Source organism: [Bacillus] enclensis (assembly GCF_001456935.1).
Taxonomy (GTDB): Bacteria; Bacillota; Bacilli; order Bacillales; family Bacillaceae_B; genus Rossellomorea; species Rossellomorea enclensis.
Map to the genome: position 1 here is coordinate 1 of NZ_KQ758487.1, position 56,890 is coordinate 56,890.

Here is a 56,890-nt window from a genome sequence, read left to right on the forward strand (position 1 = left end):
AACTTATCTATCGTTCTAGATTTAAAACAAGGGATGAAGCGACAAAAGTCATTAACCACTATATTTCAAACCGGTACAACGAGAGAAGAAAACATTCAAAGCTGGGGTATCTTTCCCCAAACAATTTTGAGAGAAATTATCAGCGTTCAAACCTGGACTCAATCTCATAAATTCATCTTAGGCGTTAGAGGCAATCAATCTTGGTTTTAGATTGATTGTTTCTAATGCCCCACCAAACGAAAGTGCGGTAGGGATTTCAGCTAAAACATTCTCATTTTTAGGTGTCCATTTTCTTGACAGAAGTCCAATTCCCCCTATATTCTTCGAATTTAGCTGATTATTCTTTCGATTTTGTGAATAATTCCGTCAATTGTTAAATATATCCAAAATAGTAGCGTGTCTGTGGAAGACTGGTGTTACTACAGGGACAGGTCCCCTTCTTTTCATAAGCCTTTCACAAAAGCCGGAAGACGCTGCATCTGTTTATTTCAGACTGTTAAGGGGAAGTGATTGTATATTGAAAGATTGTTTTCGAAAATAGTTCCAATCACTACGAATCCACATATTTCTTATGATAAAATGAAAAACAAACTGAAAGAAGTTCATCACTGTAAAAGAAGGTGAATACGGATGATTTATATTGGAGTGACCGGCTGGGGAGATCATGATACGTTGTATGATCACGTTTCCCCGCGGGATAAGTTGAAAGAATATGGTGCACACTTTCCGGTTGTGGAAGTGGATGCGAGTTTCTATGCCGTCCAGCCGATACGCAATGCCGAGAAGTGGGTGAGGGAGACGCCTGAAGATTTTAAATTTATAGTAAAGGCATATCAGGGCATGACCGGGCATCAGCGCGGTGATATCCCTTTTGAAACGAAAGAGGAGATGTTCCGTGCATTCAGGGATTCCCTTACTCCATATCTTGAAGCTGAAAAACTGGCGATGGTTCTTCTGCAGTTTCCTCCTTGGTTTGACTGCAACCGGGACAATGTCGCCTACATCAGATACTGTAAAGAACAACTCGACGATCTGCCGCTGGCACTAGAATTCCGCCATCAAAGCTGGTACTACCCTCAGTTCAAGGAAAAGACACTTGACTTCATGAAGGACCAAGGCTGGATTCACAGCGTCTGTGATGAACCGCAGGCAGGGGAAGGGTCAATTCCGAGAGTGACGGAGGCGACCCAGGAAGATGCCACGCTTATCCGGTTCCACGGACGCAACGTTCATGGATGGAATAAAACCGGAAGCGGTGATGAATGGCGTGAAGTCAGGTATTTATATCGGTACAATGAATCAGAATTAAAAGAGTGGATTCCCCATATCCATAAGCTTCATGAAGAGTCGAAGGATGTGTATATCCTCTTTAATAACAATTCCGGAGGGGACGCGGCGGACAATGCCAAGCAGCTGATCGACATGCTCGGAATAGAATATGAAGGGCTTGCACCGAAGCAGCTTGATTTATTCCAGGAGTAAGAAGAACCCGAGGATTGTTATTAAAATGAGAATTGGAGATGAAACACAGTGGAATGGATCGTATTGATAGGCATCGGTTTATTTGCGGGGACACTGGGCTCACTTGTCGGCCTTGGCGGAGGAGTCATCGTTGTTCCTGCATTGATTTATTTTGGTACATATACAGGCTTGCTTGATAATATCACCCCGCAGACTGCAGTGGGCACTTCGCTGCTGGTCATGATCTTCACCGGGCTTTCTTCAACCCTTTCCTATCTCAAGCATAAGACCGTCGATTATAAAAGCGGATTGATTTTCTTTGCTGGAGCAGGTCCGGGTTCGATCATCGGTGCTTGGGTGAACAAATATTTGAAAATGGAAGACTTCAATCTTTATTTTGGGATATTCATGATCGTGATGGCTGTCATCTTGATGGTCAGGGATAAACTGAAGCCAATTGAAACGTTTAAGAATGCTTCTTTTCAAAGGGAGTTCACCGATCCGTCAGGTAACACCTTTCATTACGGTTACCCGCCGGTGATCGGCGCGTTGATCGCACTCCTGGTGGGATTCACTTCAGGATTATTCGGGATCGGCGGGGGATCTTTAATGGTGCCTGCCATGATTTTGATCTTCCTGTTCCCGCCTCATGTAGCTGTGGCGACATCGATGTTCATGGTGTTTCTATCAGCGCTCGTCAGTTCGGGCACACATGTCGCCCTTGGGAATGTTAAGTGGCTGTATGCACTAGCGCTGATCCCGGGGGCTTGGTTCGGGGCGAAAATCGGCTCATTTGTGAACACCAAACTGGAATCCAAGGTCCTTGTGAGAGTGCTGCGGATCATTTTGATACTTATAGGATTACGTTTGATTTATCAGAGCATAACGGGATAACCTCCATCGGGAGAGTGAGAGTAACATGAAAGAAACTATTCATATCTACCATACGAATGACCTTCACAGTCATTTTGAACATTGGTCAAGGATAAGGGATTTTTTGAAAAAAAGAAAAGAATGGCATGTCACCGAAGGAGAAGAGGTATTTCTCTTCGATATCGGAGATCATGCAGACCGCTGGCATCCTTATTCGGAAGCTACATTGGGAAAGGGAAATGTCGGCCTTCTCAATGAAGCGGGGTACGATGCCGTCACGATTGGGAATAATGAAGGGATCACCCTCGATTACGAGGATTTGGAAAGCCTGTATAAAAACGCTGAATTTGATGTGATTGTCGGGAATCTGTTAAGCAGGGACAATAAGGTTCCCCACTGGGTGAAAACTCATCATATCTATGAAACGAGTTCGGGGTTGAAGGTTGCAGTCCTCGGACTGACCGCTTACTTCCTTCCTTTTTACAAGGCACTTGGCTGGAATATCACCCCTCCGCTTGAGGAGCTCAAAAAGCAGGTGGAGCTCGTGCAAGATGAAGCTGATGTGCTTGTGCTCCTGTCGCACCTTGGAATCAGGGACGATGAACTCATCGCCTCATCCTTCCCTGAGATTGATGTAGTTTTAGGCGCCCACACCCATCATATCCTGCATGAAGGGAAAGAAATAAATGGGGTGATGCTCGGGGCTGCAGGGAAGTTCGGTCATTATGTCGGCCATATGATGATTGAAGTGGATCCCGATAAAAAAACAGTGCTGTCCAAGAAAGCGCGTCTATACGCACACGAAGACCTGCCGAAGTCAGTTAATGAAGAGGAAGAAATGGAGCAATGGTACAGAGAGGGAGAACATTTACTAGAGACAGAAGTAGCCCATTTACAGGAACCTTTGCAAGCTGAATGGTTTAAACCATCACCGCTTCCAGGACTTTTGTGCGATGCCCTGAAAGAATGGTGCTCTGCGGATTGTTCCTTCTTGAACGCGGGACTTCTCATCGAGGGGTTGAATGAAGGGGCTGTGACGAAAAGGGATCTTCATCATATTCTCCCTCACCCGATCAACCCCTGCCTGATTGAACTGTCAGGAGCAGAATTGAAAGAGCTCATTAAAATGACCTTTAATGAAGAATGGCCGCATCTTCAGCTGAAAGGTCTCGGCTTCCGGGGGAAAATCATGGGTGAGTTCGTATACAGCGGGATTGCGTTTGAAGAAGAGAAACAAAAGATTTATATAAATGGGAGTGAAATCCTACCGAAGGAAACATATAAACTTGCCATCCCCGACATGTTTACATTCGGTCATTTTTTCCCAGACCTTGCGAGGCTGGATAAGAAATACTTCATGCCTGAGTTCCTGAGGGATGTCCTTGCCTGGAAATTAGGCGGGTGAATGGTTCACCGTTCTGCGGCTCCTCTCATACATATGAGTTGAGAGGAGTGATGCAGAATGATGAATCTTTCTCCAGTTACGATAGAAGGACATACCTTTTTAGCCATATCAGTGGAGCTGCCTAAAACCAACCTGCTCGTAGTCACGAGCGATAAGGGATATATCATGTGCGGTGCGCTGGATGTGGGACTGCTCAATGAAAAACTGAGTGACCGGGGAATCATTGCCGGCAGGGCGGTAGGGGTCAAAACGATTGATCAGCTTCTCGATGCACCGCTTGAATCAGTCACAATCGAAGCGGAAAACCGAGGAATCATTCCAGGTACCGTCGGCCGCGATGCGCTGTTGAAAATGTTATGATTTTGTTTGGATAAAGCTTCTGTGCCGGGTGCATGGGGGCTTTTTTGTGTTTTAGGGTCCGGCGGGAGACTTTTCATGGTGGAATTACGGCCGGGGGAGGGGTATTATCGGACATTGGAAAATTATATTATCAAAAACAGCCCGGTAATTATCAATAATCAGGATATATTATCAAAAATAGAAATATATTATCAAAACCATTATGTTGCCGCGTTTAATACCCGTCACTGTATCATCCCGCGCCACCAACCATTCTCTGCTTACCATCCACCCCAATCCACACTCCTCACCATCCATATTCACTACCCATAATCCACATTTCCTACCCGCTCCCCCGGTAAGCCCCAAAACCAAATAGCTGCAATCTCCACCCTATAAACTCCACCCCAAAAATAATTCCCTTAATATTCTTTCATGAATATTTCCTGTTTTTTGCATAAATTCAGGTTGCAACGCCCTTTTTATCCTTTATAATGGAGGTACTAGTAAAAAATGTCGAAAATTGAAAGAATTACATAGGAGAATTCTATGAGGCTGATATCAACTAGGGCTTTGAGGCCTGGAATGGTTATGGCGACAACTGTATATAATGTAAGGGGTCATGCACTGATCCAGCAGAACGTGGCAATCACAGAGCGGATGATTCGCAGGCTGCAGGAGCTTAACATCAGGTATGTCTATATTGAAGATGCTTTATCCAATGGGATTAAAGTGACTGAATCCGTACCTGGAAAAGTAAGGCAGGAAGCGGTCGCCAATATAGAAAGTGTACTCAGCCGGATCAATGAGGCGAAGATGCCCAGGAGTTTGAATGTCATAGAGGAAAGTGCAAGACAGCTGAAGAGTATAATCGATGTTGTGTTGAAGGAAGTTAAAGGAAATGATGAGCTGCTGACTGTCCTTACAGACGTCTTTTCCTATGATTCCTACGTATTTCATCATTCATTCAATGTAACGTTATATACTTTATCAATCGGGATCGAACTGAATCTTTCCCAAAAACAGCTTGAAGAGCTCGGCATCGGTGCGATTCTTCATGATGTTGGAAAGATGCTTGTATCGGAAGAGGTTCTCATGAAGCCCGGCAGATTGACAGAAGAAGAATTCGTGGAAGTCCAGAAACATACCGAGCACGGTTTTGACATATTAAGAAAGCTGCAGACGATCTCCCTGCTGGTGGCCCACTGTGCATATCAGCATCATGAGAGGCTGGATGGATCGGGTTATCCCCGTGGGCTTAAGGGTGAGGACATCCATCCTTATGCCAAGATCATCGCAGTCGCTGATGTCTTTGATGCGATGACCTCCAACCGGGTGTATAGGGAAGCAATGCTCCCTCATGAAGCGCTCGAGATCCTTTACGCAGGTTCAGGTTCATTATTCGATCCGAATGTGATCGAAGCGTTCAGGAGATCGGTCGCGATTTATCCGAACGGGATGATCGTTGAATTGAATGATGGGAAAAAAGGGATTGTAACGAGTCAAAACAGAGGGGTGACAGACAGGCCGGTCATCCGCGTGATCGAAGAAAAAGGGGAAGAATTGTATGCTCCTTATGAATTGGACTTAAGCACGGAGCTTGATAAAGTCATCACAGGTTTTGATGTCGATTATGAGCCGTCACCTAGTAAAATTAAATAATTTTTTTGCGTTAAACCCTCCTTAGGAAGCATAAGAATAGCTTGTAAGGGGGGATTTTTTTGTCTAAGTTCAAAACACACAAACCCCGAAGAGGAGGGCCCTTGCCTTTTCGCCATGTGATGATCATCACCATCATTTTCTTCATGTTTTCCACAGGGGCTGGTCTCTGGATCGTAAACCTGGGCTTGAAGCCGACCCTGCTTGCCTATGCCGAAACGCAGACGAGCAGAATCGGGACGATGGTTATCAATAAAGCGATCAACAAAAAGGTGGCCGGATCAATTGAACTGGAGGAAATAACGGAAGAAGTGAAAAATGCAGAAGGGGAGGTGGTCTCCCTCAGGTTCAATACACAGAATATCAACAGGGTTCAGGGAGAAATCACTAATTTGGTGCAGTTATATTTAAAAGATGCGGAAAAAGGGAATATCGAAAATCTCGAATACATCACGGATATTGAAATAGACGAGGATGGGACGAAAGCCGATGAAGGAATTGTCTATTCTGTCCCTCTGGGTCAGGCTACAAACAATGCATTACTAGGGAACCTGGGACCAAAAGTTCCTATAAGGTTCCATTCAATCGGGGACGTGCGATCGGATATCAAACACACGGTCGAAGAGTTCGGCATCAACAATGCCCTCGTCAAAGTCTATGTTACCCTTACCGTCAACGTCCAGATCATCATCCCGTTTGCAACTAAAACCGAAACCATCAAGCAGGATGTACTGATTGCCATGGATACCGTCCACCTGGATGTACCGCAATTCTTCAACAACAGCGGCGACGGCACATCCCCATCAATCGAAATGCCGACGAATTGATTCAGGAAGTACTTCTGGGATAAATATTTGCTTTTATCATAAGGAGTATTATTTATCTTAAGAAAACTTGTTGAAGGACTATACAAAAAACTTCAGCTGGATCCAGTAATTGATTGGAGTGCAAGACGAAGACTCCTGCGGGTAGAGCGGCTAATGTGAGACGTGTCCAGCTACGGCGGCTAGAGGCTCGAGATCATAAGTCAAGCAAGCCAAAAAGGCAAAGAACGCCTTTCCGGCATGCTCGCCTTATGCCATCCAGCTCTCTTCAAAGCCCCTCCGCTTTTCCACCCGCAGGAGCGAACGCGACGAATTGATGCTGCCCGCGGAAAGCGAAATCTTGCACGGAAATCAATTGCGACAATCAAGAATGGAAAAAACTGCCCTCACCCCATCTCGAATTAAAAGTTGTCAAAAAAGTGATAGTTTGATATATTTAAAAAGGAAATTTTAATATTATAACCACATCATCAATCCGATGGGGTAGAGGTGCAGGGTTCAAGAGTAAGCTGTTTGAGGATGACAACTGAGACAACAGATGAAAGGGAACCTTTGCCGAAGCAGATATGTTCGTCAAAAGCATATATGCTGGGGTTATCTTGAAGAAGGGTAACACTGTCATTATGGGGGACACTCTATAATGGGGAGCTACAGATCGTGATGGAGCACTTACATTACTCATTAAAGGTAATGATAGGATCCTCTATCATTACCTTTTTTATATTCCTCTGTCATGCTAATGGTTCCCCCCTATCAAGTAGGAGGAGGACATTATGGAAAACACGATTTATTCAATCATCCCGCCCCTTTTAGCCATCCTGATGGTTATTCTGACGAGACGCGTACTGCTCTCGCTGGGTGTAGGGATCATCGCTTCAGCACTTCTTATTACAAATTTCTCTATCACAGGTACAGCCGCTAAGATATGGGAGGCCGTCAAAGGTATTTTCGTCGCAGACGGCGGATTGAACACATGGAATGTGTACATCATCTTTTTCTTATTGATTCTTGGCATCATCACTGCATTCGTCAACATCTCAGGCGGAAGCCGCGCATTCGGTGAATGGGCGATGAAACGCGTGAAGACCAGAAGAGGCGCGCAGCTGCTCGCAGCCGTTTTAGGTATCATTATTTTTATTGATGATTATTTCAATGCGCTTGCGGTCGGACAGGTTGCAAGGCCCATCACGGACCGTCACAAAATTTCACGTGCGAAACTTGCTTATATCATCGATTCGACATCAGCTCCGGTCTGTGTCGTATCACCGGTATCAAGCTGGGGAGCATATATCATCGGAATCATCGGTTCGATCCTTGCGACTCACAGCATCACCGAGTACACGGCATTCTCTGCATTTATTCAAATGATCCCAATGAATCTGTATGTTTGGGCAGCGCTTCTGCTCGTATTGGTAGTAGCGTTTAAAGGCTTTGATTTCGGTAAAATGAAAGAGCATGAAGACAGGGCAGTCACGACAGGGAATCTGTATGATCCAGACAAGGAAATCCCGGGAGAACTGAAAAATGATCTTCCAGTCAGCTCCAAAGGGACAGTCGGTGATCTGGCATGGCCGATCATTGCGCTTGTCGCCGGAACCGTCGGCATGATGCTATGGACAGGGTATAAGGCAGTCGGAGCCTTTGACATCATCCCGGTGTTTGAAAACACGGATGTAACAAAGTCACTATTATACGGCAGTTTATTTGCACTGGCGATTGCACTTATTCTTTTCTTCCGTCAAGTAAGCTTGAAGGGTGTGGAAGGGAGTGCAGTCGGGACAGCGGTAGTGGAAGGAATCAAATCGATGCTTCCTGCCGTGTATATCCTTATTTTTGCATGGGCCATCGTTGCGCTGATCGATGAGCTTCAAACAGGCACGTACCTTGCAGGGCTGGTTGAAAAATCAAACATGCCAGTCGAGCTGCTTCCAGTACTGTTGTTCTTGGTCGCCGGTATAATGGCCTTCTCTACGGGTACTTCTTGGGGCTCCTTCGGGATCCTGCTTCCGATCGCTGGCGAAATTGCAGCGGCGACAGACGTAAGTGTATTACTTCCTGCGATGGCAGCCGTATTGGCAGGTGCTGTACTCGGAGATCACTGTTCACCGATTTCCGATACGACGATCCTGTCCTCGACAGGAGCCGGAAGCAATCACATAGACCACGTATTGACACAGCTTCCATATGCTCTTATCGGAGCACTGGCGGCTTCCATCGGATATCTGGTATTAGGATTCACGGGAAGCACACTGCTTGGTCTGATCGTAGTGGTTGTGATCATCGTGGGACTTGGTTTACTGAAAGGAAAGAATACGGAATCAGCCGTTTCATAATGTAAGAAAAAGAAACCAGAGGCAGAATGCTTCTGGTTTTTTTTGTCCTCTCCTAAAGAAAATAAGCCTTTCGCCCATATTCTACCAGAGATTCTTTTTTCATAAGAATAGGAGAAAAGGGGGCAGAGATATGCTGACAGAGGTGGAAGGCTTTAACGATTTGATCTATCCCGATGATTTGTTATCGATCATCCGAAATGGTTTTAAACATTCGTCCAAGCCGAAGAAGGTGCTGATACTCGGAGCTGGACTCGCTGGTTTGACGGCTGCATCCCTGCTTAAGAGGGCCGGGCATGAAGTCACTGTCCTGGAGGGGAATAACAGGGTGGGAGGTAGGGTTTATACAGTAAGGAAACCTTTTACTTCAGGTAATTACATTGATTTTGGAGCGATGAGAATTCCTGAGAACCACGCTTTGGTTTTTGAATACATCAAACGCTTTAACCTGCCCGTAAACCGCTTCATCAACTCATCTCCGCAGGATTTGATCTTTGCGAATAATGTCCTTACCACTAAAGATGAATATAAAAGAAATCCTGATATCCTGGGTTATCCGGTTGAAGAACATGAAAAAGGGAAAACTGCCGCAGAGCTTTTCCTAGAGGCGACGAGACCATTCTTAGATCTGTATATGAGCAGTACACCTGAAGAACAGAAGGGTTTAAGAGAGGAGTATTCAATCTACTCGATGGGCGACTACCTGACTTCCAACCCGCTGGGAAAACCCCTTTCAGACAGTGCCATAAGAAAGATCGGTGTCATGCTGGGCATCGAAGGATTCCCCGGTTTTTCGTTCATTGATATTTTGACCGATATCATTTATCCGATTTTCAGTGAGGAAATATCCTTTTATGAAATAACGGGAGGCAATGATCAGCTGCCGCGTTCTTTCATCAGTGAGCTGCAAAATGAGATCAAGCTCAATCGGAAAGTGGTGAAGATCATTCAGAAAGAAGATGGTGTCTGTGTACGGACGTTGAATCCCCATTCAGGCAAGAGGTCGAGTTACACGGCGGACTATGCCATTGTCACGATGCCCTTTACGGTCTTTCAGTTCGTGGACGTAGTCCCTCATGAATCGATTTCATTCAATAAATGGAAGGCGATAAGGGAAGTGAATAATGTCCAGGCAGTAAAGATCGGCATCGAATTCAAGACCAGGTTCTGGGAGAAATCCGGGTTTGGAAATGCAGTCACCGACAGCCCTTTGAAGTTCAGTTATATTCCGAGCCATGGCATCGGTTCAAGCGGCCCGGGGGTGATGCTTGCAAGCTACAGCTGGGGTAATGATGCCGTATTATGGAATAGTCTGCCCGATGAAGAACTGGTGAGGGTTACCTTGAAAGATTTAGCCAAAATATATGGAAACATCGTCTATTCTGAATTTATTCAGGCTGTCTGGTTCAATTGGGGACAAAATCCATACTCAGCCGGGTGCTTCACACTATTTACACCGCAGCAGCAGAAGAACTTCGATAAAATCTCCCGGGAACCGGAGGGAAGGCTTCATTTTGCAGGGGAACATACTTCTTCATTCCATGGCTGGATGGAGGGGGCGATTGAATCAGGGGTAAGGACTGCTTATGAAATCCAGCATAGGGAGGATGTATAAATTGCAAGCTGAAAAAATATTCGACAAAAACCGCGGTATATAGTCGTTTTGAACCATCCAAGCGGACTTTACAGTTAAAACAGCAAAATTTTGCTTTGACAATTGTCCTAGAACTAGCTATACTGACTTTAGATTAAATAATCTGAAAATAAAAAAATTTCAATTACCTTATTATTGGTAGTTGAAAAGCTTGGGGGGACCAACATGGAAAAACGTGCCCAGTTTGGAACACGTGCAGGATTTATCCTGGCAGCAGTAGGATCTGCAATCGGGTTGGGGAATATTTGGCGTTTTCCGGCCGTAGCGTATGAAAATGGCGGAGGAGCATTCTTCATTCCTTATCTTTTTGCTCTCTTGACTGCCGGTATTCCATTATTAGTATTAGAGTTCACGATAGGTCATAAGTACCGCGGATCAGCACCATTATCTTATTTCCGTATGAACAAAAAGACGGAATGGCTTGGATGGTGGCAGGTACTCGTGGCATTTGTCATCTCGACCTATTATGCCGTCATCATCGCTTGGGCAATGTCTTACAGTGTCTTTGCCTTTAACAAGGGCTGGGGGGACGACACGGAAGGATTCCTGTTCGGGGAGTATCTTAAGCTTTCTGTCGATCCTGGACAAACCGGCAGCATCGTGGGCGGAGTATTCATCCCGCTTGTGCTTGTATGGATCATCACTCTCGGAATTCTGTTCAAAGGTGTAAAGAAAGGTATCGAAGTGGCGAACAAGATCTTTATTCCCGCACTTGTCATTTTATTCTTGATCATTGTGGTTCGCGCATTGACTTTACCTGGGGCACTTGATGGACTTGATGCATTCTTCAAACCGGATTTCAGTAAGATCGCAGACCCTGGTGTTTGGGTGGCGGCATACGGCCAGATCTTCTTCAGCTTGTCGATTGCATTTGCCATCATGATTACGTATTCAAGTTATCTTCCAAAGAAATCGGATATCACAAATAACGCCTTTATCACAGGGTTCAGTAACTCAGGTTTCGAGCTTCTTGCCGGAATCGGTGTATTCGCGGCACTCGGATTCATGGCTCAGTCCCAGGGAGTCGCAGTGGAAGATGTCGTGAGCGGCGGAGTGGGCTTGGCATTCGTTGTCTTCCCTCAGATCATCAATGAATTCCCGGCATTGAATGGGTTGTTTGGATTTTTATTCTTTGCATCCCTCGTTCTTGCAGGGCTGTCGTCACTGATTTCGATTTCTGAAACATATGTGGCTGCAGTACAGGAAAAATTCGGCTTATCACGTACAAAAGCCGTAGCGTTCGGCGGAGGACTTTCAGCTGTAATCTCGATCTTATTTGCAACGCAGGGCGGATTGTATTTCCTCGACGTTGCAGATTACTTCATCAATCAATTCGGAGTGGCGTTCATCGGATTGGTAGAAGTGGTTGTCGTGGCATGGTTCCTGCGCAAGATCAATACATTCAGAGATCATTCTAACGGCATTTCCGATATCCAGCTTGGCGGATGGTGGAAAGTATGCCTCGGCGTCATCACTCCGATCGTGCTCGGCTGGATGATGTTCGGATTATTCAAGATGAATCTTCTTAAAGAATTCGATACGGATACCGGAAACTATGAAGGTTACTCAAATGCTTTCATCCTCTACAGCGGGTGGTTCGTAGCAGCATTCGCATTGATCGTCGGTGTGGCATTCACCTTTAAGCGCTGGCATTCAAAGACAGAAGCTGAAAGCTATAAGGAGGTAAGCTGACATGAGCGGTAGTGCAATTGTAATGTTGGTTGTCGGTGTCGTCATCATATGGGGAGGCCTTGCGGCAAGTATCGCGAACGCGGTGTCCAAATCAAAAAAAGCATCCTGATTTTAAGAAAAAGCAGCCGGTTGAAATGTCAATCGGCTGCTTTTTTTGTAACATTAAATTTTGTGACAAGAATACTTGATCCAACGATCTAATTCACTTTCTTGTTCAGAGCGTATTGATTGCACATTTTATCTTAGTCCTTTTCAGCGGTTGATTGGAGTGCAAGACGAAGACTCCTGCCAAGTGTAGCTAATGTGAGACTAGTCCAGCTCCAGCGGCTAGAGGCTCGAGGTCATAAGTCAAATCGTCCGAAGGCAAAGAGCGCCTTCGTGGTCGATTCGCCTTATGCAAACCGCCTCTCTTCAAAGCCCCTCCGCTTTTTTTTCCGCAGGCTTGCCGAGGAGGCTCACGGGCTACCCATCAGAAAGCGAAGTCTTGCACGGAAATCATTAGCGTTGTTGAGAAAAGAATGTTACCTCTTCCTGCTTTTCATCCGGTCCTGTCTCTCCCATTGACGCAGATGCGGATAAGGATCAAACGACCATTCTGTCAATCCGTTATCCTTATACATACCGTAATGGAGGTGAGGCGGGAATTTACCGGATGTTCCCGGCGGTCCGTATCCCGAGCTGCCCACTCCGCCGATCATCATACCCGGTTCAACGACCTGGCCGACTTTAAGATTTTCAGAAAAACCGCTTAAATGGGCAAAGTAATGATAGGTATTGTTGATATCCCTGATTCCTATTCTCCATCCGCCATAGCGGTTCCAGCCTTTCATCTCGATAATCCCATAGGATGTCGCTCTTACCGGTACCCCATAGTCTGCAAAAAGGTCCGTTCCTTCATGGATACGGCGTCCTCCCCACCCGCGTGCATCACCCCATGTATTCTTATAGCTGTAGTTGAACCGGAGCGGCAGGGGAAATGCTTTATCATTGAGGTGAATCGTGCCGAAATGCTTATAGATTTTGGCTTTTCCCATAATGATGCTGACTGTCTTATCGCGTTTGTAATAATCCCATAAGGCCAACTTGAAATTATCGCGGTCAATTCCGTACTGCAATACATAATCCGTAAAGGCGGCAAGGATATCTTCATCGCTTTTGATACTTGCCTTACCGTCCATATCCCCGTCCCTGCCAAAGCCATTGAATAACGTGATCGTCCTCGGATTGTCATCTCCAGGCTTAGGATTCAAGGGACCTGCCCATCTTTCAGGGTCAATATAGATGGAAATGAAAGAAGTGGGCTTTTCTCTATCTTTTCGCGCAAAGCGCAGGCTCCGTTCATACTGATCGACTGCAGCAAGATAATACCAGGGTATATGAGTGAGTGCTTCACTTTTTTGAAATAATTCCATTCTTTTTGTGTGGATTTGTTCTTCTGACAACTTTTCTTCTGCCTTTGTCTTTACTGGACTCGTGAAACAAAAGAGCAGGATCAGTGCCAGGGCTAATCGTATATACAAGGTCAATCACCCCAACTTAGAGTTCTATCATTAGTTTGCGACGAGCATTTAGGATTCATAATCATCAATAAATGGTAAAAGGGTAACATGCTTGTTTTCACATTTTTAGTATGATAAAGTGACAAAAGGAGTATATTGATGATGGCTTTTTTTACATAGAAGGAACGATCAGTAAGCGTTTCACTCTTACATAGGGCTGTTTTCTAATTACTGTTGCATCTCGTTCATGATTGCGGGGACTGAATAGTGCGTGTTTACGTGCTCTTTTCGACCTTAAGCTAAAAAGAAAAAGGGACGTACATTGGAAAATATCCATGTGCCTGTATTTTCCTGTCTGTAAGCAACAGTGAATGCGAAAAGGGCTTTGCCTAAATCAGAAATTGTTAGGATTGGAGATGAGGGGTATGACGAAGAAAGACGAATATATTCGTAAACCGGATTGGCTTAAAATCAAGCTGAATACGAATGATAACTATATGGGCTTGAAAAAAATGATGCGTGAAAAAAATCTTCACACGGTATGTGAAGAGGCAAAATGCCCGAATATCCACGAATGCTGGGGAACCAGAAGAACCGCCACATTCATGATCCTGGGAGACGTTTGTACACGTGCCTGCCGTTTCTGTGCGGTCAAAACAGGGCTGCCGAATGAACTGGATCTTAAAGAACCTGAACGCGTAGCCGATTCAGTCCAATTAATGAATCTGAAGCACGTGGTCATCACTGCCGTTGCCCGTGATGATCTGAAAGACGGCGGGTCTCAGGTATTCGCCGAAACGGTGCGTGCCATCCGCCGTAAGAGTCCTTTCACTTCCATTGAAGTACTGCCTTCAGACATGGGCGGTGTGTTTGATAACATCAAGACATTGATGGATGCCAAGCCGGATATCATGAACTACAATATCGAAACGGTACGCCGATTGACTCCAAGAGTCCGCGCCCGTGCAACATATGACCGTACGCTCGAATTCCTTCGCCGTGCTAAAGAATTGAATCCAGACATCCCGACGAAGTCCAGCATCATGGTGGGTCTTGGGGAAACGAAGGAAGAAATTCTTGAGACATTCGATGATCTTCGTGCCAACAATGTGGATATCGTGACACTCGGTCAATATCTGCAGCCGACGAAGAAACATTTGAAAGTACAGAAGTACTATCATCCTGATGAATTTGCAGAGCTTCGTGATGCAGCGATGGAAAAAGGGTTCAGCCACTGTGAAGCCGGGCCGCTTGTGCGTTCATCTTATCACGCGGATGAGCAAGTTAATGCAGCCGCAAAAGCGAAACAGGCAGCAGGGGAAGAAGAGCTTAAACAAGAGGTATAAAAAGAAAGGACTGACTTTTTAGTCAGTCCTTTTTCAAACCTTGTTCATTGCATCTAGTCCGTCATTGTCTCGGATTTATCGATGCGTTTTTGATTGGTTTTATTGATTTGATGGACGTCATCTTCACCCATATATTGTTCGTCCATCATCTCGCCGTTGGCATTTTCGCCGGTACTGACGTTTTTCCCCTGTGGAGAAGCCTTAAGCATCTGATCGATTGTATCATCAATGGATGTATTGACGTTTTTGCTGTCGCTGTCCATTTTTGCCAGGTTCTCGACATTCTGCATCAAGTTAGGGTCATCCGTTACATACACATGGTACCAGCGCGGTACGACTGATAAAGCGGTTTTCTTTACCTGATCGGCTATATTGAAACGTTCATCCTTGCCTTTTTTATCCGTTTTATAGGAAATCAATACTTCTTCATCCGTAACAAGTGTTGCACAATCATCTACATTCGGTATAGCCACGCTCATTCTGCTGATGCTGTCGGCAACCTTCTCCCTGTCTAAGCGGTACATATTTTTATTTGAAATGGCCTGTCCCTGTACAGGACTTTTCTGCTGTCTTACAAAACCGAAATCTTCGCCGTTTTTCTTGGCATTGTTGCTGACATTCTCATTATAAAGCTCTTCCTGGTCATTTACATTGATGGTATTGCCATTATCATGGAACATTTCTTCGTTCGCAGTGTCGATCCCGCTGCAGGCAGCACCAAACAATGAAAAGGTTAATACAGTCGTGCCCAGAATATATTTGTTCAATTGAAGCACCCCCCTATTTATTAGGGTAGCCAACTCAAATTACAATTTTTCATAGTAATTAATGGACAATCCGTTATAATTTAAGTAAGGATAAGCATGAAAGAGGTGGATGGAATGATCTGTGTACAAAACATATGCTATGAAATCGTCGAGGAATTCAGGGACGGATTCAATGAAGAGGCATTCAAGGAGCGGTACAGTGACATTTTAAATAAATATGACTATATCCTCGGCGACTGGGGATACGGGCAATTGCGCCTGAAAGGTTTTTTTGATGATCAAAATCAAAAATCTTCATTTGACACAAAAGTAAGCACCCACAAGGATTATCTTTATGAGTACTGTAACTTTGGCTGCGCTTATTTTCTTTTGAAGAAAGTAAAAAAGTAAGAAGGGAAGGGGACATCTCTCGTGAAGAGATGTCCCTTTTATTATTTATTTTCATTCTCCGTGTATGGCGGTTCTTCATTACGTTCGGGGTCGGCATGAACGGGGTGTGCGCCAGGCTCCTGACGGGGGATATCCTGGTGCAGGGTTTTATTTTCATAGTTGAATGCACTGTAATAGCGCTGTCCTTCTTCCCATTCCGTGCTTTTGTTCTCAACAGGAGTGTATTTACCCCGGGGTGATCCGTAAGGTCCTTCAGGAAGTGTCTCCGGTACAAGGAAGTTTCTCTGCGTCTCTACATTCGAGAAATCACTGTATACTTCTTCTTCTTTGTCGCGGTCTTCTTCATTCATCTTATCTCCCACCTTTCTTAGAAATAGTATGTGAGGGGAGGGAGATGTTCATTCCCGGGATGTTAAAGAATCGTTTCGCTCAAGAATTCCCTCAGCTCGGCTGCTTCTTCTTCGGTGAGCTTATACACGCTTTCCAGGTAGCCCGGCTCATCAAGGTCGTCACGACCGATGATGGCGAAACTGCTTCCCTGAAGGTCGAGTACAAGTGACTTTCCATAATATCTTTCAGTTTGGGTGATGGCTAAATCATAGCGCTGATTCTCCCCCATGAAACTCACAAACCTCGTCTTGGTCTGCTCTGTATCATCATATAAATAAAAGCGTTCTGTCATCATGATTTCCTCCTTAAATTCTTTGCCTTTCATCATCATAACAAACTTAGGGCCGGGTTTGCAGAGAAGAAGCCGCTATATAGACCGCACGCAAATTATGTTAAACTATATGTGGATGTTATTCAGAAGAGGTGAACAAAATGTATTTCGTGGACAGAGACAAAATTGAAGAACGATTAGTGTATATGAATGATCAGTTAAGTGTATTCAACGCTGGCTCCACATGGGAATCAACCGTTGAAACGCTCGCCCTTGAAAGAATCGGGCATACCTTGATTGAATCGGTCCTGGATGTTGGAAACAGCATGATCGACGGGTTCATCATGAGGGATCCCGGCAGTTACGAGGATATTATCGATATCCTGCTGGATGAAAAGGTGATCGACGAGGGTATGAGCAAGGACCTGAAACGTCTGATCGATCAGCGAAAAATACTTGTACAGGAGTATACAAAAGTCGATCGAAATGAACTCAATGAAATCCTGACTGAAGTAAAGCCTACACTTGAACAGTTTCCGGTTCATATCCGCCGCTACCTGGAAAACGAACTCGGACCTGTATCAGCTTTCAAAAATTAATACATTCAAAAGCGCTTCCTATATGGAAAGCGCTTTCTGCTTATAATGAGATTTTTTTACTGAAAACAATACATACTATAATAATTAAATGGAGGTACATCATGAAACAATATAAAGGGTATTTAATCGATTTGGACGGAACTATGTACCGGGGAACCGAAGTCATAAAAGAAGCCGGGGACTTTGTGCGCCGCCTGCAGGAAAAGGGGCTGCCGTATCTGTTTGTGACCAATAATTCCTCGCGCCGCCCTGAACAGGTGGCTGAAAAGCTCCAGGCATTCGGGATCCAGGCAGCCAAAGAACAGGTTTTTACCACCTCGATGGCCACTGCTCAGTTCATTGCCGGCAGAAAGCCAGGCAGCACAGCTTATGTCATCGGTGAGGAGGGGATCCGGTCTGCTCTTCAGGAAAAAGGCATCACGCTTCAGGACAAGAATCCGGACTTTGTCGTTGTAGGAATTGACCGCGATATCAATTATGAAAAACTTTCCCTTGCCTGTCTCGGAGTACGGAATGGAGCAACATTCATTTCAACAAATGGGGATATCGCCATCCCCACAGAAAGAGGTCTGCTGCCTGGAAACGGGTCGCTGACTTCCGTTGTAACGGTTTCCACTCAAACTCAGCCGATTTTCATCGGAAAACCCGAATCCATCATCATGGAGCAGGCACTGGAGGTGCTTGGGGTTTCAAAAGAGGATACATTAATGGTCGGCGATAATTACGATACGGATATCAAAGCAGGTATGAATGCAGGCATGGATACTCTGTTAGTTCATACAGGAGTGACAACGAAAGAAATTTTGGAGAAGAAGGATGACCAGCCTACTTATGTGGCCGACACGCTGGAGGAGTGGGATGTATAGAAAGGGGGAGGGAGATGGACACTTAGTCTATCGCCCTTTTTTGATTTTTAAAAATGAGATTCCAGCATTTCCAGGTTAGACATCTCTTTTTTATCTAGGTAAAATAGAACAGGGAAATGAAAGTTATTTCCTGAAATATGATCAAAAGGAGGGGAACGTAAAATAAATTGCCGGGGAATGTTTTAATCATGCTATGCAGGGTAGAAGGGTAAGAAGGATATGTATGCATATCCGATCCTATTGACTCTGTTAGTTGGGGAATTTGAAAAAGGTAGTGTGAAATATGAGTATTACTGAGTTGATTGGAAAGAACATCAGAAGGCACAGGCGCGCAAAAGATATCACGATTCAAGAGCTTAGCAAGAGAAGCGGGTTGACCGTAAATTATATCTCCCTGATTGAAAAAGGAGATGCAAATGCATCCATAAACAAAATTCATGCGCTGATACAAGGATTGCAGCTGAAGTGGGAGGATATCATTCCCACTCGCGAAGAAGAGATGACGCTTAGGGCTACTTCTTCTGACGAGTTGACAGAATGAGGTTTCTATGAGACATTTCCAGCTTGATCATTTGAATGAATTCTTTGTCCAATTGTAATGCATTTGCTTTTTTGAACGCTTCTACCAAGGTTTGATCACTGAGTAGTTTTATCTTACATTCACCTCAGTCCCATTCATTGTTGCGACCAATGAACAGGCGAAATTAGCCGTACTCGTGATAGCCTTTATAAAGAGGAAAGAAGTCATAATATTACAATTATATTTTTAGTAATTACAACTATATTTGTAATTATATCGGATAATTTTTGCGTGTGCAACTTTAAAGTGTTAAAAAAAGAAAAATTTACCAAATAAAAACAGACCTCTTCAAATGAGTGTCTGTTTTTTGGTATGCCTATTGCTGTCCTTCATTCCGATGGGCAAGACGACTTGAGGCTGCTGCAGCAATGGCACCGACGATATCATCCAGGAAAGTATGGCACATGCCGGAAGATTTATCATTCAGCTTTTTCAAAATACCAGGTTTTTGTTTATCGATGAAACCGTAATTCGTAAAGCCGATTGATCCATAGACATTCACGATCGAGAAGGCAAGGATTTCATCAACTCCATATAAGCCTTCATCCACTTCCACAATCGCCTGCAGCGGTTCTTCAAGCATTTTCTTTTCTGCCAGCCGGTCCAATTGTATACCTGTTAGAATGGCATTTTGGACTTCCCGCTTGGTCAGGACCCTTTCCACGTTATAAATGCATTCTTCCAGTTCCAGGTCAGGATGGTATTTCTGCTGAAGGTACATAACTAAATTGGCGATGTCTTCTATTTCGACCCCTCTTTCATGGAGCCATCTCCTTGAGGTCTCTTTTAATATGTCCATTGATTTTTTGTCCTTCATCCTATTCACCTTTTCTGTTTATAAATAGTATTCAAGCATCAGAGCCTTGTTTTTTACTCATATGATTCCATTTTGGAAAATAGACATAATAATAGCTTCTATCCCCATTCATGCCCATCAGTACAAGGTGATATTCCTTGAAAGGTTCGATTTCATATAAAAATATCGATACGAAGGCAGAGGTGCCATGGAGATGGCCGCTTTTATCAAGATAGGAGAGGGTATTATGTCACAAGACCTTTTAGCAAAACATTTCGGTTTGACACCCGAGCGCGCATTCTTTGACGGTGTGATGGACCGCTACATGGCGGGCGGATTATTATATAGTATTGTCAGTGTTTCAGATGTGGAACAGGAAACACTGGTCGAAATGTATAAATTGACGGAGCATATGAAGACCCAGGGGGACCGCTATGTTTCTTCGTTTGTCCAGAGTAAGGAAGGGCGTTTTCTTGTAACGGAAAAAAACCAGGATTATGTGGTGGTCAGTAATGAAAATCTGCCTCCTGTTGCTGGCGGCAAAGTGGGAAGGAAGCTGGGGAAATTCCACTTTCGCGGCCGGCTTTTCGATGAAAAAGTGGAGAAGATCAGCAGGATGGGACAGTGGAAGACGTTATGGGAAAGGAGGCTCTCACAGCTGGAAAAAGCCTACTATTCGGTGATTGAGAATCAGCCGGCAGATGAGTTTGAAAGGAGATTTGTAGAAAGCTATCCCTATTACAATTCGTTATCGGAAAATGCCATTCAGTATCTGGTCGACACAGAGCTGGATGAAGACCCAAAGCCTGAAGATGCCGGCACAATCTGCCATGAACGTTTCCAGAACTCGACCTGGGGAACCGAAAGCTGCATCCATTTCCCGTTTCACTGGGTATTTGATCATGCCAGCCGCGATCTGGCTGAATGGGTCAGGGAACAATATCACTTGAAGAATCAGACATTCCATCCCGGTCTGCAGGAATTCTTAAGGGAATATGGATCAGTGGCACCGCTCTCGCCTTTTGGATGGCGTCTGTTGTATTCAAGGATCCTTTTCCCCCTCCATTATTTTGAATGCATAGAAGAGTACTATATTTCACAGTCCGACGGGCAGAAGAAAGCCGCAGAGGATAAGCTTGATCGCTATTTAAAAAACTCCAATCATTATGAAGCCTTTTTATCTGACTTTTATCACCTGTCAGAGGTTCCGGTGAAAAAATGGGGGATCCCATTGGTAGGCTGGCTTTAAGTCATGATCCCCTTCATGAAAACCCTTTTATGATACACTAAAAAGAAACATGAGTGAAAGAAGGGAAGCAGGATGAAGCCATCTATCTTTATCACGAGGAAACTGCCCCAGGCTGTAATTGAGCCTTTGAATGCGGAATACCAGGTAGAAATGTGGGAAAAAGAAGACGTGCCGGTTCCCAGGGACGTCTTGTTAAAGAAAGCAGGGAGTGCCTCTGCTTTGATCACCATGCTGTCTGATCAAATGGACGGGGAGCTGCTTGAACATGCGTCCTCATTGAAGGTTGTTGCGAACCTGGCAGTCGGGTACGATAATATCGATCTGCAAGCAGCAAAAGAAAAAGGCGTCATCATCTGCAACACACCCGATGTATTGACTGATACAACCGCTGATTTGACCTTTGGATTATTAATGGCGGCCGCCCGGAGGATCGTGGAGGCTGATCGTTACATAAAAGAGGGCAGGTGGAAAAGCTGGTCCCCGCTCCTTCTTGCCGGAGCGGACATCCATCATAAAACGATCGGGATCGTCGGTATGGGGAGCATAGGGGAAACCGTGGCAAAAAGGGCAAAAGGATTTGATATGAATATCCTGTATCATAACCGTTCAAGAAAGCCGAAAGCTGAAGAAGGGCTGGGCGCTGTTTACGTATCAATGGATGAACTCCTGGCCCAATCTGACTTTGTCGTCGTCCTTGCACCGCTGACCCCGGAAACGGAAGGCCTGTTCCAAAAAGAACAATTCCAGGCCATGAAAAAATCTGCCTTCTTCATCAATGCGGCACGCGGGCCGATCGTGAATGAAGAGGCATTGACAGAAGCGCTTAAAAAAGGTGAAATCGCAGGAGCGGGACTCGATGTGTTCGTTGAAGAGCCGATCGATTCCAATCACCCGCTCCTGCAGCTTGACAATGTGGTCGCACTGCCGCACATCGCCAGCTCGTCGATTGAAACCAGGACTGCTATGATGAATCTGTGCGTACAGAATGTAATGGCTGTTTTAAAAGGGGACGAGCCCCGTACCCGGGTGGAATGACATACAAAAAACACGCATGACGCCATGCGTGTTTTTTCTTCCTTATACAGGAACTGCCTCTTCTTCAACAGCCTTATAATAAGGAGCGAGCGACTGCCGCTCAATCTCTTCGAGGAAAGCCGGTGCCACATCATATAGAATTGTGCGGGCAAACTTCCATGCATTTTCTTCAATCCGGAGCATCAGGCGGCTTCTTTCTTCTTTATCAGCTTCATCCAGTCTGCCGGCAAGTACTTCAAGTCCATTGTCATGCGCATGCCCCATTTCATGTGCAAGGACTACTTTAAAATATTCAGGCAGGCATTCAGCTTCCCCATACATCCTGAGGCATTGCTCGGTGACATTATCAGTGTACATCGTAATCGAGTGGGTGTTCATACTGTACTTCCCGCCTACAAGGCGCTTTCCGGGAAAGGTACACTCCAATATCACATTCATTCTAGAATCCAAACGGGCTAACAACTCATCTACAATCTGTTGATATCTCTCTTTAGTCAATTTCTCACTTTCTCCCCTTAAAAAACAAATCTGAATCATTATAAGATGTATATGAAAAAAAGAAAACGGCATGCTATAAAAAGATGTTGGAATAAGTGGAATTAATTGGTTTTTAGCTTGGTTTAAGGGCCGGGCATTCGCCGGGGGATAGAGCTTTGCGGGCATAAAAAAGATGACTCAACATTACTTGAGTCATCCGTAAGTTCAAAATTAGAAAACTTGTTCTACTTCAACAATTCCAGGTACTTCTTCGACTAGTGCACGTTCAATACCAGCTTTAAGTGTAATTGTTGAACTTGGGCAGCTTCCGCATGCGCCTAACAGACGCAGCTTCACAATGCCGTCTTCCACGTCAACCAGTTCACAGTCCCCGCCATCGCGAAGTAGGAACGGACGTAATTTATCTAGTACTTCCTGTACGGAATCAAATTGTGCTTGATCAGCCATCTTTATCTACTCCTTTCCTTACTCTCTATTATAATGACATATCTGTAAAAAATCTATCAACCCGCAAACAATTGGGAATTTCTTTTTTGGGGATACAGTTCTTAACACCGCTGCCCGATTCCGTGGAAGACTTCGCTTTCCGCGGTTAGCCCGTGATCTTCTTCATATTAACGGAACCCTTGTTGATTTGGTTGTATTTTTAAGCAACCAAGTATAGTGAGGCTCATTTGGACAATCTCAACTTATTTGATTCAATTAATACCGCTATTGATTTCCGTGCAAAACTTCGCTTTCCGCGGGCGGACCATAAGCCTCCTCGTCGCATGCGCTCCTGCGGGGTCTTATCTGTCTCGCTTTTCCCGCAGGAGTCTGCGTCTTGCACTCCAATCAATCGCTGGAACCGGTTTTGAAGATGGATAAGTGCAGCCAATTTCATACTGAAAAGATGGATTATCCAATTTTTATTGTTCTTGATCCTCCCTTTCTTTGGTGGAACAAACATTTTATCTTTCCGTATAAAGGTTCGGTCCATTATCGTCATCTTATCAAATATTTGCTGTGAAACAGCATTTGTATTCCCACTTTGCTGATTTTTTTGTAGAATGATGGTATGAGGGGAATGAAGGGGAGATGAGAGTATGGAACGTAAACCGGTTGAGATTCATGTGTATGGGGCTGAGATTATTTGTCCAAGTTGTGTGAATATGCCGTCATCGAAGGAAACGTATGAGTGGCTTGAAGCTGCGGTGGGCCGCAAGTATCCTGATCAGCCATTCATCATAAAATATATAGACATCTACAACCCGCCGGAGGATGAAGCCGCCAGAAGCTTCGCCGAAAGAGTGATTGAAGAGGATATGTTCTATCCGGTTGTCCTCCTGGAAGGCAACGTGGTCGGGGAAGGGAATCCCCGTTTAAAGACAATTTACACGGAGCTTGAGAAGTATGGGTATAAGGCTGTTTAAATAAGAGTATGGAAGACTTTCCTTTAAGGAAGGTCTTTTTTTAAAAAAAGAAACCGCCGGTCACAGGCGATTTCTTCGTCCATTCATCCATTATGATACTTGTACATCCATAAAACACCTGATTTCAACAGGCGGGCGACGCGTCCTGTGATGGAGCGCTCGTTCACCAGTCCGAATCCGTGCTTCTTACCAAGTGAGCCCAGGATCCCCTTTAATTTGATCTTAGGCAGTTCATCCGGCAGGGGTTCATCTTTCCAGCGTTTCAGCAGGATCTGGACGATCTGCTCTGCCTGTCCTTCTGCCAGCTGTGCACTCGGAGCTTGCGGGAGACTCGCGCAGTCCCCGACAACATAGACATGTTCATCGTCCGGGAGATTATGATATTTGGAAATCACAACGCGCCCGCTTGAGTCTTTTTCAACTTCCATTTCACGGACGACACGTGTCGGTTGAATCCCGGCAGTCCATACGATGGCATCGCAGTAAATCTGCTCTTCGTGGTTATGAAGCGTGTTGGGCTCCACTTTTGTGATATTTGAATTATTCACGATTTCTACATTGTTTTCTTCGAACCAGCCGTGTACATAAGAGCTCAAGCGTTCCGGGAACGCATTCAGGATACGGGTTCCGCGGTCAAAAAGCTTGATCTTAAGATCGGAACGGCTTTCTCGCAGTTCACTGGCCAGCTCGATGCCGCTGAGTCCAGCTCCGACAATCCCGACAATGGAGCCGGCCGGAAGATTATTGAGTGTTTGATAAGTTCTTCGCGACTTGTCGATCGTCTGGATGCTGTATGTGAATTCGTCAGCACCAGGAACGTTATGGTATTTATCTTCACAGCCAAGGCCGACGACAAGGTCATCGTAAGGGACAGCCTCCTGATCCTGAAGATGAACAAGCTTATTTTTCGTATCAATCTTTGAAATTTCTCCGTACACATAGGATAAACGATCATGCTCCGGGAATGATACGCGTACATGATGATCGGATATCGTGCCTGCTGCCAGAGCATAGTACTCCGTTTTCAAGCTGTGGTATGGATTGCGGTCAATTAACGTAATGGATACATCTTCCGGGAGTTGGTTCGGTAACAAGCGGAGAAGGACTCGCATATTGCCATATCCTCCGCCAAGCAGCACTAGTTGTTTCATGATCATTTCCCCTTTTTGGCACTCAGCAATTTTGTTGGAATAAAATTTTATGTAAGATTCTCTACCGGGACAGAAGCAAAAGCTCCACCTTGATAGAGGCGAAAGGACGGCTGTCCTGAAAAGTAAGCATTTTCAATATGATTCATAATTGCATCGTTTTTTCAATAAATAAACCTATTAACATTAAAAGTATATCGAAATAACCTCGTTTTCACAACAGAAATAAGGGAAATAGTTCACAATCTGTTATACAGATATACCATGCGCAATGATTGACGGGCGAATTAAAAAAAGGTAGCATTACAGAGAGTAGAGAGGTGATGAAATTGCTGCCTATTATCGAATTTTGTATCAGTAATTTAGCGAGCGGAGCGCAAAAAGCGCTTGAAATATTAGAAAGAGATCCAAACCTCGACGTCATTGAATACGGCTGCCTGGGCTACTGCGGGAAATGTGCGTCATCTTTTTACGCATTAGTGAATGGAGAGCCCGTTGAGGGGGATACACCAGAAGAATTGGTGGAAAATATCTATAAGCACCTGGAAGAAAATCCGATGTTTTAATATGCAGAAGCTGATCCTTTGGGTCGGCTTTTTTTGTTTTGAGGAAGGAATTGGAAGAGTTGTGGTGAATTAGAAAAGTATGATAAGAAAGGGTGAGGATATGAGTGTTTTCCTGGGTGTCATGCAAACCAACGTAATGGTGACAGATATCGTGGCAGCGAAGAATTGGTACAGTGAAATACTGCAGTGTAAAATAGAAAAAGATTACGGTACGACGGTCGTACTTTCATTTGGAGGGGGTTCTCCCTTAGGGACCCTTTGTTTAATTCAAGACAAAGAAGCAGCAGGTAGAAACCATTCAACTTATCCTGTATTGCAAATTTCTCGGAAATACAAAGATACTCTTTATGAAAAGCTTCGTGAAAAAGAGGTCAAAGTAGAAGAGGCACCGGCTCACCAAAGCCACTTTAAGTTTTTTGATCCCGATGGAAACATGCTCGAGGCATACAGTCCGGGCATATATGAAGAAAGCTAGAGCGGCTGCTCCAGCTTTCTTTTTTTGTCGCTCCTGAATTTGTTAAGCTGGGTTGTTCCGCTTCTGCTCCTTGAAGCTTTCCCTCATTTCATACCACCGTTCCTTGGCCATTTCCACAATCTTCGGTTCAGTTGAAAGATGCTGTTTTTCTATTACTTTTGAAAGGTATTTTACAGCTTCATCAACTTTATCCTGACGGCGGAGGAGTTCTGCAATCAGATAGAGAAGTTTCGTTTCGGACATGGACGTTCCTTTGAAATCATCGCTTAAATAGGACTCGATATATTCATGGGTGGCAAGATTGATGAATCTTCTTTCCTGGTCTGATTGATTGATTTTTCGGTACAGCCACGCCGTACGCAAATAGAGTCCGGCGATCGTGAGTTTCTTTTCCTTTTTGATCAAGGCACAATACGCAGCGAGCTTGTACGTTTTGATTGCCTCATCGATGGTACGGATATCGCCGTAGTCCTGGGGCTGCCAGTGACGGCTGATTTTTTTCTCGAGGTCTGTTTTTAAAACCGGAACGATATATTTGCTGAATTCATCGGTAAAAGAGAAGCCGCATCGGGGGGGCATACGGATACATTGTAGAGTAAAGGGTTGATTTCATCTGAACCGTATACAGGGCAGAAGTCACTTTCATGACCTTTCACTTTGACGAAACGGGAGCGGATTTTGGTGGTGGAATAGGAATGCCTGCATGCAAGGCACTGGATTTTTTTATCGTAGTAAGGAGTTAATTCAGTCATCAATCTCACCTCAGGAAAGGGACTATTTTCCTTATTATACCTTGTTTTAGGTGGAGAGGACTAGTCTTTTCTTCAGGGAAGTGGCTGATTGTTGGGTATTTTTACTTAGTGAGAGGACGGGGACTCGGTGCCTGGCACGATCAGGCGTTTTTGAGCCAGGCCTAAAGGGGTGATTTGAGCCAGGCACCACATCCCGGGAACCACCAACAAATGAAATTTTTTCAGAAGGGGCAGATGTCATTCACATAGTTCCCATCGGTTGAGTAGTAAAATAGAAAGGAGTATACTAATAAGTAAGAAGAGAAAAGGTTGGAGGTGTAGTGAATGAGTGAAGTTGTAATTCTTACGGAAGCTGCTGCCCTTCAGATTAAAGATATGATGAAGGAACATGATGAGGCAGATGCCATGCTTCGCGTATCGGTTAAAGGTGGAGGCTGCAGCGGCCTTTCTTACGGAATGGGTTTCGAACACGAGGTGCAGGAAGGCGATGAAGTCCTGGAACAGTTCGAACTGAAGCTTGTCGTTTCCAAGGAAGATGCTCCCATTTTAAATGGTACAAAAATTGATTATAAGCAGTCCATGATGGGCGGAGGCTTTACGATCGATAATCCAAATGCCATTGCTTCATGCGGGTGCGGATCTTCGTTCGTGACGGCAACGAATAAAGGAACGCCTGAGAACTGCTAGAAGATAAATGAAGAATTTAGGGTTGTTAACTACAGTCCTTCTCGATAGTTAATGTTAGAGACTAACTATCTGAGGAGGACTTTTTTAGGCCTTTAAATAAAATAAAGAAAAGAACACAAATAGGAAAAAAGAAGTAACGCTTACGTGAAAAGACGCTGGGGAATTATCCAATAGACTTAAAAAGTGGTTAAATTAACATTATAAAGTAGAGTTTATAGACGCACTCACATCACAGCGCATCAGGAATTATATTAATTACTTGAATTATGCTGCAAAAAATATGATGGGCACAGGTAAATAAACAATGATGAACAAGGCATTGGTTTATCTGAGATAACGACTAACAGTGGCCTTAGAGTTACATAAAGCAATTTTTAACTACTAAACAACCAAATTAATGAGATTATTTCAGATATAGCGACCATAAGCATTTTATTTTGTTGATGTATTTTTTCTATATCTGCTCATATTGTAAAGGTCTATTAAATAAAAGTATTACTAAATGAAGTAGAATCACTCACAGATTCATTCTACTCCAAAAACGTTAGGGTAGTGGTATTTAGAGGATTATAAAAGAGAGAGCCAGTTATTTGGTTCTCTCCTTAAGTGTTAATTTAATATTCTATTTCCCTTTTTTCTGTTACAATCCTTATGTGTTAATTGAAGATTAAGGAACTTATCACTGCCACCCACACTTAGAGGGACTCTGTGATCGACTTCAATATCATCAGAAATAAATAATAACGAGTTACATAATGGACAAATATTATTTTGCTTTTTTAAAAGTTCCTTTTTTTCATCCACTTCTAGCTTGATTTTCCGGTCATCAACTTTATATTTCTCCCAAAATTCGTCCATCATAAGTTTGTATTTAGTTAATCCCATCCCATTTTGATCTTCAAAGGGGAGAGATTTTGTGAATCTAAATAAGTTAGTAATATCTTCTTTGATTTTTAACCTATGAGTTCTTACCATTTGATATGGAATTTTAGACAGGACATACCATAATGCATAAAAGCTTTGTAATGTTCTTCTTGCTGTTCTGGATTGGGACAAATAAAATAATTCATCTAGTTCTTTTTTTAAATATTCATCAAGATTCTCCGAAACATCTTTTTCTACTAATAACAACTTTAACTTTCTTATAAATGTATCTACCGAAGTAATCGATTTTAAATATGCATTCTTTACTGAGTCTTGTTCTGAAGCAGTATTTAATAATTTTGTTATTTCGGTTTTAGCTCTTACTCTGAAGTTGATTTTATCGTTCCTTTGGTAAATATCTAAATCATTGTGAGCATCAGGATTTTCCGATTTATAGTCAAAATACGCCAATGTAGTGATTAATTCTTCATTTTCCATTCTTGTATTTTTTAGTCTTGAATAAAACCAACTGTTATACTTTTCTGCGAGAGTTCTGATCTTTTTAGTGATTTCCACATCGATGTAAGAATTCCACATCTCAAAAGTATTTTCTCTTATTGGATACGGTTTATTGTTTAATCTTATAAAAAGGTCTATCGGATCGAATTGAGGGTTAATTTTAGAATCAATTGTCACAAGTGACAGATTAAAATCAAGAATCTTTTCCTTTGAATCATCATCTAAGTCATCATAACCTCGCCCTTTAAATTCGTCTAAAATTCTAAGTTTATTTAATTTATACTTGTGTTTATCTGAAAGAATTCTGTTGCCTTCTTCGTCTAAGAACTCTTCACCAATAAATCCAAGTATTGAGAGAAGACGCTGTTGACCATCGACTACTTCTAGAATTCCATCTTGTCTTTTGAAAATAAAAATTGGTGGTAATTTAATCCCTAACAATATACTTTCTATAATTGCGGAGGATTTCATTTGGTTAATGGATTCACCTCTTTGATATGATGGTCTAAGCAAGAAGCGTTTTCTATTCATTAATCTGCAAATGTCATCAATTGTAGTCGTGCTTGCATCAGGTTTATTTAATCTAAGAGTCTCAAACTCCTCTATTAGTTCATTTGTATCTGGAGTATTGTTCATAACTTTTTTTAACTTTCGTTGAGTAGCCATATTATTCTTAATGTAGACTTCTAGATTCACACCTAATAGCTCCTCAAAGAATGAAGCAGTTCCAGTGTATCTTTCCTTCATTTCCTTATAAAAATGACTATTTTCAAGCGTGTACAACTTGAAGTTATTTGAAATGAAATCAACTAACTTTTGTTTAATAGTTTCGTCGTGTAGTGTGTCTAAACTTATTTTTTCCTGTTCAAGGACTGTGCAAGCCCAAAAAAGGCATTCGAAAACCAATTTGTTATGCTCTACACCATCAACTTCTAACCTATTCTTCATTTCCTTAGTAAACTCAACTTTTCTAAAAAAACTTTCATAAAGCCTCTCAACATCAGTAGTGGTATTACTAAGGTTTTCAAAGAAACGCTGAATCAATTCTTTTCTGCTTTGTGAGGTACTGTAATAATTAATAGGGAGATTGTGTAATACGAGAAATAATCTTATTTTTTGCATTGCTTTCTCTAGCTTTATCCCTTTTTTACTGGTTTCCCTCTCTCTTTCAGAAAAGAATAAATCTAGGAAGTCTAAATAATTTCCCTTATTCTCTTTAAATCTCTTTTTGAAATAAGTTGTAGTATCATCATTAATGTAAATGGCCTTTTCAATTTCAGCGTTCTTTAAAGGTGTTATACCAGAATTGTATCGGCGGAAAATTTCTTTTTTTATTTGATCTTCTTTTCTTTCATCTAATCTAGGTTCGTTGACTACACTAAACTCTATAATTCTAATTTTTGTATCCCAAAATACATCTTGCAAACCCATATCGAAATCATCAAAACTTTTCTTTTTCAAATCAGGAAAGACACTCAGTCCTTTATTAGTTAAATGGAATTTGTTTTCTTTAAATCTTTTTATAGTCTCAAATCTTTGCCGCCCGTCTATAACTTCTATGTTTTTTCCTGTATTAAAAAAGACTAAAGGTGGAATTTCTGTACCAAGTAATATGCTTTCAATAAAATAACTAGCCTTATCATTATCCCATACATAATTTCGTTGATAATAAGGATCGTATACTGTATTCTTTGTCCTTCTTTCATTTGCAAACAATGTTTCAATTGACATTACTTTTGATTCAATTTTAATATGTGTTTTAAAGATTTCTTTTATTTCTTCATCTTTTAAAAATAGTTCAGCCATTTTAATATTCCTCCAATTTGTTCTTTGTAATTAAATTCGACAAAAATTCCCAGTCCCCTCTTTTCATATATCTAGAATGATATTTACTGAACCTATGAGTATAGATGAAGGACTAATTTTAATGAACTTATATTCATTAGGATGCCGTATCATCGTTCGTGACGGCAACGAATAAAGGAACGCCTGAGAACTGCTAGAAGATAAATAAAGAGGACCCTCCCGATTTCTAAAATGTACCCTATAGAGTAGACACTTGAAAAAGTCTACCTATAGGGTATTTTTTTTGTATAATGACAAATAGACAACTAGTAGAAATTGGGGAAAACATCATGAGTAAAAAAACATTCACAGAGAAAGAAATCCAACTATTATCCATTAATCCTTTTGTCAAAGCTGTTAGCTCTAAGGGAATTACCTACACAGATGAATTTAAACGCCTTTTTATCTCTGAGAAGAAGAAAGGCAAGTTCTCTAGACAGATCTTTGAAGATGCTGGATTTGATACAGATATAATTGGTATGGCACGTATTCATTCCGCTAGTAAGAGGTGGAATGCTGCTTATAAAAGGAACGGAGTTTTGGGGCTCAGTGACACAAGGAAAGGCCATTCTGGGAGACCTAGACAACGGGAGTTTCCCTTGAGGATAAGAATGCTCGACTAGAAGCTCAAATCAACCTGCTTAAAGCGGAAAATGAACTTCTAAAAAAGATTCGATTCGCGGAAAGGGGGCTAAAGAAGTAGTCCTCTCCCCAAGTCAAAAGTTCATTCTCATTCGTTCCGTAATAGAGAAATATAAACTCAAAAAATGGTGAGATACCTTTGTGGGGTCGCAGGAGTTTCCAGAAGTGCCTACTATAAATACTACTCTCACGAGTCTCAAGAGCGTAGAAAACAACGGGAAGCAAGGGATGAAGAACTGAAAGAAATCATCTTAAAAGCGTTCCGTCATAAGAAGCGCAAGAAAGGGGCGCGTCAAATCAAAATGACTTTGGCGGGTCAATTTAAGATTGTCTTTAACTTGAAAAGAATTCGAAGAATCATGAAGAAATATAACATCGTTTGCCCCTTCCGGAGGGCGAATCCATATAGGCGTCTAATGAAGGCCACCCAGGAACATTCAGTGGTCCCTAACCTACTGGAGCGCCAATTCAATCAGGGTAAACCAGGCAAAGTGCTGTTAACAGACATCACTTACTTGAACTATGGTAAAAGTTCCAGAGCTTATTTATCCATGATATTGGATGGCTCCAGTGGTGAAGCTCTTGCTTACCATGTGTCTGACAGAATGACTATGGAATTAGCCACAGATACCCTCAAAAAACTAAAGAAAAACAGAAGGTTTAAAAAACATAAAGATTCACTCATCCATTCGGATCAAGGGGTTCACTATACCCATCCCCAATTTCAGAAAATGGTTAAAAAACTTGGAATCCGGCAATCAATGTCCCGAAGGGGCAACTGTTGGGATAACGCCCCCATTGAATCATTCTTTGGACACCTAAAAGATGAAACCTCTATTAAATCCTGCCTGACACTAGAGGAAGTACAAAAGGAAATTAAGCAATACATGACTTACTATAATCACTATAGGTATCAATGGAACAGAAAAAAGATGACCCCTGTTCAATACAGAAATCATCTTTTAGTTGCAGCTTAGGCTTTTTTAAAATGTCCTTTACAAAGGGTACACTTTATTACGGGAGGGTCCTTCTTTTTGTTTTTATAACTTCTTTAAAGCTTCTTCAACCGGTGTGTCACCGCTCAATATTTCAATTACCTTATGGTTCGTCTCTGGCGCAGTTAACGATTCCACCAGAACTTTTGCAACATCTGCACGGGGAATGTCACCGCTTTTGTCTTCTATTGAAGACTGTGCGATTATTTTTCCTTTTGCCTCATCATGGGTCAGGGCACCGGGACGGACGATCGTATAGTTCAGTCCGCTTTCTTTAAGGTGTACGTCTGCATCATGCTTCGCATTTAAGTATACGCCCATGCCTTCAGGTGCGTTTTCCGGCTGGTCGGCACCCATCGAACTGAGCATGATGAAACGTTCGATGCCTTTTTCCTTTGCGTAGTCGACCGCTTTTTTTGCACCTTCCTGATCGATTGCGATGGTTTTGTCTTCTCCGGTTTTACTTCCGCTTCCTGCAGCGAAGATCACCGCATTCACGTTTTCAAGCGCATAAGAAAAGTCCTGTTCAAGATCGGCAACAATCGGTCTGGCACCGAGCTCCTCCATATCTTTCGTCTGTTCCGATTTACGGATCATCGCTTTGGAAAAGTGTTGTGTGCTGTTCTTCAGTTCTTTCAATACCAGTCGGCCTGTATGGCCGTTTGCTCCAATAACAAGTACATTCATCTTTATTCAACATCCTTTGTAAGATTTTTGCCTTTATTATTGGTCTACCCATTCCTTGCTAAAATAAACAAACGGGTAGGTTACCCATCTGGATTCTCTATTTTCTGTCGATGATTTGAGTCGATCACCAGCTCTCCGACTCCCATTGCCATCAGTCCATTGAGAAAGCCGAAAAAAGTATAAATAAGCTCATTCCCGCCCGAACCTGAAGTAAATACAATCATCATAAATCCAATAAAGCATAATGCTGCTGTAAGCATTCCTAAAATATAGAGTGTCCGTCCTATAAACATATCATTTACCTCCTTATAATATTTTTTATAAATGAAAAAAGATCCAGGCCTGATACCTGGATCTTCATTGCTCATCAATCCGTAAACATAGATGTACTGTGCATTGGCTGTACCCGTGCTTTTGGATCCATGTAGGCTTTTGCATTGTTGACGGCGGTAGGGGCTTCACCAAAGCCGCTTGCGATCAGTTTTACTTTTCCATCATACGTCGAGATATCCCCGGCTGCGTAAATTCCTTCTATATTTGTTTCCATCCGGGAATTGACGACGATGGAGTTTTTCTCGATTTCGAGCCCCCAGTCCTTGATGGGACCGAGAGAAGAAACGAATCCGAAGTTGACGATCAGCTCGTCGATATCCAGGATTTCCTTTTCATCCCCGCGGACTTCTTCAAGGATGAGCTGATGGATTCTTGATTCGTCCCCCACGATTTCAGCAGGGACAAATGGAGTCTTGAGTTCGACAGATGAATTGTGCAGATTCTCCACACTGTGTTCATGGGCACGGAATTTATCCCTTCTGTGGATGAGATAGACCTTTTCTGCAATCGGTTCAAGCATGAGTGCCCAATCGACCGCGGAATCCCCGCCGCCGCAGATCGCGACTTTCTTTCCTTTGAATCTTTCCATATTATCCACGAAATAATGAAGATTCTTTCCTTCATATTGCATGGCATTTTCCAGCTCAAGGCGTCTCGGTTGAAAAGCACCATTTCCGGCCGTGATGATAATGGTTTTTGAATAGTGAACTTCTTTATCAGTTGAGAGCTTGAAGCAGCCGTCTCCCTGTTTTTCCACACTTTCAACTGCCTGCTCCAGACAGATCGTGGTTTCGAACTTGGCCATCTGTTCCTTTAGGTTGTTCACAAGGTCCTGTGCTTTTACCTTCGGGAAACCGGCCACATCATATATGTATTTTTCGGGATAAAGGGTGGATAGCTGACCGCCCAGTTGGGGCAGACTCTCGATGATCTTCACTGAAGCTTTTCTCATCCCGCCATAGAAGGCAGTGAATAACCCTGTAGGGCCTCCTCCTATGATTGTTATATCGTAAACCTTTTGGTCTTCCTTCAAGTAGATCCCTCCCAAATTAAGTTACATCTCTTTAATTTATTCTATCATAGAGATATCAATCCTTCCCAAAATTTAGATTGTTTTTTGGAATGTTCAGTTATTAACGAGGGAGGTATTGTCGCAATTTTCCCAAGAATGATTATTTATCCGTAATACCTTGAAAAGATGGGGTAAAAAGAATATTATGTAATGTAGACATATTGTTAAGAATTTATGACAATTCTCGCGGTCTGAAATAGTACGTGAAGGATGTCACAAACTTATTTTTTGTTTTTATTTTTTCTTTATTCATTACTTTCTGTTCTACAGAAAAATCCCGTTCCATTTGTTTTTGGTTCCTTCAAAAGGGGAAAGAGATAGTAGCAGCAGATTGACGGGATAAAAAAGACTGATGTGGAGGACTCTAAGAGTATCCTACGCAAATACAATCAAAAAGGTGGATGTGATTCAGTTGAGAAAGCCAAGAATCGTTGTTTTAGGTGCAGGTTACGGCGGGCTTATGACAGTAACTCGTCTTCAGAAGCAATTGGGTACGAACGAAGCGGAAGTCATCCTTATTAATAAAAATGACTACCATTATGAAACAACATGGCTGCATGAAGCTTCTGCAGGGACTCTTCATCATGACCGTGTACGCTATGACGTCAAGGACGTTGTGAATACAAGCAAAGTGAATTTTTTACAGGCAACTGTTGATGACATCAAAGTTGAAGAAAAGAAAGTCCTTACAAGCGAAGGTGAAGTGGAATTCGATTACCTGGTCGTTGCACTAGGTGCAGAATCTGAAACGTTCGGCATCCAGGGCTTGCATGAGCATGCTTTCATGATTGCGAACGTCAATTCTGCCCGTCAGATCCGTGAGCATATCGAACTTCAATTTGCCACATATAAGAATGAAGAGGTGCCTAAAGACGAGCGCCTGACAATCGTTGTCGGCGGCGCAGGCTTCACTGGTATCGAATTCCTTGGTGAACTTGGTAACCGCGTTCCTGAGCTTTGCAAAGAGTACGATATCGACCGTTCCAAAGTGCGCATCGTATGTGTTGAGGCAGCTCCTATGATCCTTCCTGGATTCGATCCGGAGCTTGTAAAATATGCACGTGCCACACTTGAGAAAAAAGGCGTTGAATTCCATATCGGAACACCGCTTAAGGAAGCAAAAGCAGGCAGCGTCCTGATTGCTAAAGGCGAAGATGAAGTGGAAGAAATCAAAGCCGGAACAATCGTATGGGCAGCAGGTGTCCGCGGTAATCGCGTCATTGAAAAAGCGGGTATTGAAAACATGCGTGCACGCGTCAAGATCAACAAGGATCTTCGTGCGCCTGGACATGACAATATCTTCATCGTTGGAGACTGCTCATTGATGATCAATGAAGAAACGGAACGCCCATATCCTCCGACTGCACAAATCGCGATGCAGCAAGGAGAAGTGTGTGCCCGTAATATCGCAGCCCTTCTTCACGGTAAAAATGATCTTGAAGAATTCACTCCGGATATCAAAGGTACAGTATGTTCACTTGGTGAAAATGACGCAATCGGCGTTGTGTACGGCAAGAAACTTACAGGTACGAAAGCATCATTCATGAAGAAGGTAGTAGACAACCGTGCATTGTACATGGTTGGCGGACCTTCACTCGTATTCAAAAAGGGTAAATTCAAGTTCTTTTAATATCAAGTGAGTAAAAGCAGAGCGGAAACCCGCTCTGCTTTTTTTCGTTTCGTTGTTACGATACTGGGTTTATCAACGTTTTTTGGTTGGTTATCAACAAAAAGAGGTTTTATCAACGAAAATTCATTTTTATCCACAAAAAATCAAGTTTCTCAACAGATTTCATAGATGTTACCGACAATTCTAAAAAATCGACTAATCCCTCGCGCTTCCAGCGTGCTGCCCTTCAGCTGCATCAAAGCCAATACTTGAACCCGGGCCTGGCTCGAAATAGGCATTCTGAGACAAGTTCACGGGGCATCATTATATAGACCTTCCTTCCTGAATATCCACTCATGACTTTTCTATCTTCCCATCCTGTAGTACCTTAAAAGAAAGAGAAAGCTACAGGAAGAGGAGGAGCAGATGAAAAGGGGAAAAGTATGGCTGGCTGTTGCCGGACTCGTTATAGATAAAGAAGGAAATTGGCTTGTTGTTAAGAAGAGATACGGCGGATTGAAAGGCATGTGGTCATTGCCGGCCGGGTTCGTCAATGAAGGAGAGACAGTGGATGAAGCTGTCATCCGCGAGGTCAAAGAGGAGACGGGCCTCACAACGACCGTGAACGGCATCATCGGGGTGCGTACGGGTGTAATCGGCAATGAAATCAGTGACAATATGATCATCTTTCATTTGAACCATATCGAAACTGATCAAATAGAAATAGAAAAAAATGAATTGTTCGATGTGCAGTGGAAATCACCGAATGCTTTAATGGTTGACGGGAAAACGTCGGTGATGATTCATGAGATGTTGAAACAGGGTGACTTACTGCAGCGTCACCAGGCTATAGAAGGACTGGATCCAGGCGAACAGTTTGGGTATACAAGTTATAAACTGTTTATGTAAAAAGGTGATGGAGGCATTTTGGTGCTTCCATCACCTTTTCTCATTGGTTTCGCTGTCCAATTTGGACATGATATATTTGAGTCCGACATTTGAATGACTGAACGTAACAATATCTTTAAACTCACCGATCCGGATGGCAAGTTCGGGAGTGATACCAACGATGATGCATTCGACCCCGATCAATTTCAGGCAATCGTATAGGTTTTGAAGATTTTGCCTGATGCTGTCATCAAACCTGTTGATCCCGCTGAGACTGATCATCACAAATTCGACGCCTCCCGAGACACACTCCTCAAGTACCGTGCTGATTACCTTTTCTCCCCGCTCATGGTCGAGCTCACCTTTGAGCGGCAGCGCGATTGTCTTGTCCCATATATGCAAGATGGGCACAGACAGCTCCTCAATCATGGTTTCCCTTTTCTTTTCTTCTTCAGCCTTAGTGGTAACATCCATAAGCATGACCATATAGCCTTCTACTTCACCCGAGTGTGCTAAACTCGTGATCGGGCTGATGACAATGTCTGCAGCAAACTTGTTCCTGATATTGATCCTTGCCCGATGCGTTTCTTTAAGTTCTGACATGATCCTGCGCTGATACTGCGGCATCCTGTGAAACTCGTCCATATTCATTCCGATGATTTGATCAGCACCCTCCAGGCCGAATAGCGGGGCAATGACTGTCATGGACTTGACGGCTGTTGCATTCATCCATGTGACGTTATAATCCTTGTCGGCAATAATGATATTTTCTCCGATGCTGTTTAAGGCATCAGTACTTGTAATATTGATAGGAATGGAACAGTTCATTTTGGTACGCCACCTTGTTTCTGCGATTTATACAAGTATTTCTAATACAAGTATATAACAAACAAGAAAAATGTAAAACGAAATGGAGAAAGAGGGGATTGGACCACTGGGAAAGCCTTAACATTCAGGCAAGAAAACACGTTAGTGTGATTTATTTAAAAATTCAGTAAATTATATGAAAAAGAGAGATAATAAAAGATAACAAGCAATGTATTCGCTTTCTTAGAGGTACATCCCCTAATATGTCCCTTTTCATTGGAAAGGATAGATGATATATTATCAGAAAATTATAAAAACAAACCCAAAGGAGAGGGAATCATGAGAGCTACTGCAAGTACGAAAACAAAATTTTGTCTATACTGTTCAGGAAAAGGATACTTTCAGTTAGTGTTGGGTGGTTCTGAAACTTGCCCTTGCTGCGGAGGCAGCGGGAAACAGAAATAGAACTATACGATTAACTTATAAAGAGGCTGGAACAGAAATTTTAGAATAAATAAACCCCAATTTATTTGTCTTAGCAGGCAAATAAATTGGGGTTTTTGTTTGGACTTAATCTGGTATGTAGGTTCTCCCCAGCGGTTGATTGAAGTTTGCAGGGCTTAGAGGCACATGACATAAGCCTTTGATCAAAGGCCTTCCGCTTTTTTAATAAGCTACTCTTCCCGCAGAAGTCTTCGTCTTGCCTACAAGCACAAAAGAAATGGACCGGAAAAGTGCTTTTTTTAGGTCAATATTGGATTTTTTTGGTAAGTGACGGAATAAATCATGAAATTCGAAGATTATTCCGCAGAATTCAAAGATTATTGCCAGGAATTGAAAGAAAAAGTCCAGTTTTCGAAAGATTACGGGGCAATATTAAAAGATTCCCCCAATTCACTCCGTTCCGCAGGCTGCATTATAGGGCTCCTTGAGCCAAAACGCTGAATACACCTAATAAAGTGAGTGCAACCATTCGTATACTGCGCCAAAAACACCTCTAACCTTCGTCACCCTCAAAAAAATTGATCAGGAGTTCTAGGGACCAGACGCCGGAGCTGGAGAGGATCTGCCGCCAGAACCAGGAGGCTCACGGGCTACCCGCGGAAAGCGAAATCTTGCACGGAAATCATTAGCGGTGTATAGAGTCTGATTCTAGATATTTCACTAATCTTTTTACTGAAATGATCTGGAATTTTGTTGATTTTGTGAATACCTCTGCCAAAAGATTGACGCTTTCATAAACATTGAGTACACTAAACTTTAGTGTTTATGGAGGTGCAGACGGTAAATGCCTATACATGTAATGATCATTTCGATGCTTCTGTTCCTGGTTCTGTTTTTTGGAATCGGTTTTTTGCTTAATATGTTATTGCGTATGACATGGATCATGGCGGTCATCTATCCGCTTGTTGTCATCTTTATTGTAGACGATGTCCGTTTTATAGAATATTTCCGGAACGCCGGTGAATCATTTTCTGACTTGGGAACGAAGTTAGGCAATTTGGCTTTGGCTGATCTTTTGATCTTGGGGAGCGGCCTGACTGGGGCGGTCCTGTCGGGGATTGTAATGAGGATATTGAGAGCAAAAGGATACAGAATGTTTTAATTATCTGCCGTTTAACCGAGCTACCGGGTTGAACGGTTTTTTGTGTGTGTTAAAGGCTTTGCAATCTCTAGAAGGAGTTTTCATCACCGCGATTTTACCTCGGGAACAAACAACCTATTATTTTCCAAAAAATGAAACTATTCGATTTTTTTATCAATTTATGAATAAATACCAAACCCTTGGGGAAGGAATAAGGGTGGGAGGAGTGAATTCATGAATTTGGTAAGAAAATGGACGAAACGAATCATAATGGCTGGTTTATTCACACTGGCTTTAGGCACCACCTTTCAATCGGTATCGGGGGTGGAAGCCCAGACATTTAAATCATGGCTGAATGAGAATCATGGGCATCAGTCAGAAAGCTATTCGGAAAATCATAAAACAAATCATATATCTTTGTCATTTAAATTTTTGAAGAGACTGGCAGGTGCAAAGACCTTGATCTCTTCGAAACCTGTTGTGGGGAAGGTTCCAACGCTTGAAGAATCGGTTAACTGGGAACAGTATCCGAAGAACCGGGTAGTGGCAACAGGCTATACTGCCGGGGTGGAGTCCACTGGGAAAAATCCGGGACACCCCTCGTATGGAATTACATATTCGGGAGTAAAAGTGAAACGGGACCTCTATTCAACGATTGCAGCAGATACATCCGTCTATCCGATCGGGACGATCCTATTCATCCCTAACTATGGGTACGGGGTTGTGGCGGATACAGGCAGCGCGATCAAAGGGAACCGTCTCGATTTGTATTACGATACCGTGGACCAGGTTTATAACGAATGGGGAAAACAAACCCTCAATGTGTATCTCGTTCAAGTGGGATCGGGAAAACTGACCGAAGAGGAACTGGTGAAACTGAACAGCAACGAATCCATGCAGGTGTTCAGGCAACAGATATTATCAACAAAGGAATAATAAAAAGCTCGTATTCAGTGAAACTTCTGAGTACGAGCTTTTTTCTTATGTGTCATATTGAATATCCAAACCTTTGTATACTTCAGGATGGAGTTCTATCGCAAGCTTCAGGGCCCCTTTTAATAAAAGGGGGGACGGCCTGCAGTAGAGTGCTTCTTCAAGTATGAGAATCCGATTTTCTTTTACCGCTTTCATCGTATCCCACTTCGGGCGCTTCTTCACGATTCCGGGGTTAACCCGTTTCTGCTGTACGCCGACCCAGGCAAGGCAGATATAATCGGGCTCACGGTTCCTGACGTCTTCCCAATCGGTCTGGACGCTGGCAAGATCCACATCGTTGAAAACATTCTCAGCCCCTGCCATCTCACTCAGTTCCGTAAGCCAGTTTATTTTACCCGGAGTGAAAACGGGCTTTGGCCACCATTCCCAGTACAGGGTCGGAATGCTGTCCACAGTCCTGCTCAACCGCTTCAGTTCTTCGACCGTATGTAAGAAGGTATGATGCTTTTCACCCGCGGTCTCTTCTATTCCGCATGCTTTTCCGACCGTTAAAAGGTCCTCCGCAATATCATTGAAGCTTTGAGGGTTCAGAGTGATATGGGGGATTTCCCTTCTATCCAATTCTTCGATATTCTTTTCCATGCCGGGTACGCTTATTGAGGATAAGACAAGATCCGGTTTCAGCGACTGCAGCTTATCCATGTCAATGGACAAGTCGGGGCCGAGCTTTGGAAGAGAGCGGACCTCCCCGGGATAATCGGAAAAATCGTCCACCCCGACCAGACTGGATGTAAGGCCGAGATAATCAATGATTTCAGTATTGCTGGGGCAAATAGAGACAATCCTCACCGAATCACTCCTACATAAATAATAAATAGTGCAGAATAAGGGTCAGGACGATTCCTGAAAGTCCGCCGAAAAAAACTTCGATCGGTTTGTGTCCAAGCAGTTCCTTTAACTCTTTCCTTTTTTCCTGCTCGGGTTTATTCTGCCATCCTTTGGCTTCGGTCATGAACCGCTGGAAGTCCACCGTCAGCCGGTTCAACACGATGGCTTGTTCGCCTGCCTGCCTTCTGACCCCTGTCGCATCAAACATCGTGATGATGGCAAAGATCGCCGAAACGGCAAAAATGGGGGAGGAAAGACCGGTTTCCAATGCAACGCCTGTTGATAAAGCCGTCACTGCGGCAGAGTGGGAGCTCGGCATTCCGCCTGTAGAAGTGATCAATGACCAGTTCAATTCCCTCGTTGCAATAAATTGTATGGGCACCTTAACGAACTGTGCAAAGAAGATTGCAAATAAAGAGGCCCACAAAGGAAAATTCAAGAATACTTCCATGCTGTCACCTGCCATCTTTTTTTAAAAGTCTGAAAATAAAATAATGTTCTTATTATATCATACCCGAATGAATTCAGAACTAACTTACACGGACCCGATGCCCCCATGTCGAAATTAACTGATATCTCCGGTATAATGGATGGTGGAGGTGTCAGGGGAAATGAATTTTACAATCAATCAGAAACACATAACAGAAGCAGCTAAAGAATGCCTGGTGGTCGGTGTTTATCATCAGCCGCAATTCGACGGTGAGCTTAAAGAGCTTGATCACTCGTTTGAAGGGTATCTTACTTCACTGGTAAAGGATGGGGATATTTCATCCAAATCTAAGAAACTATCAAAAATACATACATTCGGTAAGATCAGCAGCAAACGGATCCTGTTTGTCGGCCTCGGCAAAAAAAAGGAGCTGACTTTCGACCTTCTGAAAGAAGCGATGGGACTGGCATCAAAAGAATTGAAAAACATGAAGGTCTCTTCATTTTCAGTCGCACTTGATACATTTTCATCAGAAGAACTGCCTGCTGCAGATTCGGCACATGCTTTCACGGAAGCGTTCACGATGGCTACCTATCAGTTTGAGGGCTACAAGCAAAAATCGAACGAACCTGAAATTTATGTGGACAGCATTGAATTCCTGACAGGCGAAGACGAAAAAGAAGTCAAAACGGCACTTGAAGTCGGAGCGGCTTTTGGAAGAGGAGTCAATTCAGCACGTACGCTCGTGAATACACCTGGAAACCTGCTTACATCCACTAAGATGGCAGAATACGCACTGGAGCTTGCGGAGCGCTATGATTTCGAGGCGGAAATTCTTGATAAAGAAGAAATGGAAAACCTCGGAATGGGCGCCCTGCTTGCTGTCAATCAGGGGTCGGTTGAGCCGCCTAAGATGATTGTATTGAAATACAGCGGAAAAGATGAGTGGAAAGACGTCATCGGATTAGTCGGAAAAGGGATCACATTTGATACCGGCGGCTACTCCATCAAGCCGAAGGACGGTATTGTCGGCATGAAAACGGATATGGGAGGCGCAGCGGCAGTTCTCGGAGCGATGGAAATCATCGGTGAAACAAAGCCCGAACAGAATGTGGTAGCTGTCATTCCGTCAACGGACAACATGGTAAGCGGATCCGCATTCAAGCCGGATGACGTCATCACGGCGATGAGCGGCAAAACGATCGAGGTGCTGAACACGGATGCTGAAGGCCGCCTTGCGCTTGCAGACGGTATGTCGTATGCAAAGCATCACGGAGCGAATTACCTCGTGGATGTGGCGACGCTGACCGGCGGAGTCATCGTGGCCCTGGGTGAGGATAAAACGGGTGCGCTGACTAATAATGAAGCATTCTTTGAGCAAGTGCTTGAAGCTTCGGGCGAATCAGGTGAATTCATCTGGCAGCTTCCTTACACGGAACATGATAAAAAACGTGTGCGGAGCAGCAAAATCGCAGATCTCAATAACTCACCTGGCCGTGCAGGACACGCCATCATGGGCGGTGCCTTCGTAGGCGAATTTGCCGAAGGTCTTCCGTGGGTCCATCTCGACATCGCGGGAACCGCAACGACCAAGAGCAGTTATGACCTTGGTCCTTCCGGAGCAACAGGCGTCATGGCCCGCACACTGGCACTGCTGGTGGAACGGTTCGAGCCGTTGGAAAAATAAGTTTGATTAAAAGGATTGTTAAAGCTCTTCCTAATCCAGAGAATTGGATCAGGAAGGGCTTTTTTAATTAATTTACTTTTAAATGATATTGTCAATCTTAAAAAGAAATTAGGGCATGGACGTCTTGGAGTAAATAAAGTTCTGAATACATTGGCCGTTTCAGCTGTTGATTGGAGTGGAAGACGAAGACTCCTGCGGGAGATGTGGCCAATGTGAGACCTGTCCAGCTGCAGGGCTTAGAGGCAAATGTCATAAGTCAAATCGACCAAGAAGGCAAAGAACGCCTTCGTGGCCGATTCGCCTTATGCCACACGCTTCTGAGCAAAGCCCCTTCGCTTTTCTTCCCGCAGGCGAAGCCGAGGAGGCTCACGGGTCACCCGCGGAAAGCGAAGTCTTCCACGGAATCGGGCAGCGGTATATAAAGCCATCACCCCTTGTATTCGGACCATACAAAAACTTACCAACTATCATTTTAACGATTCATCAGACTAAAGTATTGACAACCTCTCTTTATCTTGTTAAAGTTAAAAACGTTGTTTTACCACTCTACCAATTTAGCGAACTAAAGTAACTCTATTGAACAATCAAACATAAACAGTTCAGCCATATTGAACGAGGCTGTACTGAAGACATTTTTTAAGGAGGAATGAACGATGAACGCAGTTGTCATTGCTGTTCTGGTTATGCTCATATTGAGTCTTGTGCGCGTCAACGTCGTGTTTGCACTCATCACGGGTGCGCTTGTCGGCGGACTTGTCGGCGGCATGGGCATGAGCGAGACGATTTCTGTCTTTTCCGAAGGATTATCAGGAGGGGCCAATATCGCTTTAAGCTACGCATTACTTGGGGGATTCGCCGTGGCGATTTCCTACACAGGGATTCCGAATCTGCTCGTCGATTGGGTATTGAAGGTTGTCGGGAAAAAAGGGGATTCAAGAAAAACAGCTCTTTCCAAAGCACTTATTGTTTTCTCTATTTTAATCATGGCTGTTTTTTCACAAAACCTGATTCCTATCCATATCGCATTTATCCCGATCTTGATTCCGCCGTTATTGAAAGTCATGACGGAACTTGAATTGGATAGACGATTGATCGCTTCAGTCATCACATTCGGATTGACTGCGCCATATATCCTGCTGCCAGTGGGATTCGGCCTGCAGTTCCACGAAATCATTGCACAAAACATGGCAAGCAGCGGAATGGACGTTGCAATGGGGGACATCCCTAAAGCCATGCTGATTCCTGTGGGAGGAATGTTCATCGGATTGTTGATTGCTGTATTTGTGAGCTACCGCAAACCAAGAAAGTACAGTGCAGCAAAGGAAGTCATTTCAGAAGAAAAAATGGTGTACAACAAAAAAGCAATGGTCTTTGCTTTTATTTCTATCATCGTTGCATTGTTTGTACAGCTTCAGCTCGAATCCATGATCTTTGGTGCACTTGCCGGGATTGCCGTTCTTTACCTTTCCGGCTCTGTGAAGTGGAAGGAAGCTGACGGCCTGTTGAATGAAGGAATGAAAATGATGGCGTTCATCGGATTTGTCATGATTGCTGCTTCAGGATTTGCCGAAGTCATGACAGCGACAGGACACGTTGAAACGCTTGTTGAGGCAACTGCGGATGCGATCGGTGGAAACAAGGCGATGGCGGCACTCATCATGCTTGTTGTTGGTCTCCTTGTCACAATGGGGATTGGGTCATCATTCGCGACGATTCCGATCATTGCAGCGATATTCGTACCTCTTTGCATGGAACTCGGCTTCAGCCCTATGTCGACAATCGTCATCGTTGGAACAGCCGGTGCCCTGGGTGATGCAGGATCTCCAGCTTCAGACAGTACGCTCGGCCCGACAGCCGGATTGAATGCAGACGGTCAGCACAATCACATCTGGGATACGTGTGTACCGACATTCCTGCACTATAATATCCCGCTTATCATCTTTGGATGGATTGCGGCGCTGATATTTTAATAGGTTGAATGAATCAGGGGATCTACGGGTCCTCTGTTTTTTTATGGAGTGGCTTGGAGGAAGGGTTTTTGACTTGAATATGAACTAAAATAGATTAATATTTAGCGATTAAGCCTCGAGACTCAGCTTTTGGGGCAGGATCATTGAATGTAGTGAATGTTGAAAGCCGGTTATCCACCCGGTTTTGGAAAATACGTGCCACTTTTCAGATTTACGTGCCACTTTTCAAAAATACGATCCACATTTGAGATTTGCGATCCACTTTTTAAAAATACGTCCCACTTTCTCTAAAATACAAGCAACTTGTCGAAAAATCTTTGCAGCGGGATTATGCCCCAACCCGCGTCCCCAAACCTGTCCATGAACCTGTTCCAACCTCTGCCCCAACCCGTCCCCAGCCGCACTGCCCATGCCCGGACAAGGGACCCCAGAGGACCTGCAACCAAGAAGCCGCCAGCCCCCCAGAACCGTCCGCCCACTCAAAACCGCCTCCACTCGCATAAAACAATAGGGAAGCCTATAAAAAATAGACGGCTGTTTATAAGAAAATGGACGAAGAGGAGGAAGCTGGGATGAACAATCAGTTTTTGTATAGAAGAAGACCTTACGGAGGAATCGGCAGAAGGCCGTTCTACGGCGGTGGATTTTTTGGCGCTCCATTTGTCGGCGGTGTATTAGGCGGACTGGTGGGATCGGCGCTGTTATCTCAAGGGTCTTATCCGTATTATCAACCGTATGGGTACGGCTATGGGTATGGATATCCGGGATATTACCCGTATTATTAATCATAGATAAAAAGGGGCTTCAAGGTTACTGCCTTGAAGTCCCTTTTTTCTTTTAAGCCCACATGTCATTGTCCCTGATGAAGCAAAAGGACCGTATTTTACATCTCCCTCCATCTCACCTCTACAATCAGATGACAGCAGTCGATCTCCCCAAGTTTTTCATCGAACACCATGTGGATCCCGTCAGGATTGAATGAAACGACCGGTACGACTTTTACGCCGGTTTGGCGGATAAGCTTCAGGACCTCGGCGGTATTTGACTGCTGGGCAAGATCCATCAGCTTATGGGCAAAGGATGTATCAGTCTTTATTTTCGTTAACACGAAATGGGCGCTGTCCATTAATGTCAATGTTTTGTCTGCAGAGGCCATAAAGGTTTTTGTTTCTACCGGGGGGAAGTTATTGCGATAAGGATGGGCCGGGTACTGTGGATAATTCATTCTCATGCGGTGCTGCTGATAGGGGCTCTGGACTCCATGGTAAAATGGATGGTAGCGATTCATGGAATACCTCCTTATATCCTTGCTTATAGGCTCTAAGGAAATGTATTCAGCTGCAGATGAGATTATTCTTAACCACGTCAGTCCGGAGGGAGGCACCCGCTAATTCATTAAAGGTTTTTACACCTTTTTGGCGAAATCCTACTATATAATGACATAATGAGGTGAACAGAATGAAACTGGAAAATACATTGATCAGTGCACTAGGAATTGAATTTGTGGAATTAGGGAAGGGAAAGGTGATCGCGACCATGCCCGTCAACGAGGCGACACGGCAGCCGTTCGGTTTCCTCCACGGCGGAGCCTCGGTCGCACTTGCTGAGACGGTGGCGAGTGTAGGGGCGGTGGAATTGATCGATCTTGATAAGGAGATTTGTTTCGGACTTGAAATCAATGCCAATCATATCAAGGCAAAACGGGATGGGCAGGTTACTGCGACAGCAACGGTGATGCACCAAGGGAAAACGACGATGGTGTGGGACATCAAAATCACCGATGAGGAAGAGCAATTGATCTGTGTGTCACGCTGTACGATGGCAGTCGTGCCAAAACGCTAGTCTTCCCCTCTCACGCTACATAGTAAACGTTTAAAAATCTTCACATTGGGAAATCAATAAGTAACCAATTGAAGGAGGTTTACACAATGCCCTGGAGCAAAAATGATTATCCCGCTTCCTTAAAGAATCTCCCGGCAGATGTCCGGAATAAAGCGATCGAGATCGGCAACGCCCTCTTGGATGAAGGGTATGAGGAAGGAAGAGCAATTGCGATTGCGACTGACCGAGCCCATAAATCCGAGGAAGGAACGGAAACGGATAAGACCGAATATCATGTGAAACCCCATGACGATGGATGGCAATTGATAAAAGAAGGCAGCAGCCGTGCCATTATGGTGGAAGACACAAAAGGGGATCTTCTTTCAAAAGCGAAGGACTATGTGACGGACCACTCGGGGACGCTCGTCATTCATAAACAGGATGGGAGTGTAGAGCAGGAATTATATGACCAATAAAAAAGCTTGACCTGGACGGGGATAACCCGCCAGGTCAAGCTTTTTTCATATCGTTTTTCACGGATCTAAATCGAAGAGTTCTGTTTTTCATATTCCTCTTTTCCCTTTAGGTCATCCCGGACGCTGTTTTCCGACAATCCAACGCCGGAATTATAAGCGGCACGTGCAATGAGATGACCCGCTACAGGTGCAGTCACAAAGATGAAGACGATGGCCAGGATCAAGTTAGAATTGAAATGGCCGTGCTCCTGATAGAAGTAAAGGAATGTTCCAATCAGAATCGCCATGATCCCGAGTGTCGCCCCTTTTGAGGCTGCGTGGTTCCTCGTATAGATATCCGGAAGGCGTATCACCCCGAAAGTAGCGACAAGGCTGAGAAATGCCCCAATCAGTAATAATAGTGCGATGATCCAACTAATGATTACGCTCACGTTCGATTATCTCCCCTTTCTCCAAAAACTTTGAAAAGGCTACCGTCCCAAGGAATGCGAGAATTCCGAGGAGAAGAATCACCGATAAGAATGCATACGTATCGATAATCATCGAAATAAGGGCGACGATCGCGATCAGATTGATGCCGATTGCATCAAGCGCGACGACCCGGTCGGGGATTGTCGGGCCCTTGATGACCCGATAGATAAGGCCAAGCATGGACAGGGAGACGAGAAGCAGGGTGATTTGAATGACTGTATGCAGCATCAGCGGCTCACCTCCATGATTGCTTTTTCAAATGAATTCTTGATTTCATCAATCGATTCATTAACATCCTCAATATCGATTGCGTGGATGTAGAGAATTTTATTATCGAACGATACATCCACTACCAATGTCCCTGGAGTCAAGGTAATGAGGTTTGCAAGCAACGTAATCTCCCAATCTGTTTTTAATTCAGTCGGAAGGGCGAAAATGCCGGGTTTGAAATCAAGCTTGGGCCTCAGCACCACTTTTAACACCGAAATATTCGCCATGATCAGCTCTTTGATAAATAAGAACAATAAGCTGACCACCGCCCCCACCCTCAATAGATAGAAGCGGGAGCTGAAAAATCTTCTGAATGCAAAAATCACGAGCAATCCCAATATGAAGCCGATCAAAAATGACTGTGCAGTAAAGGACACTGAGAGAAACATCCAGACAAAGGCTAAGAAAAAGTTTAATAAAATTTGAAAGGCCATTCTACATTACTCCTTTAACACTGCGTCTATATAGAGATCGGGGTCCATCAGGACATCTGCAGCCTGTGAGAACAACGGCCGCAGGGCTTCTGCCCCTAAGCCGTAGAAGACGGCAAGTACAACAAGTACGGCTGACGTCATCCATAAGTATCGGGCGTGTCCTTTTGTGATACCGTTGTATTCCCTCGGTGTGCCCCAAATTCCATTCAGGAAAATTTTAATGACGGAATAAAGGACCAGAAGGCTGGATGCAAGGATGACAGCCGCTCCGAGATACGCTCCATCACTGAAACTTCCCCTCAGGATCATCAACTTTCCGATGAATCCGCTTAATGGAGGGATTCCGGCAAGGGAGAAGGCTGCCACTAAAAAGGTCCAGCCGAGCCAAGGATACTCCTTGATGAGTCCGCCCATTTTTTTCAGGTCCGTTGTGCCGGTGATTTTTATCATGACCCCGACAAGCAGGAACAGGGCAGCTTTGATGATCATGTCATGCACAAGGTAATACACCGAACCTTCAAGTGCGTCCGGGTTCATTGTGGAAACTCCGAACAAAATGACCCCGACTGCAATGATGATATTGTAAATGATGATTTTCTTTACGTCCCAATACGCTATGGCACCGATGCATCCGAACACGATTGTCAGGATGGCAAGTACCCCGAGGATCTCATGCGTGTAGCCGATATCATGAGGGAAGAACAGCGTATAGGTCCTTGTGATCGAGTAGATCCCCACTTTGGTGAGAAGGGCGCCGAATAAAGCCAGTACAGGTGTCGGCGGTGCATAATAAGAACCCGGCAGCCAGAAGTACAGCGGGAATATAGCACCCTTCAATCCGAAGACGACAAGGAACAGTACGGCAATCGCCGTGATGATACCCGGCTGGTTCACTTCCGAGATCTTCCTTGAAATATCCGCCATATTCAATGTGCCTAACACAGAATAAAGATAGGCGACCGTGATGACGAAAAGCGCTGACGAAATCACGTTCACCAGGATGTATTTGATCCCTTCGCGAAGCTGTGCCTTCGTTCCGCCAAGGACAAGGAGAACGTAGGAACTCATCAGCATGACCTCGAAGAAGACGAATAAGTTGAATATATCACCTGTCGTGAAGGCGCCGTTCACCCCGACAAGCAGGAATTGCACGACAGGGTAAAAATAGAAACGCTCCCTGTCGATCCCGATCGACTTGATCGAATAGAGAAGGACGACCAGCGTGATGATACTCGTAGTCGTCACGAGCAGTGCCGACAGCATGTCTGATACAAGTATGATGCCGAACGGGGCTTTCCAGCTTCCGAGCTCGATCGTCTGGATGCCGTCCCGGTGAACTTTATTGATGAGTACCAGGGATGCTCCAACAGTCGCCAGTGTTGAAATGACTGAGATCCCTCTCTGAACTTTTATAAATTTGCTGATAAACATTAAGATGACCGCTGTGAAAAGCGGGATTAAAATCGGTAGAATCAATAAGTTAGTCATTGCCTTCAGTTCCTCTCATCTGATCCACATTATCCGTTCCAAGCTCCTGATATGCCCGATAAGCAAGGACAAGGAAGAAAGCCGTGACCCCGAAGCTGATGACGATGGCTGTCAAAATCAATGCCTGCGGCAGCGGATCGACATAAGACTCAGCGTGTTCGCCCAACAGCGGGGCATCTCCGCCTTTCAGGCCGCTGACGGTCAGGATAAGCAGATGAGCACCGTGGCTCAGCAACGCGGTCCCTATGATGATCCTGAGCAGGCTCTTAGAGAGCATCAGGTATACAGCGCTTGTGAACAAGATTCCAACAACAATTGCCATAAGTATTTCCATTATTCACTCACCCCTATTGTCTGAATAATGGTCATCGTTACACCGATTACGACAAGATACACTCCTGTATCAAACAAGACTGCGGTGTGAAGGGAGGTTTTCCCTAATAGGGGCAGGTGGAAATAATCATATGCATGAGTCAGGAATGGGACATTGAATAACAATGCGCCCGCAGAAGTCCCGACTGCAAACAGCAAGCCGATGGCCGTCAGGATCTTATAATCCACTGGCAGAATGTTGGCCACTGTCTTGATATCATAGGCAAGAAGCAGTAAGACGATTGCTGCTGAAGTCATCAAGCCCCCGATGAATCCTCCCCCCGGAGTGTAATGCCCGACGAAGAAGATCCGAAGGGAAAACAAGATGATCAAGAAGGCGACAACGTTCGTTACGGTCTGTAAGATGACGTCATTTGTTTTTGTCTTCATCCTTCTTTCCTCCTTGTCAGACGCAGTTTAATCATTGAATAAATTCCAAGTGAAGCAATGGCAAGTACACAGATTTCAAACAATGTATCGAATCCGCGGAAGTCAACGAGGATGACGTTGACCATATTTTTACCGCCTGCTTCTTCATATACATTTTCAATATAGTAGCTTGATATCGAATCAAACAGCTTTGTACTGTATGAAGAAATCGCGAATAGTGTCACCACGATACCGACCCCGATCGATATCAAGGCGTTTTCCAGCTTGAACTTCATTCTTTCTTCATGCCTGCTCAGCTTCGGCAGGTGATAGAAGCAAAGAAGGAACAGTGCAACAGACACCGTCTCGATGACTAGCTGGGTCAGCGCAAGGTCAGGTGCCCGGAATAGAACAAAGAAAAGGGAAACCGTATAGCCTGCAGCCCCCAGTGCAATGATCGAAGTCAGTCTCGATTTCGCAAAAAGGATCGTCACCGAACTGATGACTAGCAGAAGGGCGATTGCAATCTCATAGACGCCGATCGGTGCCAGTTCTTCAGTATTGATTGTGAATGCTCCCTTGAACCACAAACTGAACAGCAATATCACGATGAAGAACGAGAAAATATAGACGAGATAGCTGCGGATGAATCCGGTCATGTATCCCCTTGTAAAAGAGAATGCGGCCCGTTCACCACGGACCAATCCGCCGTCATATATGGAATTAAGCGTTAAACGCTCAGGGATCCACGAGTAAATTTTCCTCCACTTTGGAAGCAGCTGATAGAGAAGGATCCCAAACAGGATGACGCCCAATGTCATGAAGAGCTCCGGTGTGAAACCGTGCCAGAAGGTAATATGCGTTTCAATAGCATGACCTTCTTCAACCAGGCTCGGCGTGATCGCGGCAACAGCCGGAGCGATGATCCGCTCAGACAGGATGTTCGGGAAGAACCCGAATACAATCACAAGCGACGCCAGGATGATCGGCGAGATCAGCATGCCGAACGGGGCTTCATGCGGTTTTTTCTCCAATTTTTCAGGCTGGTGTTCACCCGTGAATGTTTTGAACACGAGGATCATGCTGTAAATGAATGTAAATACGCTTCCCACCCAGGCAAGGACAGGGAAGAGGATGCCGATTGTGTCAAGGCTGAAAATATCCATCTCAAGCACCCGGACCATTCCTGTAAAGAACATTTCCTTACTTAAGAATCCGTTGAACGGAGGAAGTCCAGCCATTGAAAATGCACCGATGACCGCCACGGTGAATGTGATCGGCATAAAGCTCATCAGGCCTCCGAGTTTGCGGATATCCCTTGTCCCCGTTTCATGGTCGATGATTCCGACTACCATGAACAGGCTTCCCTTGAAAGTCGCGTGATTGATCAAGTGGAAAACGGCGGCAAGTGTTGCCACCATATAAATATTGTCGTCCAAGTGTGTGTAGTGAAGGGCTGCTGCACCCACCCCGAGGAGCGACATGATCAAACCAAGCTGGCTGACGGTCGAGAAGGCCAGGATTCCTTTTAAATCTGTCTGCCTGACGGCGTTAAACGAGCCCCAGAATAAAGTAAAGATCCCGAAACCGCCTACGAGCCATAACCATAAGCTTGTCTCGGCAAACACCGGACTCATGCGGGCAACAAGATAGATCCCCGCTTTTACCATCGTAGCCGAGTGCAGGTACGCACTGACAGGGGTAGGGGCTTCCATTGCATCAGGAAGCCAGATATGGAATGGGAACTGAGCAGACTTCGTAAAGGCACCGAGCAGGACGAGAATCAACGCCGGTACGAAAAGGGCGCTCGTCATCAGCTGGTCTGATTGGGCAATCAATTCACGGATACTGAACGTACCGCCCATGAGGTATAGAAGAATGAAGCCCCCAAGCATGGACAACCCTCCGAAGACGGTGATCAGCATGGATTTCAAGGCACCATACCTTGAGCGTTCACGGTGATACCAATAACCGATCAATAGGAAAGATGAAATGGACGTAAATTCCCAGAACATATAAAGGACGATCAGGTTATCAGACAGGACCACCCCGAGCATGGCACCCATGAACATCATCAAATACACATAAAAGTTATGTAACTGTTCCTTTTTCTTATCAAGATAATAAATCGAATAAAGGACGACGAGCGAACCGATCCCGGTGATGAGCAGTGCGAACAGCAGCCCGAGACCGTCAATATACGCAATAAAGTCGATGCCGAATGAAGGCATCCACTCTGCAGTTTCCTTTATTACTTTACCATCCCTTGTAATCGGCATGAATTGAATGAAATAACTGAATAAAGCAACCGGCAGAAGCAGTACGAACCATCCGGTGTGAATCGGTCGAAATGCCTTATACAGGAATGGGATAAGAACAGCAAATAAAAAGGGCGATAGAATAGCCCAATGTAACAATGTCATAAAAAACCCCCCTCTAGTAAAAAATCGTGTCATGTATTTTTCAATGTTTCTTATGTAGGTAGTGTCGTCTTCTGGAGATTTTTATCCGTTCTTCCAGTATGCCCGGAAATCCTAACCTAAAGAGCATTATAACGTAAAAAAACAATGCTTGCATTACTCAGCCATCGGCCTCATCCGAAACTTTCCCGAAGTATTAAATATGTAGAAACGCGGCGGATTACCTCGAAAATTTTTAAGATTTTCCTGTTGGATTTACGGGTAATAAAGAATAGTTTTGGTCATTTTGGAGAATCCTATCCATAAGGTGGTGGTAAAATTGAAAAGGAAAGCAGTGGCCTTTACTACGATTCTTTTTACATTTATCGGTGTTGGGTGGATGGTTGAATCACAGGATCGGTTTAACCGGGGCATCATCGAAACAGATGATCCGTCAACCGCCAATTTACAGCCTGTCCGTTACGACGGAACAGGGGAGATGGAGGAAGTACCGGCGAATAATCAGAGGATCCGCCAGCCGTTCAGGTCGAGGGAGTACATCCGGATTGTGCCGAGCAGGACACCTTACACAAACGAAGCACTGGATTGACTGTCTTTTCATGTCCGCGTGGGAGAGGCAGTCATTTTTTATGTTTTGACTTTATACGTTAAGACAAAGTACCCAGGATTTTCTTATCAATACCCTTTTCAAGATTCTCATAAACGATTATGATGAAAGTGCTGCATGGAATAATCTTTAGGAGAGTTATCAATTGAAGAATACATATTTAACAAGCTATCTGCCGCTGTTTGCCATCCTGTTGTTCAGTTTGACTTTTTCCGTTTACGGGGTGGATGTGCTGGTCGAACTATTTAAAAAAATCGGTGTTTATCCCGGGATGCGGGAATTCCTGTCTGATATTCAACTGAAATTTGTTTTGCTGATCCTGCTCATGATCGTCTTTTTCATGATATTTGCAGCACTGAAACTGATTGCGGAAACGATTAACGGCGTCTCCATGCTTTTCTTCTCAAAAGATTCGGAGGGACAACTATATAACCGCGTCAGGTCCGGCTCGATGATTTATTTTATCGGCGGTCTCGTCTCAAGCGTAAGCCTGAAGTCTTTTATGGGACTGCTCATCATTTTTGCCGCCACCTCGATTGTGTATTTTGTGTACTTTGTTTATAAAATCAGTGTGACGGTCTCGAAAGCAGGGATCATCGGTGTCATCACCCTGCAATTATTCACTTGGTCCTCTTTGTTCATGACGGTTTTTCTAGTGATTTTAAAATTATATAACGGTGTCATGGCGAGCCTGCCGATTATGTCGAAGGTGAAGTTGTGACTGGTGCTTGAGGAGTATGAAACAGTGGTTTTGTACTCTTTTTTTATGGGGTTGGAGCTTCTTTGGAACAGAGCGAGCTTTTTTGAATGAATGACGGCTCCAATTTGAAACCTGCCAGGTATTCTATACCCTTCTCCATAAATGGATTTGATTCTGATCTTGCTGGTCGATCGTTTTTTTCTTTGTTGTTATGGAGAGTGGATTGAAGTGGAGTGCACATCTGCTATTTGGGGCGTATTTTTTATGGAAAAAAGCAGTCTCGTCGAGAATTTGTGCCTTTCATTGAGCTGATTGAGCCTCTTCCCGGAATAATTAGACCCCATAAAAAATAATTGTGCCTTTCCCCGGGCCTATTACACCCCATAAAAAAATAATTGTGCCCCTCATCACACTAATTGCACCCTTCAATTCAATAATTATGCCCCTCATGTCGAATTTCCTTTATCGGGCCATGTCGGACCATGGGGACAGGCCCAGTGACACACTGATTGGCCTGCAATAGGCCAGTTCAAGCGCCGAGCCTGATTCAAAAAAAGCGCCCGGAGATGCTCTCCGGGCGTTATTTCATGATATTCTGCCATATCTTATGGCTTGGGCGCAATTGTTCGATCCGGCTCATGTTCTGGGGGATGTCATGGCCGACCCAGACGCCGGTTGTGTAGTCGCTTGTCAGGCCCATCACCCAGTAATCATGATAATTATTGGTAGTGCCTGTTTTGATGCCGACATACGGCTTGGAGACGTATGCTGCCTTTCCTGTGCCGTTCAATGCGGCACCTGCGAGCATCTGTCTCATTTTTTTCGTGGTATCCTTTGACCAGACCTGCTTAGGTTCGTTCTTCCACTTATAAAGTAGCTTTCCATTTCCATCCGTTACATTCACTATTGCATGGCTTCTTGTGTAACTTCCATCTATGAAGGAAGTGTAGGCATCCGTCATTTCGAGCGGGCTTAAGCCATTGGTGAATCCTCCGATTGCAGCCGCATATGTGCGGTCTTTTCCACTCAGGCGTTCGAATGAAAAGGCTGAAAGCTTGTTGAAAGCTTCTTTGACACCGACTTTTTCCATCAAGCGGAGAGCGGAGGTGTTGTAGGACTGGGCGAGAGATTGAGTCAGCGTGACAGTCCCTGCCTGTACACCGCCATAATTGATTGGGCAATACTCTCCGATACAATAATTATCAGCGCTCACCTTTTCATAAATGGACGCTCCGGTCTTCTCCAGGTACGGAGCATAGACAAGGAGCGGTTTAATGGAAGAACCGGGCTGTCTATATGCTTGAAATGCATGATTGAAGTTATATTTTTGATACTCTTTACCGCCTGTTAATGCAGCGATCCTTCTCGTCTCATTATCAATCGTGACGGAGGCTCCCTGGAGTTTGTCAAGGTTCAGACCGTTGTTCAAGGCATTGACGCTTTTCTTCTGAAGTGCAGGATCCAGGGCAGTCTGGATCCTGACGCCGGAAGCAACCACGCTTTCAACCCGTTGATTGAGCTTTTGAATGATCTGTTCCTTTTCCTGCGGGGAAGAGGCTTTTTCGATCTTTGTTTTATAGCCTTCATGAAGAGAGATCAGCTCCCGTAATTCTTCCTCCACATAAAAGGCATAGTCAGGAAAGCGGTCGATTTTTTTGCGGATGTTGAGCTTGATCGGTACATCCTTCAGCTTGTCTGATTCCTCTTTTGAAAGCTTTTTTCCATCCACAAGAATATCAAGCAGGCGTTCCTGACGGATTTTCGTCTGATCGAAATGATCGACCGGATCGTATTTGCCCGGGTTATTTGGGATGGAAGCAAGGAATGCCATTTCTGCTTTATTTAATTCAGAGACACTTTTTTGAAAATAGTACTGTGACGCCGTTTCGATCCCGTATACGCCATTACTGAAATAAATCACATTAAGATACAGCTCAAGAATTTCATCTTTCGACATGGAGCTTTCAATTTCGTGCGCATAAAAAAGTTCAGTCAACTTACGGTTGTACGTCTTTTCCTGTCCTAAATACAGGTTTCGCGCAAGCTGCTGGGTAATCGTGCTTCCCCCCTGCTGAATATGGGTGAAGACCAGATTCTTCACGACCGCCCTTAAGATGGCCCCGGCATCGAAGCCGACATGTT

Annotated in this window: 61 protein-coding genes, 1 pseudogene and 1 riboswitch (1 of these 63 cut by a window edge); of the genes and pseudogenes, 35 read left to right on the forward strand and 27 right to left on the reverse strand. The window is 44.1% G+C overall.

The annotated features are described in order from the left end of the window. The first annotated feature begins 50 nt into the window (after positions 1-50). The 11 genes from AS034_RS23495 to AS034_RS22490 all read left to right on the forward strand — a co-directional run bounded on the left by AS034_RS23495 (position 51) and on the right by AS034_RS22490 (position 12,346). Positions 51-170: a hypothetical protein gene (locus tag AS034_RS23495; RefSeq protein ID WP_473243015.1), complete on the forward strand. Its 120-nt coding sequence runs from the start codon at positions 51-53 to the stop codon at positions 168-170. A gap of 460 nt (positions 171-630) precedes the next feature. Continuing rightward, positions 631-1,482, forward strand: coding sequence for a DUF72 domain-containing protein (locus AS034_RS18270; RefSeq protein ID WP_032086497.1), 852 nt, complete (start codon positions 631-633; stop codon positions 1,480-1,482). A gap of 48 nt (positions 1,483-1,530) precedes the next feature. Further along, positions 1,531-2,355, forward strand: a complete 825-nt coding sequence (locus tag AS034_RS18275) for a sulfite exporter TauE/SafE family protein (RefSeq protein ID WP_058299675.1) — start codon at positions 1,531-1,533, stop codon at positions 2,353-2,355. A gap of 25 nt (positions 2,356-2,380) precedes the next feature. Further along, positions 2,381-3,739, forward strand: a complete 1,359-nt coding sequence (locus AS034_RS18280) for a bifunctional metallophosphatase/5'-nucleotidase (RefSeq protein WP_058299676.1) — start codon at positions 2,381-2,383, stop codon at positions 3,737-3,739. Between the two features lie 57 nt (positions 3,740-3,796). Next, positions 3,797-4,099 carry a YunC family protein gene (locus AS034_RS18285; RefSeq protein WP_032086489.1) on the forward strand — a complete coding sequence of 101 codons (303 nt, stop codon included), beginning with the start codon at positions 3,797-3,799 and terminating at the stop codon, positions 4,097-4,099. Positions 4,100-4,627: 528 nt separating this feature from the next. Next, positions 4,628-5,740: an HD-GYP domain-containing protein gene (locus AS034_RS18295; RefSeq protein WP_058299678.1), complete on the forward strand. Its 1,113-nt coding sequence runs from the start codon at positions 4,628-4,630 to the stop codon at positions 5,738-5,740. 101 nt (positions 5,741-5,841) lie between these two features. Beyond that, positions 5,842-6,564 carry a sporulation protein YunB gene (gene yunB, locus AS034_RS18300; RefSeq protein WP_232353721.1) on the forward strand — a complete coding sequence of 241 codons (723 nt, stop codon included), beginning with the start codon at positions 5,842-5,844 and terminating at the stop codon, positions 6,562-6,564. 473 nt (positions 6,565-7,037) lie between these two features. Continuing rightward, a riboswitch (Lysine riboswitch) is annotated at positions 7,038-7,220 on the forward strand. A 114-nt stretch (positions 7,221-7,334) separates the two neighbouring features. After that, complete coding sequence (locus AS034_RS18305; RefSeq protein ID WP_058299680.1) at positions 7,335-8,894, forward strand: Na+/H+ antiporter NhaC family protein; 1,560 nt, start codon at positions 7,335-7,337, stop codon at positions 8,892-8,894. A gap of 130 nt (positions 8,895-9,024) precedes the next feature. Then, positions 9,025-10,506: a flavin monoamine oxidase family protein gene (locus AS034_RS18310; protein ID WP_058299681.1), complete on the forward strand. Its 1,482-nt coding sequence runs from the start codon at positions 9,025-9,027 to the stop codon at positions 10,504-10,506. Positions 10,507-10,710: 204 nt separating this feature from the next. Continuing rightward, a complete protein-coding gene (locus tag AS034_RS18315; RefSeq protein ID WP_058299682.1) occupies positions 10,711-12,237 on the forward strand; it encodes a sodium-dependent transporter in 1,527 nt (508 codons plus the stop codon). Position 12,238: 1 nt separating this feature from the next. Then, positions 12,239-12,346 carry a methionine/alanine import family NSS transporter small subunit gene (locus tag AS034_RS22490; RefSeq protein WP_071620474.1) on the forward strand — a complete coding sequence of 36 codons (108 nt, stop codon included), beginning with the start codon at positions 12,239-12,241 and terminating at the stop codon, positions 12,344-12,346. Between the two features lie 412 nt (positions 12,347-12,758). On the opposite strand, the gene AS034_RS18320 is transcribed toward AS034_RS22490, so the two are convergent. Continuing rightward, on the reverse strand, positions 12,759-13,751 hold the full coding sequence (locus AS034_RS18320) for a M23 family metallopeptidase (protein WP_058299743.1): 993 nt from the start codon (positions 13,749-13,751) through the stop codon (positions 12,759-12,761). A gap of 410 nt (positions 13,752-14,161) precedes the next feature. Between AS034_RS18320 and lipA the strand changes: the two genes are divergently transcribed. Further along, entirely contained in the window at positions 14,162-15,082 is a 921-nt protein-coding gene (gene lipA, locus AS034_RS18325; protein ID WP_058299683.1) for a lipoyl synthase, read from the forward strand. Between the two features lie 53 nt (positions 15,083-15,135). On the opposite strand, the gene AS034_RS18330 is transcribed toward lipA, so the two are convergent. Further along, on the reverse strand, positions 15,136-15,858 hold the full coding sequence (locus AS034_RS18330; protein WP_052011404.1) for a YhcN/YlaJ family sporulation lipoprotein: 723 nt from the start codon (positions 15,856-15,858) through the stop codon (positions 15,136-15,138). A gap of 105 nt (positions 15,859-15,963) precedes the next feature. On the opposite strand from AS034_RS18330, the gene AS034_RS18335 reads away from it, so the two are divergent. After that, a complete protein-coding gene (locus AS034_RS18335; protein ID WP_032086481.1) occupies positions 15,964-16,239 on the forward strand; it encodes a YutD family protein in 276 nt (91 codons plus the stop codon). Between the two features lie 41 nt (positions 16,240-16,280). Here the strand turns inward: AS034_RS18335 and AS034_RS18340 are convergent, their stop codons facing one another. Both AS034_RS18340 and AS034_RS18345 read right to left on the reverse strand, forming a co-directional pair. Further along, positions 16,281-16,589: a hypothetical protein gene (locus AS034_RS18340; protein WP_058299684.1), complete on the reverse strand. Its 309-nt coding sequence runs from the start codon at positions 16,587-16,589 to the stop codon at positions 16,281-16,283. 62 nt (positions 16,590-16,651) lie between these two features. Continuing rightward, entirely contained in the window at positions 16,652-16,921 is a 270-nt protein-coding gene (locus AS034_RS18345; protein WP_032086479.1) for a DUF3055 domain-containing protein, read from the reverse strand. 140 nt (positions 16,922-17,061) lie between these two features. Between AS034_RS18345 and AS034_RS18350 the strand changes: the two genes are divergently transcribed. The 3 genes from AS034_RS18350 to AS034_RS18360 all read left to right on the forward strand — a co-directional run bounded on the left by AS034_RS18350 (position 17,062) and on the right by AS034_RS18360 (position 18,906). Continuing rightward, a complete protein-coding gene (locus AS034_RS18350; protein ID WP_058299685.1) occupies positions 17,062-17,499 on the forward strand; it encodes a DUF86 domain-containing protein in 438 nt (145 codons plus the stop codon). 101 nt (positions 17,500-17,600) lie between these two features. Further along, positions 17,601-18,365: a TIGR01457 family HAD-type hydrolase gene (locus AS034_RS18355; protein ID WP_058299686.1), complete on the forward strand. Its 765-nt coding sequence runs from the start codon at positions 17,601-17,603 to the stop codon at positions 18,363-18,365. 283 nt (positions 18,366-18,648) lie between these two features. Next, positions 18,649-18,906 (forward strand): helix-turn-helix domain-containing protein, encoded by a 258-nt coding sequence (locus AS034_RS18360; protein WP_058299687.1) that lies wholly within the window; start codon positions 18,649-18,651, stop codon positions 18,904-18,906. On the opposite strand, the gene sda is transcribed toward AS034_RS18360, so the two are convergent. Together sda and AS034_RS18365 are read right to left on the reverse strand one after the other, a co-directional pair. Then, positions 18,878-18,994 carry a sporulation histidine kinase inhibitor Sda gene (gene sda / locus AS034_RS23500; RefSeq protein ID WP_419184994.1) on the reverse strand — a complete coding sequence of 39 codons (117 nt, stop codon included), beginning with the start codon at positions 18,992-18,994 and terminating at the stop codon, positions 18,878-18,880. The two genes, AS034_RS18360 and sda, sit on opposite strands and share 29 nt — an antisense overlap. Before the next feature lie 267 nt (positions 18,995-19,261). Next, a complete protein-coding gene (locus AS034_RS18365) occupies positions 19,262-19,762 on the reverse strand; it encodes a phosphatidylglycerophosphatase A family protein (RefSeq protein ID WP_032086476.1) in 501 nt (166 codons plus the stop codon). 226 nt (positions 19,763-19,988) lie between these two features. On the opposite strand from AS034_RS18365, the gene yutH reads away from it, so the two are divergent. Continuing rightward, on the forward strand, positions 19,989-20,990 hold the full coding sequence (gene yutH / locus AS034_RS18370) for a spore coat putative kinase YutH (RefSeq protein WP_058299688.1): 1,002 nt from the start codon (positions 19,989-19,991) through the stop codon (positions 20,988-20,990). Positions 20,991-21,062: 72 nt separating this feature from the next. After that, positions 21,063-22,025 carry a 2-hydroxyacid dehydrogenase gene (locus AS034_RS18375; RefSeq protein ID WP_058299689.1) on the forward strand — a complete coding sequence of 321 codons (963 nt, stop codon included), beginning with the start codon at positions 21,063-21,065 and terminating at the stop codon, positions 22,023-22,025. Between the two features lie 42 nt (positions 22,026-22,067). Here AS034_RS18375 and AS034_RS18380 read toward each other — a convergent pair whose 3' ends face one another. Both AS034_RS18380 and AS034_RS18385 read right to left on the reverse strand, forming a co-directional pair. Further along, complete coding sequence (locus AS034_RS18380; protein WP_141687767.1) at positions 22,068-22,523, reverse strand: hypothetical protein; 456 nt, start codon at positions 22,521-22,523, stop codon at positions 22,068-22,070. A 210-nt stretch (positions 22,524-22,733) separates the two neighbouring features. Further along, complete coding sequence (locus tag AS034_RS18385) at positions 22,734-22,970, reverse strand: NifU family protein (protein ID WP_032086472.1); 237 nt, start codon at positions 22,968-22,970, stop codon at positions 22,734-22,736. A 638-nt stretch (positions 22,971-23,608) separates the two neighbouring features. On the opposite strand from AS034_RS18385, the gene AS034_RS18395 reads away from it, so the two are divergent. After that, positions 23,609-23,935, forward strand: a complete 327-nt coding sequence (locus AS034_RS18395) for a YuzD family protein (RefSeq protein ID WP_032086471.1) — start codon at positions 23,609-23,611, stop codon at positions 23,933-23,935. A gap of 83 nt (positions 23,936-24,018) precedes the next feature. Here AS034_RS18395 and AS034_RS18400 read toward each other — a convergent pair whose 3' ends face one another. Further along, positions 24,019-25,086 (reverse strand): NAD(P)/FAD-dependent oxidoreductase, encoded by a 1,068-nt coding sequence (locus AS034_RS18400; RefSeq protein ID WP_032086470.1) that lies wholly within the window; start codon positions 25,084-25,086, stop codon positions 24,019-24,021. A gap of 320 nt (positions 25,087-25,406) precedes the next feature. Between AS034_RS18400 and AS034_RS18405 the strand changes: the two genes are divergently transcribed. Together AS034_RS18405 and AS034_RS18410 are read left to right on the forward strand one after the other, a co-directional pair. Next, positions 25,407-25,649: a YuzB family protein gene (locus AS034_RS18405; RefSeq protein ID WP_032086469.1), complete on the forward strand. Its 243-nt coding sequence runs from the start codon at positions 25,407-25,409 to the stop codon at positions 25,647-25,649. A 100-nt stretch (positions 25,650-25,749) separates the two neighbouring features. Beyond that, positions 25,750-26,124 carry a VOC family protein gene (locus AS034_RS18410; protein WP_162266042.1) on the forward strand — a complete coding sequence of 125 codons (375 nt, stop codon included), beginning with the start codon at positions 25,750-25,752 and terminating at the stop codon, positions 26,122-26,124. A gap of 42 nt (positions 26,125-26,166) precedes the next feature. On the opposite strand, the gene AS034_RS18415 is transcribed toward AS034_RS18410, so the two are convergent. Both AS034_RS18415 and AS034_RS23225 read right to left on the reverse strand, forming a co-directional pair. After that, a complete protein-coding gene (locus AS034_RS18415; protein ID WP_244888200.1) occupies positions 26,167-26,703 on the reverse strand; it encodes a DUF2225 domain-containing protein in 537 nt (178 codons plus the stop codon). Next, positions 26,640-26,876 (reverse strand): DUF2225 domain-containing protein, encoded by a 237-nt coding sequence (locus tag AS034_RS23225; RefSeq protein ID WP_244888201.1) that lies wholly within the window; start codon positions 26,874-26,876, stop codon positions 26,640-26,642. The genes AS034_RS18415 and AS034_RS23225 overlap by 64 nt, the downstream gene beginning before the upstream one ends. 324 nt (positions 26,877-27,200) lie before the next feature. Between AS034_RS23225 and AS034_RS18420 the strand changes: the two genes are divergently transcribed. Further along, the gene (locus tag AS034_RS18420; RefSeq protein WP_058299693.1) at positions 27,201-27,563 is read left to right on the forward strand and encodes a HesB/IscA family protein; all 363 of its coding nucleotides are present in this window, start codon (positions 27,201-27,203) and stop codon (positions 27,561-27,563) included. A gap of 609 nt (positions 27,564-28,172) precedes the next feature. Here the strand turns inward: AS034_RS18420 and AS034_RS18425 are convergent. Next, the gene (locus AS034_RS18425) at positions 28,173-30,752 is read right to left on the reverse strand and encodes a GmrSD restriction endonuclease domain-containing protein (RefSeq protein WP_058299694.1); all 2,580 of its coding nucleotides are present in this window, start codon (positions 30,750-30,752) and stop codon (positions 28,173-28,175) included. Between the two features lie 290 nt (positions 30,753-31,042). On the opposite strand from AS034_RS18425, the pseudogene AS034_RS22500 reads away from it, so the two are divergent. Further along, positions 31,043-32,410 (forward strand): annotated as a pseudogene (locus AS034_RS22500) (IS3 family transposase). 63 nt (positions 32,411-32,473) lie between these two features. Here AS034_RS22500 and AS034_RS18440 read toward each other — a convergent pair. From AS034_RS18440 to yumC, 3 genes are all read right to left on the reverse strand, one after another. Then, the gene (locus tag AS034_RS18440; protein WP_058299696.1) at positions 32,474-33,115 is read right to left on the reverse strand and encodes an SDR family oxidoreductase; all 642 of its coding nucleotides are present in this window, start codon (positions 33,113-33,115) and stop codon (positions 32,474-32,476) included. A gap of 80 nt (positions 33,116-33,195) precedes the next feature. After that, positions 33,196-33,408, reverse strand: a complete 213-nt coding sequence (locus tag AS034_RS18445; RefSeq protein WP_032086412.1) for a hypothetical protein — start codon at positions 33,406-33,408, stop codon at positions 33,196-33,198. 74 nt (positions 33,409-33,482) lie between these two features. After that, positions 33,483-34,481: a ferredoxin--NADP reductase 2 gene (gene yumC, locus AS034_RS18450; RefSeq protein WP_058299697.1), complete on the reverse strand. Its 999-nt coding sequence runs from the start codon at positions 34,479-34,481 to the stop codon at positions 33,483-33,485. Between the two features lie 451 nt (positions 34,482-34,932). Between yumC and AS034_RS18455 the strand changes: the two genes are divergently transcribed. Together AS034_RS18455 and AS034_RS18460 are read left to right on the forward strand one after the other, a co-directional pair. Then, positions 34,933-36,150 carry an NAD(P)/FAD-dependent oxidoreductase gene (locus AS034_RS18455; protein ID WP_032086410.1) on the forward strand — a complete coding sequence of 406 codons (1,218 nt, stop codon included), beginning with the start codon at positions 34,933-34,935 and terminating at the stop codon, positions 36,148-36,150. A 405-nt stretch (positions 36,151-36,555) separates the two neighbouring features. After that, on the forward strand, positions 36,556-37,038 hold the full coding sequence (locus AS034_RS18460; protein ID WP_058299698.1) for an NUDIX domain-containing protein: 483 nt from the start codon (positions 36,556-36,558) through the stop codon (positions 37,036-37,038). A 30-nt stretch (positions 37,039-37,068) separates the two neighbouring features. On the opposite strand, the gene AS034_RS18465 is transcribed toward AS034_RS18460, so the two are convergent. Then, the gene (locus tag AS034_RS18465; protein WP_058299699.1) at positions 37,069-37,845 is read right to left on the reverse strand and encodes an STAS domain-containing protein; all 777 of its coding nucleotides are present in this window, start codon (positions 37,843-37,845) and stop codon (positions 37,069-37,071) included. A gap of 318 nt (positions 37,846-38,163) precedes the next feature. Here AS034_RS18465 and AS034_RS22885 point away from each other — a divergent pair, with 318 nt between their 5' ends. From AS034_RS22885 to AS034_RS18475, 3 genes are all read left to right on the forward strand, one after another. After that, positions 38,164-38,289, forward strand: coding sequence for a YuiA family protein (locus AS034_RS22885; RefSeq protein WP_162266043.1), 126 nt, complete (start codon positions 38,164-38,166; stop codon positions 38,287-38,289). Positions 38,290-39,112: 823 nt separating this feature from the next. Further along, positions 39,113-39,430, forward strand: coding sequence for a YuiB family protein (locus AS034_RS18470; protein ID WP_058299700.1), 318 nt, complete (start codon positions 39,113-39,115; stop codon positions 39,428-39,430). A 213-nt stretch (positions 39,431-39,643) separates the two neighbouring features. Continuing rightward, positions 39,644-40,345, forward strand: coding sequence for a 3D domain-containing protein (locus AS034_RS18475; protein ID WP_058299701.1), 702 nt, complete (start codon positions 39,644-39,646; stop codon positions 40,343-40,345). A gap of 45 nt (positions 40,346-40,390) precedes the next feature. On the opposite strand, the gene AS034_RS18480 is transcribed toward AS034_RS18475, so the two are convergent. Next, positions 40,391-41,194: a cobalamin-binding protein gene (locus tag AS034_RS18480; protein ID WP_058299702.1), complete on the reverse strand. Its 804-nt coding sequence runs from the start codon at positions 41,192-41,194 to the stop codon at positions 40,391-40,393. 10 nt (positions 41,195-41,204) lie between these two features. Further along, the gene (locus AS034_RS18485) at positions 41,205-41,684 is read right to left on the reverse strand and encodes a divergent PAP2 family protein (RefSeq protein WP_032086405.1); all 480 of its coding nucleotides are present in this window, start codon (positions 41,682-41,684) and stop codon (positions 41,205-41,207) included. Positions 41,685-41,844: 160 nt separating this feature from the next. Here AS034_RS18485 and AS034_RS18490 point away from each other — a divergent pair, with 160 nt between their 5' ends. From AS034_RS18490 to AS034_RS18510, 3 genes are all read left to right on the forward strand, one after another. Next, the gene (locus tag AS034_RS18490; protein WP_058299703.1) at positions 41,845-43,350 is read left to right on the forward strand and encodes a leucyl aminopeptidase; all 1,506 of its coding nucleotides are present in this window, start codon (positions 41,845-41,847) and stop codon (positions 43,348-43,350) included. A 653-nt stretch (positions 43,351-44,003) separates the two neighbouring features. Next, positions 44,004-45,320, forward strand: a complete 1,317-nt coding sequence (locus AS034_RS18500) for a Na+/H+ antiporter family protein (protein WP_032086404.1) — start codon at positions 44,004-44,006, stop codon at positions 45,318-45,320. A 572-nt stretch (positions 45,321-45,892) separates the two neighbouring features. Continuing rightward, the gene (locus AS034_RS18510; RefSeq protein ID WP_032086402.1) at positions 45,893-46,105 is read left to right on the forward strand and encodes a hypothetical protein; all 213 of its coding nucleotides are present in this window, start codon (positions 45,893-45,895) and stop codon (positions 46,103-46,105) included. Positions 46,106-46,203: 98 nt separating this feature from the next. Here AS034_RS18510 and AS034_RS18515 read toward each other — a convergent pair whose 3' ends face one another. Continuing rightward, complete coding sequence (locus AS034_RS18515; RefSeq protein ID WP_058299706.1) at positions 46,204-46,608, reverse strand: YuzC family spore coat inner layer protein; 405 nt, start codon at positions 46,606-46,608, stop codon at positions 46,204-46,206. Positions 46,609-46,778: 170 nt separating this feature from the next. Here AS034_RS18515 and AS034_RS18520 point away from each other — a divergent pair, with 170 nt between their 5' ends. Both AS034_RS18520 and AS034_RS18525 read left to right on the forward strand, forming a co-directional pair. After that, complete coding sequence (locus tag AS034_RS18520) at positions 46,779-47,162, forward strand: PaaI family thioesterase (RefSeq protein WP_032086401.1); 384 nt, start codon at positions 46,779-46,781, stop codon at positions 47,160-47,162. Between the two features lie 86 nt (positions 47,163-47,248). Beyond that, positions 47,249-47,617: a DUF2188 domain-containing protein gene (locus AS034_RS18525; RefSeq protein WP_032086400.1), complete on the forward strand. Its 369-nt coding sequence runs from the start codon at positions 47,249-47,251 to the stop codon at positions 47,615-47,617. A gap of 65 nt (positions 47,618-47,682) precedes the next feature. Here AS034_RS18525 and mnhG read toward each other — a convergent pair whose 3' ends face one another. The 7 genes from mnhG to AS034_RS18560 are packed head-to-tail and all read right to left on the reverse strand — an operon-like array spanning position 47,683 to position 53,444. After that, complete coding sequence (gene mnhG, locus AS034_RS18530) at positions 47,683-48,048, reverse strand: monovalent cation/H(+) antiporter subunit G (RefSeq protein WP_058299707.1); 366 nt, start codon at positions 48,046-48,048, stop codon at positions 47,683-47,685. Further along, entirely contained in the window at positions 48,032-48,268 is a 237-nt protein-coding gene (locus AS034_RS18535; protein ID WP_411160534.1) for a Na(+)/H(+) antiporter subunit F1, read from the reverse strand. Before AS034_RS18535 ends, mnhG begins: the two co-directional genes overlap by 17 nt. 47 nt (positions 48,269-48,315) lie before the next feature. Beyond that, on the reverse strand, positions 48,316-48,792 hold the full coding sequence (locus AS034_RS18540; protein ID WP_032086397.1) for a Na+/H+ antiporter subunit E: 477 nt from the start codon (positions 48,790-48,792) through the stop codon (positions 48,316-48,318). 6 nt (positions 48,793-48,798) lie between these two features. Beyond that, positions 48,799-50,280 carry a Na+/H+ antiporter subunit D gene (locus AS034_RS18545; protein WP_058299708.1) on the reverse strand — a complete coding sequence of 494 codons (1,482 nt, stop codon included), beginning with the start codon at positions 50,278-50,280 and terminating at the stop codon, positions 48,799-48,801. Continuing rightward, positions 50,273-50,614, reverse strand: coding sequence for a Na(+)/H(+) antiporter subunit C (locus AS034_RS18550; protein WP_032086395.1), 342 nt, complete (start codon positions 50,612-50,614; stop codon positions 50,273-50,275). Before AS034_RS18550 ends, AS034_RS18545 begins: the two co-directional genes overlap by 8 nt. Continuing rightward, complete coding sequence (locus AS034_RS18555; RefSeq protein ID WP_032086394.1) at positions 50,614-51,042, reverse strand: Na(+)/H(+) antiporter subunit B; 429 nt, start codon at positions 51,040-51,042, stop codon at positions 50,614-50,616. Before AS034_RS18555 ends, AS034_RS18550 begins: the two co-directional genes overlap by 1 nt. After that, positions 51,039-53,444, reverse strand: coding sequence for a Na+/H+ antiporter subunit A (locus tag AS034_RS18560; protein WP_058299709.1), 2,406 nt, complete (start codon positions 53,442-53,444; stop codon positions 51,039-51,041). The genes AS034_RS18555 and AS034_RS18560 overlap by 4 nt, the downstream gene beginning before the upstream one ends. A 316-nt stretch (positions 53,445-53,760) precedes the next feature. On the opposite strand from AS034_RS18560, the gene AS034_RS18565 reads away from it, so the two are divergent. Continuing rightward, positions 53,761-54,030, forward strand: a complete 270-nt coding sequence (locus AS034_RS18565; RefSeq protein ID WP_058299710.1) for a hypothetical protein — start codon at positions 53,761-53,763, stop codon at positions 54,028-54,030. Between the two features lie 163 nt (positions 54,031-54,193). After that, the gene (locus AS034_RS18570; RefSeq protein WP_058299711.1) at positions 54,194-54,769 is read left to right on the forward strand and encodes a DUF5366 family protein; all 576 of its coding nucleotides are present in this window, start codon (positions 54,194-54,196) and stop codon (positions 54,767-54,769) included. Between the two features lie 559 nt (positions 54,770-55,328). On the opposite strand, the gene AS034_RS18575 is transcribed toward AS034_RS18570, so the two are convergent. Continuing rightward, positions 55,329-56,890, reverse strand: the 3' portion of a protein-coding gene (locus AS034_RS18575) for a transglycosylase domain-containing protein (protein WP_058299712.1). It continues 289 nt past the right edge of the window; 1,562 of the gene's 1,851 nt are visible here — the last part of the coding sequence; the start codon falls outside the window, past its right edge; the stop codon is at positions 55,329-55,331.

What these genes read in the sequence shown, in the direction of transcription:
- AS034_RS18270 (WP_032086497.1), top strand. Translation starts at nt 631, where the DNA reads ATGATTTATATTGGAGTGACCGGCTGGGGAGATCATGATACGTTGTAT.
- AS034_RS18280 (WP_058299676.1), top strand. Translation starts at nt 2,381, where the DNA reads ATGAAAGAAACTATTCATATCTACCATACGAATGACCTTCACAGTCAT.
- AS034_RS18285 (WP_032086489.1), top strand. Translation starts at nt 3,797, where the DNA reads ATGATGAATCTTTCTCCAGTTACGATAGAAGGACATACCTTTTTAGCC.
- AS034_RS18295 (WP_058299678.1), top strand. Translation starts at nt 4,628, where the DNA reads ATGAGGCTGATATCAACTAGGGCTTTGAGGCCTGGAATGGTTATGGCG.
- AS034_RS18305 (WP_058299680.1), top strand. Translation starts at nt 7,335, where the DNA reads ATGGAAAACACGATTTATTCAATCATCCCGCCCCTTTTAGCCATCCTG.
- AS034_RS18310 (WP_058299681.1), top strand. Translation starts at nt 9,025, where the DNA reads ATGCTGACAGAGGTGGAAGGCTTTAACGATTTGATCTATCCCGATGAT.
- AS034_RS18315 (WP_058299682.1), top strand. Translation starts at nt 10,711, where the DNA reads ATGGAAAAACGTGCCCAGTTTGGAACACGTGCAGGATTTATCCTGGCA.
- AS034_RS22490 (WP_071620474.1), top strand. Translation starts at nt 12,239, where the DNA reads ATGAGCGGTAGTGCAATTGTAATGTTGGTTGTCGGTGTCGTCATCATA.
- lipA (WP_058299683.1), top strand. Translation starts at nt 14,162, where the DNA reads ATGACGAAGAAAGACGAATATATTCGTAAACCGGATTGGCTTAAAATC.
- AS034_RS18335 (WP_032086481.1), top strand. Translation starts at nt 15,964, where the DNA reads ATGATCTGTGTACAAAACATATGCTATGAAATCGTCGAGGAATTCAGG.
- AS034_RS18340 (WP_058299684.1), bottom strand. Translation starts at nt 16,589, where the DNA reads ATGAATGAAGAAGACCGCGACAAAGAAGAAGAAGTATACAGTGATTTC.
- AS034_RS18345 (WP_032086479.1), bottom strand. Translation starts at nt 16,921, where the DNA reads ATGACAGAACGCTTTTATTTATATGATGATACAGAGCAGACCAAGACG.
- AS034_RS18350 (WP_058299685.1), top strand. Translation starts at nt 17,062, where the DNA reads ATGTATTTCGTGGACAGAGACAAAATTGAAGAACGATTAGTGTATATG.
- AS034_RS18355 (WP_058299686.1), top strand. Translation starts at nt 17,601, where the DNA reads ATGAAACAATATAAAGGGTATTTAATCGATTTGGACGGAACTATGTAC.
- AS034_RS18360 (WP_058299687.1), top strand. Translation starts at nt 18,649, where the DNA reads ATGAGTATTACTGAGTTGATTGGAAAGAACATCAGAAGGCACAGGCGC.
- AS034_RS18365 (WP_032086476.1), bottom strand. Translation starts at nt 19,762, where the DNA reads ATGAAGGACAAAAAATCAATGGACATATTAAAAGAGACCTCAAGGAGA.
- yutH (WP_058299688.1), top strand. Translation starts at nt 19,989, where the DNA reads ATGTCACAAGACCTTTTAGCAAAACATTTCGGTTTGACACCCGAGCGC.
- AS034_RS18375 (WP_058299689.1), top strand. Translation starts at nt 21,063, where the DNA reads ATGAAGCCATCTATCTTTATCACGAGGAAACTGCCCCAGGCTGTAATT.
- AS034_RS18385 (WP_032086472.1), bottom strand. Translation starts at nt 22,970, where the DNA reads ATGGCTGATCAAGCACAATTTGATTCCGTACAGGAAGTACTAGATAAA.
- AS034_RS18395 (WP_032086471.1), top strand. Translation starts at nt 23,609, where the DNA reads ATGGAACGTAAACCGGTTGAGATTCATGTGTATGGGGCTGAGATTATT.
- AS034_RS18400 (WP_032086470.1), bottom strand. Translation starts at nt 25,086, where the DNA reads ATGAAACAACTAGTGCTGCTTGGCGGAGGATATGGCAATATGCGAGTC.
- AS034_RS18405 (WP_032086469.1), top strand. Translation starts at nt 25,407, where the DNA reads ATGAAATTGCTGCCTATTATCGAATTTTGTATCAGTAATTTAGCGAGC.
- AS034_RS18410 (WP_162266042.1), top strand. Translation starts at nt 25,750, where the DNA reads ATGAGTGTTTTCCTGGGTGTCATGCAAACCAACGTAATGGTGACAGAT.
- AS034_RS18415 (WP_244888200.1), bottom strand. Translation starts at nt 26,703, where the DNA reads ATGCCCCCCCGATGCGGCTTCTCTTTTACCGATGAATTCAGCAAATAT.
- AS034_RS23225 (WP_244888201.1), bottom strand. Translation starts at nt 26,876, where the DNA reads ATGACTGAATTAACTCCTTACTACGATAAAAAAATCCAGTGCCTTGCA.
- AS034_RS18420 (WP_058299693.1), top strand. Translation starts at nt 27,201, where the DNA reads ATGAGTGAAGTTGTAATTCTTACGGAAGCTGCTGCCCTTCAGATTAAA.
- AS034_RS18425 (WP_058299694.1), bottom strand. Translation starts at nt 30,752, where the DNA reads ATGGCTGAACTATTTTTAAAAGATGAAGAAATAAAAGAAATCTTTAAA.
- AS034_RS18440 (WP_058299696.1), bottom strand. Translation starts at nt 33,115, where the DNA reads ATGAATGTACTTGTTATTGGAGCAAACGGCCATACAGGCCGACTGGTA.
- AS034_RS18445 (WP_032086412.1), bottom strand. Translation starts at nt 33,408, where the DNA reads ATGTTTATAGGACGGACACTCTATATTTTAGGAATGCTTACAGCAGCA.
- AS034_RS18460 (WP_058299698.1), top strand. Translation starts at nt 36,556, where the DNA reads ATGAAAAGGGGAAAAGTATGGCTGGCTGTTGCCGGACTCGTTATAGAT.
- AS034_RS18465 (WP_058299699.1), bottom strand. Translation starts at nt 37,845, where the DNA reads ATGAACTGTTCCATTCCTATCAATATTACAAGTACTGATGCCTTAAAC.
- AS034_RS22885 (WP_162266043.1), top strand. Translation starts at nt 38,164, where the DNA reads ATGAGAGCTACTGCAAGTACGAAAACAAAATTTTGTCTATACTGTTCA.
- AS034_RS18470 (WP_058299700.1), top strand. Translation starts at nt 39,113, where the DNA reads ATGCCTATACATGTAATGATCATTTCGATGCTTCTGTTCCTGGTTCTG.
- AS034_RS18475 (WP_058299701.1), top strand. Translation starts at nt 39,644, where the DNA reads ATGAATTTGGTAAGAAAATGGACGAAACGAATCATAATGGCTGGTTTA.
- AS034_RS18485 (WP_032086405.1), bottom strand. Translation starts at nt 41,684, where the DNA reads ATGGAAGTATTCTTGAATTTTCCTTTGTGGGCCTCTTTATTTGCAATC.
- AS034_RS18490 (WP_058299703.1), top strand. Translation starts at nt 41,845, where the DNA reads ATGAATTTTACAATCAATCAGAAACACATAACAGAAGCAGCTAAAGAA.
- AS034_RS18500 (WP_032086404.1), top strand. Translation starts at nt 44,004, where the DNA reads ATGAACGCAGTTGTCATTGCTGTTCTGGTTATGCTCATATTGAGTCTT.
- AS034_RS18510 (WP_032086402.1), top strand. Translation starts at nt 45,893, where the DNA reads ATGAACAATCAGTTTTTGTATAGAAGAAGACCTTACGGAGGAATCGGC.
- AS034_RS18515 (WP_058299706.1), bottom strand. Translation starts at nt 46,608, where the DNA reads ATGAATCGCTACCATCCATTTTACCATGGAGTCCAGAGCCCCTATCAG.
- AS034_RS18520 (WP_032086401.1), top strand. Translation starts at nt 46,779, where the DNA reads ATGAAACTGGAAAATACATTGATCAGTGCACTAGGAATTGAATTTGTG.
- AS034_RS18525 (WP_032086400.1), top strand. Translation starts at nt 47,249, where the DNA reads ATGCCCTGGAGCAAAAATGATTATCCCGCTTCCTTAAAGAATCTCCCG.
- AS034_RS18535 (WP_411160534.1), bottom strand. Translation starts at nt 48,268, where the DNA reads ATGCTTGGCCTTATCTATCGGGTCATCAAGGGCCCGACAATCCCCGAC.
- AS034_RS18540 (WP_032086397.1), bottom strand. Translation starts at nt 48,792, where the DNA reads ATGGCCTTTCAAATTTTATTAAACTTTTTCTTAGCCTTTGTCTGGATG.
- AS034_RS18545 (WP_058299708.1), bottom strand. Translation starts at nt 50,280, where the DNA reads ATGACTAACTTATTGATTCTACCGATTTTAATCCCGCTTTTCACAGCG.
- AS034_RS18550 (WP_032086395.1), bottom strand. Translation starts at nt 50,614, where the DNA reads ATGGAAATACTTATGGCAATTGTTGTTGGAATCTTGTTCACAAGCGCT.
- AS034_RS18555 (WP_032086394.1), bottom strand. Translation starts at nt 51,042, where the DNA reads ATGAAGACAAAAACAAATGACGTCATCTTACAGACCGTAACGAACGTT.
- AS034_RS18560 (WP_058299709.1), bottom strand. Translation starts at nt 53,444, where the DNA reads ATGACATTGTTACATTGGGCTATTCTATCGCCCTTTTTATTTGCTGTT.